Annotated in this window: 60 protein-coding genes (2 of these 60 cut by a window edge); 24 read left to right on the forward strand and 36 right to left on the reverse strand. The window is 45.9% G+C overall.

Annotated features, from left to right (window positions below; all coding sequences use genetic code 11):
- The 3 genes in view from pth to AZI87_RS01080 are tightly spaced (at most 43 nt apart) and all read left to right on the forward strand, a layout consistent with a single transcriptional unit that may run on beyond the window.
- A protein-coding gene (gene pth / locus AZI87_RS01070) for an aminoacyl-tRNA hydrolase (protein ID WP_063204602.1) crosses the window boundary here: on the forward strand, positions 1-88 show its 3' portion. It extends 476 nt beyond the left edge of the window; the window shows 88 of its 564 coding nt (coding positions 477-564); its start codon lies beyond the left edge, outside the window; the stop codon is at positions 86-88.
- A gap of 43 nt (positions 89-131) precedes the next feature.
- Positions 132-1,232 carry a redox-regulated ATPase YchF gene (gene ychF, locus AZI87_RS01075; RefSeq protein ID WP_063204603.1) on the forward strand — a complete coding sequence of 367 codons (1,101 nt, stop codon included), beginning with the start codon at positions 132-134 and terminating at the stop codon, positions 1,230-1,232.
- Between the two features lie 41 nt (positions 1,233-1,273).
- The gene (locus AZI87_RS01080; protein ID WP_063204604.1) at positions 1,274-2,734 is read left to right on the forward strand and encodes an amidase; all 1,461 of its coding nucleotides are present in this window, start codon (positions 1,274-1,276) and stop codon (positions 2,732-2,734) included.
- A gap of 70 nt (positions 2,735-2,804) precedes the next feature.
- On the opposite strand, the gene AZI87_RS01085 is transcribed toward AZI87_RS01080, so the two are convergent.
- The 3 genes from AZI87_RS01085 to AZI87_RS01095 form a co-directional block, all read right to left on the reverse strand.
- Positions 2,805-3,629 (reverse strand): ABC transporter permease, encoded by an 825-nt coding sequence (locus tag AZI87_RS01085; protein ID WP_063204605.1) that lies wholly within the window; start codon positions 3,627-3,629, stop codon positions 2,805-2,807.
- Entirely contained in the window at positions 3,626-4,471 is an 846-nt protein-coding gene (locus AZI87_RS01090) for an ABC transporter permease (protein ID WP_253696299.1), read from the reverse strand. Before AZI87_RS01090 ends, AZI87_RS01085 begins: the two co-directional genes overlap by 4 nt.
- Before the next feature lie 83 nt (positions 4,472-4,554).
- Positions 4,555-6,924, reverse strand: a complete 2,370-nt coding sequence (locus AZI87_RS01095; protein WP_063204606.1) for a transglycosylase SLT domain-containing protein — start codon at positions 6,922-6,924, stop codon at positions 4,555-4,557.
- Between the two features lie 46 nt (positions 6,925-6,970).
- On the opposite strand from AZI87_RS01095, the gene radA reads away from it, so the two are divergent.
- Positions 6,971-8,362: a DNA repair protein RadA gene (gene radA, locus AZI87_RS01100; RefSeq protein ID WP_063204607.1), complete on the forward strand. Its 1,392-nt coding sequence runs from the start codon at positions 6,971-6,973 to the stop codon at positions 8,360-8,362.
- Positions 8,363-8,377: 15 nt separating this feature from the next.
- Positions 8,378-8,770: a Crp/Fnr family transcriptional regulator gene (locus AZI87_RS01105; RefSeq protein ID WP_063204608.1), complete on the forward strand. Its 393-nt coding sequence runs from the start codon at positions 8,378-8,380 to the stop codon at positions 8,768-8,770.
- Between the two features lie 51 nt (positions 8,771-8,821).
- Here the strand turns inward: AZI87_RS01105 and AZI87_RS01110 are convergent, their stop codons facing one another.
- From AZI87_RS01110 to glpK, 3 genes are all read right to left on the reverse strand, one after another.
- A complete protein-coding gene (locus tag AZI87_RS01110; RefSeq protein WP_063204609.1) occupies positions 8,822-9,559 on the reverse strand; it encodes a beta-sandwich domain-containing protein in 738 nt (245 codons plus the stop codon).
- Positions 9,560-9,642: 83 nt separating this feature from the next.
- Complete coding sequence (locus tag AZI87_RS01115; protein WP_063204610.1) at positions 9,643-10,362, reverse strand: flagellar brake protein; 720 nt, start codon at positions 10,360-10,362, stop codon at positions 9,643-9,645.
- Positions 10,362-11,846: a glycerol kinase GlpK gene (gene glpK, locus AZI87_RS01120; protein ID WP_063204611.1), complete on the reverse strand. Its 1,485-nt coding sequence runs from the start codon at positions 11,844-11,846 to the stop codon at positions 10,362-10,364. The genes AZI87_RS01115 and glpK overlap by 1 nt, the downstream gene beginning before the upstream one ends.
- Before the next feature lie 112 nt (positions 11,847-11,958).
- Here glpK and AZI87_RS01125 point away from each other — a divergent pair, with 112 nt between their 5' ends.
- Positions 11,959-12,651, forward strand: coding sequence for a lysophospholipid acyltransferase family protein (locus AZI87_RS01125; protein WP_253696301.1), 693 nt, complete (start codon positions 11,959-11,961; stop codon positions 12,649-12,651).
- On the opposite strand, the gene AZI87_RS01130 is transcribed toward AZI87_RS01125, so the two are convergent.
- The 12 genes from AZI87_RS01130 to gpmA form a co-directional block, all read right to left on the reverse strand.
- Positions 12,648-13,310, reverse strand: a complete 663-nt coding sequence (locus tag AZI87_RS01130; RefSeq protein WP_155722475.1) for a phosphatase PAP2 family protein — start codon at positions 13,308-13,310, stop codon at positions 12,648-12,650. The two genes, AZI87_RS01125 and AZI87_RS01130, sit on opposite strands and share 4 nt — an antisense overlap.
- Before the next feature lie 59 nt (positions 13,311-13,369).
- On the reverse strand, positions 13,370-13,930 hold the full coding sequence (locus tag AZI87_RS01135) for a phosphatase PAP2 family protein (protein WP_063204614.1): 561 nt from the start codon (positions 13,928-13,930) through the stop codon (positions 13,370-13,372).
- A 9-nt stretch (positions 13,931-13,939) separates the two neighbouring features.
- On the reverse strand, positions 13,940-14,590 hold the full coding sequence (locus tag AZI87_RS01140) for a hypothetical protein (protein WP_063204615.1): 651 nt from the start codon (positions 14,588-14,590) through the stop codon (positions 13,940-13,942).
- Positions 14,590-15,213, reverse strand: coding sequence for a DUF3943 domain-containing protein (locus AZI87_RS01145; RefSeq protein WP_063204616.1), 624 nt, complete (start codon positions 15,211-15,213; stop codon positions 14,590-14,592). Before AZI87_RS01145 ends, AZI87_RS01140 begins: the two co-directional genes overlap by 1 nt.
- A gap of 240 nt (positions 15,214-15,453) precedes the next feature.
- A complete protein-coding gene (locus AZI87_RS01150; RefSeq protein ID WP_063204617.1) occupies positions 15,454-15,639 on the reverse strand; it encodes a hypothetical protein in 186 nt (61 codons plus the stop codon).
- A 13-nt stretch (positions 15,640-15,652) separates the two neighbouring features.
- A complete protein-coding gene (locus tag AZI87_RS01155) occupies positions 15,653-16,084 on the reverse strand; it encodes a hypothetical protein (RefSeq protein ID WP_063204618.1) in 432 nt (143 codons plus the stop codon).
- Positions 16,085-16,187: 103 nt separating this feature from the next.
- Positions 16,188-17,429 (reverse strand): imidazolonepropionase, encoded by a 1,242-nt coding sequence (gene hutI / locus AZI87_RS01160; protein ID WP_063204619.1) that lies wholly within the window; start codon positions 17,427-17,429, stop codon positions 16,188-16,190.
- 92 nt (positions 17,430-17,521) lie between these two features.
- The gene (locus AZI87_RS01165; protein WP_253696303.1) at positions 17,522-18,664 is read right to left on the reverse strand and encodes an EF-hand domain-containing protein; all 1,143 of its coding nucleotides are present in this window, start codon (positions 18,662-18,664) and stop codon (positions 17,522-17,524) included.
- Positions 18,665-18,698: 34 nt separating this feature from the next.
- The gene (locus tag AZI87_RS01170; RefSeq protein WP_081112090.1) at positions 18,699-19,664 is read right to left on the reverse strand and encodes a pilus assembly FimT family protein; all 966 of its coding nucleotides are present in this window, start codon (positions 19,662-19,664) and stop codon (positions 18,699-18,701) included.
- Positions 19,661-20,152, reverse strand: coding sequence for a hypothetical protein (locus AZI87_RS01175; protein WP_063204620.1), 492 nt, complete (start codon positions 20,150-20,152; stop codon positions 19,661-19,663). Before AZI87_RS01175 ends, AZI87_RS01170 begins: the two co-directional genes overlap by 4 nt.
- Entirely contained in the window at positions 20,149-22,902 is a 2,754-nt protein-coding gene (locus AZI87_RS01180; protein ID WP_063204621.1) for a hypothetical protein, read from the reverse strand. Before AZI87_RS01180 ends, AZI87_RS01175 begins: the two co-directional genes overlap by 4 nt.
- Before the next feature lie 136 nt (positions 22,903-23,038).
- Complete coding sequence (gene gpmA / locus AZI87_RS01185) at positions 23,039-23,785, reverse strand: 2,3-diphosphoglycerate-dependent phosphoglycerate mutase (RefSeq protein WP_063204622.1); 747 nt, start codon at positions 23,783-23,785, stop codon at positions 23,039-23,041.
- A gap of 152 nt (positions 23,786-23,937) precedes the next feature.
- Between gpmA and AZI87_RS01190 the strand changes: the two genes are divergently transcribed.
- The 4 genes from AZI87_RS01190 (at position 23,938) to lpdA (ending at position 30,349) form a co-directional block, all read left to right on the forward strand.
- Positions 23,938-26,649: a 2-oxoglutarate dehydrogenase E1 component gene (locus tag AZI87_RS01190; protein ID WP_063204623.1), complete on the forward strand. Its 2,712-nt coding sequence runs from the start codon at positions 23,938-23,940 to the stop codon at positions 26,647-26,649.
- 22 nt (positions 26,650-26,671) lie between these two features.
- On the forward strand, positions 26,672-27,937 hold the full coding sequence (odhB, locus tag AZI87_RS01195; protein ID WP_063204624.1) for a 2-oxoglutarate dehydrogenase complex dihydrolipoyllysine-residue succinyltransferase: 1,266 nt from the start codon (positions 26,672-26,674) through the stop codon (positions 27,935-27,937).
- Between the two features lie 96 nt (positions 27,938-28,033).
- Complete coding sequence (locus AZI87_RS01200; RefSeq protein ID WP_063204625.1) at positions 28,034-28,663, forward strand: hypothetical protein; 630 nt, start codon at positions 28,034-28,036, stop codon at positions 28,661-28,663.
- A 276-nt stretch (positions 28,664-28,939) separates the two neighbouring features.
- Positions 28,940-30,349 (forward strand): dihydrolipoyl dehydrogenase, encoded by a 1,410-nt coding sequence (lpdA, locus tag AZI87_RS01205; protein ID WP_063204626.1) that lies wholly within the window; start codon positions 28,940-28,942, stop codon positions 30,347-30,349.
- Between the two features lie 55 nt (positions 30,350-30,404).
- Here lpdA and AZI87_RS01210 read toward each other — a convergent pair whose 3' ends face one another.
- Positions 30,405-30,836, reverse strand: a complete 432-nt coding sequence (locus tag AZI87_RS01210; RefSeq protein WP_253696312.1) for a hypothetical protein — start codon at positions 30,834-30,836, stop codon at positions 30,405-30,407.
- A 109-nt stretch (positions 30,837-30,945) separates the two neighbouring features.
- On the opposite strand from AZI87_RS01210, the gene AZI87_RS01215 reads away from it, so the two are divergent.
- Positions 30,946-31,479, forward strand: a complete 534-nt coding sequence (locus AZI87_RS01215) for a hypothetical protein (RefSeq protein WP_063204627.1) — start codon at positions 30,946-30,948, stop codon at positions 31,477-31,479.
- A 68-nt stretch (positions 31,480-31,547) separates the two neighbouring features.
- Here AZI87_RS01215 and AZI87_RS01220 read toward each other — a convergent pair whose 3' ends face one another.
- From AZI87_RS01220 to AZI87_RS01240, 5 genes are all read right to left on the reverse strand, one after another.
- Positions 31,548-31,964, reverse strand: a complete 417-nt coding sequence (locus AZI87_RS01220) for a hypothetical protein (protein ID WP_063204628.1) — start codon at positions 31,962-31,964, stop codon at positions 31,548-31,550.
- Positions 31,934-33,364 carry a hypothetical protein gene (locus tag AZI87_RS01225; RefSeq protein ID WP_063204629.1) on the reverse strand — a complete coding sequence of 477 codons (1,431 nt, stop codon included), beginning with the start codon at positions 33,362-33,364 and terminating at the stop codon, positions 31,934-31,936. Before AZI87_RS01225 ends, AZI87_RS01220 begins: the two co-directional genes overlap by 31 nt.
- Before the next feature lie 121 nt (positions 33,365-33,485).
- Positions 33,486-34,040, reverse strand: a complete 555-nt coding sequence (locus AZI87_RS01230) for a hypothetical protein (RefSeq protein WP_063204630.1) — start codon at positions 34,038-34,040, stop codon at positions 33,486-33,488.
- On the reverse strand, positions 34,037-35,050 hold the full coding sequence (locus AZI87_RS01235) for a hypothetical protein (RefSeq protein ID WP_063204631.1): 1,014 nt from the start codon (positions 35,048-35,050) through the stop codon (positions 34,037-34,039). Before AZI87_RS01235 ends, AZI87_RS01230 begins: the two co-directional genes overlap by 4 nt.
- Positions 35,041-35,694: a hypothetical protein gene (locus AZI87_RS01240; protein ID WP_063204632.1), complete on the reverse strand. Its 654-nt coding sequence runs from the start codon at positions 35,692-35,694 to the stop codon at positions 35,041-35,043. Before AZI87_RS01240 ends, AZI87_RS01235 begins: the two co-directional genes overlap by 10 nt.
- 204 nt (positions 35,695-35,898) lie before the next feature.
- Between AZI87_RS01240 and AZI87_RS01245 the strand changes: the two genes are divergently transcribed.
- The 3 genes from AZI87_RS01245 to AZI87_RS01255 all read left to right on the forward strand — a co-directional run bounded on the left by AZI87_RS01245 (position 35,899) and on the right by AZI87_RS01255 (position 38,449).
- Positions 35,899-37,206 carry a hypothetical protein gene (locus AZI87_RS01245; protein ID WP_063204633.1) on the forward strand — a complete coding sequence of 436 codons (1,308 nt, stop codon included), beginning with the start codon at positions 35,899-35,901 and terminating at the stop codon, positions 37,204-37,206.
- Between the two features lie 9 nt (positions 37,207-37,215).
- Positions 37,216-37,923 (forward strand): hypothetical protein, encoded by a 708-nt coding sequence (locus AZI87_RS01250; RefSeq protein ID WP_063204634.1) that lies wholly within the window; start codon positions 37,216-37,218, stop codon positions 37,921-37,923.
- A gap of 94 nt (positions 37,924-38,017) precedes the next feature.
- Positions 38,018-38,449, forward strand: coding sequence for a hypothetical protein (locus AZI87_RS01255; protein ID WP_063204635.1), 432 nt, complete (start codon positions 38,018-38,020; stop codon positions 38,447-38,449).
- On the opposite strand, the gene AZI87_RS01260 is transcribed toward AZI87_RS01255, so the two are convergent.
- The 3 genes from AZI87_RS01260 to AZI87_RS01270 are packed head-to-tail and all read right to left on the reverse strand — an operon-like array spanning position 38,446 to position 41,078.
- A complete protein-coding gene (locus AZI87_RS01260; protein ID WP_063204636.1) occupies positions 38,446-39,246 on the reverse strand; it encodes an ABC transporter ATP-binding protein in 801 nt (266 codons plus the stop codon). The two genes, AZI87_RS01255 and AZI87_RS01260, sit on opposite strands and share 4 nt — an antisense overlap.
- Positions 39,243-40,061: an ABC transporter permease gene (locus AZI87_RS01265; RefSeq protein ID WP_063204637.1), complete on the reverse strand. Its 819-nt coding sequence runs from the start codon at positions 40,059-40,061 to the stop codon at positions 39,243-39,245. Before AZI87_RS01265 ends, AZI87_RS01260 begins: the two co-directional genes overlap by 4 nt.
- 6 nt (positions 40,062-40,067) lie before the next feature.
- Complete coding sequence (locus AZI87_RS01270; protein WP_063204638.1) at positions 40,068-41,078, reverse strand: ABC transporter substrate-binding protein; 1,011 nt, start codon at positions 41,076-41,078, stop codon at positions 40,068-40,070.
- 197 nt (positions 41,079-41,275) lie between these two features.
- On the opposite strand from AZI87_RS01270, the gene AZI87_RS01275 reads away from it, so the two are divergent.
- Positions 41,276-41,632 (forward strand): hypothetical protein, encoded by a 357-nt coding sequence (locus tag AZI87_RS01275; protein ID WP_063204639.1) that lies wholly within the window; start codon positions 41,276-41,278, stop codon positions 41,630-41,632.
- Between the two features lie 55 nt (positions 41,633-41,687).
- Here AZI87_RS01275 and hutU read toward each other — a convergent pair whose 3' ends face one another.
- The 3 genes from hutU to AZI87_RS01290 all read right to left on the reverse strand — a co-directional run bounded on the left by hutU (position 41,688) and on the right by AZI87_RS01290 (position 45,736).
- The gene (gene hutU, locus AZI87_RS01280; protein WP_063204640.1) at positions 41,688-43,334 is read right to left on the reverse strand and encodes a urocanate hydratase; all 1,647 of its coding nucleotides are present in this window, start codon (positions 43,332-43,334) and stop codon (positions 41,688-41,690) included.
- Between the two features lie 34 nt (positions 43,335-43,368).
- The gene (gene hutH / locus AZI87_RS01285; RefSeq protein ID WP_063204641.1) at positions 43,369-44,904 is read right to left on the reverse strand and encodes a histidine ammonia-lyase; all 1,536 of its coding nucleotides are present in this window, start codon (positions 44,902-44,904) and stop codon (positions 43,369-43,371) included.
- 304 nt (positions 44,905-45,208) lie between these two features.
- Positions 45,209-45,736 carry an outer membrane beta-barrel protein gene (locus tag AZI87_RS01290; protein WP_063204642.1) on the reverse strand — a complete coding sequence of 176 codons (528 nt, stop codon included), beginning with the start codon at positions 45,734-45,736 and terminating at the stop codon, positions 45,209-45,211.
- A gap of 144 nt (positions 45,737-45,880) precedes the next feature.
- Between AZI87_RS01290 and AZI87_RS01295 the strand changes: the two genes are divergently transcribed.
- Positions 45,881-46,378 (forward strand): NUDIX domain-containing protein, encoded by a 498-nt coding sequence (locus tag AZI87_RS01295; protein ID WP_063204643.1) that lies wholly within the window; start codon positions 45,881-45,883, stop codon positions 46,376-46,378.
- Between the two features lie 76 nt (positions 46,379-46,454).
- Here AZI87_RS01295 and rpe read toward each other — a convergent pair whose 3' ends face one another.
- From rpe to lptG, 4 genes are read right to left on the reverse strand one after another with little or no spacing between them, the layout of a single operon-like run.
- On the reverse strand, positions 46,455-47,081 hold the full coding sequence (gene rpe / locus AZI87_RS01300) for a ribulose-phosphate 3-epimerase (RefSeq protein ID WP_063204644.1): 627 nt from the start codon (positions 47,079-47,081) through the stop codon (positions 46,455-46,457).
- A gap of 1 nt (position 47,082) precedes the next feature.
- Positions 47,083-48,030 (reverse strand): methionyl-tRNA formyltransferase, encoded by a 948-nt coding sequence (gene fmt / locus AZI87_RS01305; protein ID WP_063204645.1) that lies wholly within the window; start codon positions 48,028-48,030, stop codon positions 47,083-47,085.
- A complete protein-coding gene (gene def / locus AZI87_RS01310) occupies positions 48,027-48,659 on the reverse strand; it encodes a peptide deformylase (protein WP_081112091.1) in 633 nt (210 codons plus the stop codon). Before def ends, fmt begins: the two co-directional genes overlap by 4 nt.
- A gap of 27 nt (positions 48,660-48,686) precedes the next feature.
- A complete protein-coding gene (gene lptG / locus AZI87_RS01315) occupies positions 48,687-49,766 on the reverse strand; it encodes an LPS export ABC transporter permease LptG (RefSeq protein WP_063204646.1) in 1,080 nt (359 codons plus the stop codon).
- A gap of 35 nt (positions 49,767-49,801) precedes the next feature.
- On the opposite strand from lptG, the gene AZI87_RS01320 reads away from it, so the two are divergent.
- Genes AZI87_RS01320 through AZI87_RS01340 form a run of 5 tightly spaced genes read left to right on the forward strand, consistent with a single transcriptional unit; the run spans position 49,802 to position 53,623 of the window.
- Positions 49,802-50,902, forward strand: a complete 1,101-nt coding sequence (locus AZI87_RS01320; protein ID WP_081112092.1) for a response regulator — start codon at positions 49,802-49,804, stop codon at positions 50,900-50,902.
- 48 nt (positions 50,903-50,950) lie between these two features.
- Entirely contained in the window at positions 50,951-51,775 is an 825-nt protein-coding gene (nadC, locus tag AZI87_RS01325) for a carboxylating nicotinate-nucleotide diphosphorylase (protein WP_063204648.1), read from the forward strand.
- Positions 51,775-52,524 (forward strand): biotin--[acetyl-CoA-carboxylase] ligase, encoded by a 750-nt coding sequence (locus tag AZI87_RS01330; RefSeq protein WP_063204649.1) that lies wholly within the window; start codon positions 51,775-51,777, stop codon positions 52,522-52,524. Before nadC ends, AZI87_RS01330 begins: the two co-directional genes overlap by 1 nt.
- 9 nt (positions 52,525-52,533) lie before the next feature.
- The gene (locus tag AZI87_RS01335) at positions 52,534-53,082 is read left to right on the forward strand and encodes a thioredoxin family protein (RefSeq protein ID WP_063204650.1); all 549 of its coding nucleotides are present in this window, start codon (positions 52,534-52,536) and stop codon (positions 53,080-53,082) included.
- Positions 53,083-53,086: 4 nt separating this feature from the next.
- A complete protein-coding gene (locus AZI87_RS01340) occupies positions 53,087-53,623 on the forward strand; it encodes an AraC family transcriptional regulator (RefSeq protein WP_063204651.1) in 537 nt (178 codons plus the stop codon).
- Between the two features lie 115 nt (positions 53,624-53,738).
- Here the strand turns inward: AZI87_RS01340 and AZI87_RS01345 are convergent, their stop codons facing one another.
- Complete coding sequence (locus AZI87_RS01345; RefSeq protein ID WP_063204652.1) at positions 53,739-54,443, reverse strand: SIMPL domain-containing protein; 705 nt, start codon at positions 54,441-54,443, stop codon at positions 53,739-53,741.
- A 144-nt stretch (positions 54,444-54,587) separates the two neighbouring features.
- On the opposite strand from AZI87_RS01345, the gene AZI87_RS01350 reads away from it, so the two are divergent.
- Positions 54,588-55,241 (forward strand): OmpA family protein, encoded by a 654-nt coding sequence (locus AZI87_RS01350; RefSeq protein WP_063204653.1) that lies wholly within the window; start codon positions 54,588-54,590, stop codon positions 55,239-55,241.
- A gap of 50 nt (positions 55,242-55,291) precedes the next feature.
- Here the strand turns inward: AZI87_RS01350 and AZI87_RS01355 are convergent, their stop codons facing one another.
- Entirely contained in the window at positions 55,292-55,867 is a 576-nt protein-coding gene (locus tag AZI87_RS01355; RefSeq protein ID WP_063204654.1) for a hypothetical protein, read from the reverse strand.
- Positions 55,868-56,047: 180 nt separating this feature from the next.
- Between AZI87_RS01355 and AZI87_RS01360 the strand changes: the two genes are divergently transcribed.
- Entirely contained in the window at positions 56,048-56,533 is a 486-nt protein-coding gene (locus AZI87_RS01360; RefSeq protein WP_063204655.1) for a hypothetical protein, read from the forward strand.
- Between the two features lie 78 nt (positions 56,534-56,611).
- Positions 56,612-56,642: the start of an FAD-dependent oxidoreductase gene (locus AZI87_RS01365; protein ID WP_063206515.1), read on the forward strand. The gene runs 1,580 nt beyond the window's last position; 31 of the gene's 1,611 nt are visible here — the first part of the coding sequence; its start codon is at positions 56,612-56,614; its stop codon lies beyond the right edge, outside the window.

Raw genomic sequence — 56,642 nt, forward strand, 5'->3', positions numbered from 1 at the left:
TCCTGATTTCCTGAATCGCGGTATAGACGCGATTGAGAGCATTATCCTTGAGGGAGTTCAAAAAGCTTCGACAAAATTCAACGGTTAAGCTAGAGTCAGTTGATTTTTGACTCTCGAAAAATGAGGTTTTCATGGCTTTACAGGTTGGTATCGTTGGTTTGCCCAACGTGGGTAAAAGTACGCTTTTCAATGCGTTGACTTCAGCAAAAGCAGAAGCAGCAAACTACCCTTTCTGTACGATCGATCCAAACGTGGGTGTGGTGACAGTTCCAGATCCTCGCATGGATAAAATCACTAGCTTCATCAAACCTCAAAAAGTGATCCCAACAACGATGGAATTCGTGGATATCGCGGGTATCGTTAAGGGAGCTTCGCAAGGTGAAGGTTTAGGTAACCAGTTCCTTTCACACATCCGCCAAACTGATGCGATTGTTCACGTGGTTCGTTGTTTTGACGATCCAAATATCGTGCACGTGGCAGGATCCGTAGATCCACTTCGTGACATCGAAATCATCAACACCGAGCTTTTGCTTGCTGACTTGGACTCTGTTGAAAAACGTCTTCAACGTACTGAAAAACAAGCGAAGAACTCGACAGATAAAAAGCTTATCAAAGAAGTGGAAGTTGCTAAACGCGTGAAAGAGGCTTTGGGTAAAGGCCTTCCGGCTCGTTCAGTGACTGTTGACGAATTGGAAGCTCCGATTCTTCGTGAGATGCATTTGCTAACAGCAAAACCTGTTCTTTATGCGATGAATGTATCTGACACAGATTTCGCAGCTGGCGGCAATGACTGGACAAAATCCGTGATTGCGCGCGCGTCTGAAGAAAACAATAAAACAATTCTTATCTGTTCTGCGATGGAAGCAGAAATTGCGCTTCTTCCACCGGAAGAGCGTAAAGACTTCCTTGAAGCTATGAACGCGGAAGAGCCAGGTTTGAACCGCTTGATCCGTGAAGCTTATGCTTTATTGGGTCTGCAAACTTACTTCACTGCGGGTGAAAAAGAAGTGCGTGCTTGGACGATCCGCGCGGGAACGAAAGCTCCTCAAGCAGCGGGTGTGATCCATACGGATTTCGAAAAAGGCTTCATCCGTGCTGAAACTTATCACTGTGAAGACTTGTTCTCTTACAAATCAGAACAAGCTGTTAAAGAGGCTGGTAAATACCGCCTTGAAGGTAAAGAGTACGTCGTGAAAGACGGCGACATCTTATTCTTCCGCTTCAACGTTTAACATCTTTTAGGAGAGGGGCCCACAAGGCCCCTTTTTAGTTTATGAATGAACTGCTGAAACTTTCTGCTACCGAAATTGCCGCAAAAGTCGCTCGTCGTGAAGTGACTCCGTCTGAAGTTTTAGAAGCGCACATTGCGCGCATCGAAGCGGTGAATCCGTCACTCAATGCCATGGTTGAAAAAGACTTTGAGCGCGCTCGCAAACTTGCCAAAGAGCAAGACGAACGCGTGGCTAAGGACAACACCAACCTTCCCGTCTTTTTCGGAGTGCCTTTCACCGTGAAAGAGATGTTTGCCTATAAAGGCATGAAGCGCACCGGCGGCAGCATTCATAAAAAAGAACTCATCCTTGATTGGGATGCAACCGTCGTTGAAAGAATGAAAAATGCAGGCGCGATCCCAATGGGTTCAACGAACGTTCCTGAACTGGGATTTTGGTTTGAAACTTTCAATCCAGTTTATGGTCGCACGAACAATCCTTACGATGTCACTCGCACTTGCGGCGGCAGCAGTGGTGGCGAAGGAGCTCTTTTAGGAGCTGGCGCATCCCCAATGGGACTTGGCAGTGATATCGGCGGCAGCATTCGTATGCCCGCTTTTTTCTGTGGAGTCTCTGGTCACAAACCTTCACGCAAGCTTGTTCCATTGACAGGACACTTCCCTTTTGAACGCGATGAGCTTTTAGGCCTGAGTGAAGAAAAATATCCTTACACATCCATGGGTCCAATGAGTCGTAAGGCTTCGGATCTTTACCCGATGTTAAAAGTGATGATGGGTGCCGATGGACGTGATCCTCACACGATGGAAAAGCCCGTCCTGGAAGAGCGAACTCAAGAATGGGCCGGAAGAAAAATTTTAATCTGCCCTGAGCCTATTTTCCATCGCACGCGTTCGACAGATTATGAACTTGCGCAAGTGGTTCGCAACTGCGGAAGGTTATTTTCTGAATTAGGAGCTGACGTTCAAGAACTCGATCCACGATTCTTCGTGCATGCGACAAGCCTTTGGTTTTCGGCATTGAAGAGTTCAAAGAACCGCCATCTTTACGAAACACTGATGGGCCCTGAAAAAGATTTCTCTATCGGTAAAGAACTTCTGAAAGTAGCGTTGGGTCGTGGCGATTACACTTTCCCAAATCTGCTCGTTTCCTTAGGCGAAAAACTGAATATCGGAGGCGAAGACTTCGCCGAAGACATGCAAGCCTTAGCAAAAATGAAAGCCGACCTTGATGAGATGTTAGGTGAAGAAGGACTTCTTCTTCTCCCTCCACACCCCAGAGTCGCACCAAAACACAGAGCACCTTTATGGTCGCCGTTTGATTTTATCTATACAGCGATCTTTGTTACCACTGGCCATCCGGCAACAGTAACACCGACAGGCCTCAACTCTGAAGGTCTTCCTCTGGGAATCCAAATTGTCGCAGGTCACATGAAAGATCATCTCACCCTTTCCTGCGCCGAATTCATCGAAACCACCTTCGGCGGCTGGCAACCCCCGAAATAGTGCCTGCTTCTTTTTTGGGTCTACAGCGCATCAATTGATGCAGCGTAGACCCAAAAAAGAAGCAGGCACCTTAAAGACGGAACTTGGATTTTAGGGCGTCTAGGATGATGTGGAAACTCCAGACTGTTAAAAATAAAATCAATGATGGATACAGAATGAGGTGTGGGAAGCTTGAGAGGGTTTTCCAGCCTTCGCGTACAAGGATGCCCCAGCTTGTATAGGGTGGGTGAATTCCTAAACCGATAAAGCTCATGAAACTTTCGTATAAGATGTTTGTGGGGATTTGCAGCGCTACTAGGATTAACAAAGTTCCTAACATGTTTGGAAGTACGTGGCGCAAAAGAATATGGGTTCTTGTTCCGCCTAAGGCCATCGCGGCTTCAACGAAGGGTTTTCTTTTTATCTCTAGAACCATCCCGCGTGTGACACGGGCTAAGCTCATCCAGTGAGTGGCGGAAATACCCAAGCACAATGTCGCTAGCGACTTTAAAAAGATATCATCAAAAGGCAACAGCACTTGCAAACTCATGCACAGAATCGAAACCAAGATGAAGCTGGGGATGGCCATCAAGATATCTAAAAAGCGCATCAGCACTCGATCAGTAACGCCTTCAAACCATCCGGCGATGGCACCATAAATAAATCCGAAAATAAAGGATAATAAAGAACACAAGAGTCCTACTAAAAGAGAAATTCTTCCGCCTAAAAGAACGCGAGATAGAAGCTCGCGGCCCAGGGTGTCTGTGCCAAAAAGATGACTCTTCCCTGCTGGTAGTAAAATATTATCGACGTTTTGTTCTAAACCAGTGCCGAATCCCAGCCACGGATAAAAAATCGTCAGCACAGTGAGCACTGAAAGAAAACTCACCGCGAAAATCAGAAGAAGCTTTTTCATGCTTCCTCCCTTAATCGCGGATCGGCTATTTTAATCAGGACATCGATGAATGAATTTACTAAAACTAACAAAGCACCATAGAACAATGTCAGACCCACGATAAGCGTGTAGTCGCGGTCATTTAGCGCAGATATAAACTCTGTTCCCAATCCGGGAACGGCAAAAAGAACTTCCACTAAGAAAGAACCTGAAAGAAGAGAAACGATCAAAGGACCGACGTAGCTTAAAAAAGGGATCAAAGAGTTCTTAAGGACGTGGTGAAAAAGAATATTCCAAATCTTCACACCTTTAGCGCGCGCGGTTCGTACGTAATCTTGTTGTAAGTTTTCATTTAAAGAATTTTTCAAAAGACGAATTAGCACCGCTAACGGACGAAGACACAATGTCAAAAGCGGCAACACGTAGTGAGAAGGCCCCGTCAAAAAGGCCACAGGGAAAACATTCCAGTAAAATCCAAAGAAATAAATTAACAAAGGTCCCCAGAAAAGGCTGGGTAGAGAAAGAAACGCGATCACCGTTTGATCAATCAGATGTTCAACCCACGTGTCTTTGAAACGAACCGCGACCAACGAAATCACAAAGGCGCCGATTAAAATAAAAAGCAAAGCCAACGCGTTTAAGGTCAAAGTATTGGCAACACCTTGAGAGATAATCTCGGTCACCGTGCGCTCAGGCCGAGTCATAGACACGCCCAAATCACCTTGAACTAAAGAAGTAAGATAAGAAGTCGCCTGCCCGACCCAAGATTGATCGACTTTCCAGTGCTCTTGAAGTTTTTCTTTTACGAGAGGATTGAGGGCCGTCTCTTCATCAAAGGGGCCGCCAGGAAGTGCCTTCAGCAAAAAAAACGTTAGCGCCGCTAGGACTGCTAGCGACGCTATAATTTCGAATATTTTTTTACCAACGTACCGAAAAACGTTTCCGCTCAAATGTCATCCCAATTTTCTTTTCCTGCAAGATCGGCCATGTGTTTTGCTGGCACTGAACCCGCCATGTAAGGGAAAAGATCTTTTTTGTTGCCGTACAAGTTAGAGTAAATATAAGCATTTGAAACCACGCGCTTCACATAGTTGCGAGTTTCTAAAAACGGAATGTGTTCGATGAATTCATCTGTTTCCAAATTCCCGAAGCTTGCCAGCCAGTTTTTCACACGGTGAGGACCCGCATTGTAACCTGCGGCCACAAGAGGAATCGCATTTTCAAATCGATCCATCAAACGTTTCAAGTAACGTGAACCGACTTTCACGGAAGTTTCCGGTTGCAACAACAAAGGCGCCTTGAATTCTTTTTCACCCAAAAGAACAGCCACTTTATGACCAGTGAATGGCATGACTTGCATTAAGCCCAAAGCTCCCACGGGAGAAATCGCATCGCGACGGTAGTTTGTTTCCGCACGCATGATACCCCAAACAAGCTCTTCAGGTACTGTGAACTTCTTGGTGTACTTTTCAACATACTCACCGTAGGCGCGAGGATAAGCGAACTCCCAAAGATAGCGAATACCTTCAAGGCCGTGAGCCGCTCTTTGGCCGCTGAAGTTGATTTGCGCAATATAGGACGAGCGATTGAAGTGCCCCGCCGTATTGTACTCGCCCATTAAAGTGCGTAGATATTCACGGTTGGACGTTTTTCTTTCAATGTCATAAAGGTCCCAGCGAGCCCATTCGTACTCACCCAAGATCATCATGTCACGCGCGCGCTCAAAGCGCTTCATCAAAACTGGATTTGAGAATGTCGTCACCTTTTCGCCACCGACATCAGGAAGAGCCTCATCCGTCACGACTTCCACGGATTTAAGATCCGGGTTATCAACCGCATCTGCTTCTTCGTCTTCACTCTTTTCATCATCAGCAGAATACTGAGTCAGAACCAATGTTTCTTCAGACTCTGTTTCATCCCCGCGATACTCTTCTTGATTGGTTGGCATCAAGAATTCACCGGCAGAGAATCGAGAGATCACGCGCGGTTGTGTTGGCAGAGGTGAGGCCGCTAACTTCGGCGTTTTAATTTCAGCCATTTTCTTAAGACGGGCTTGCGCCGTGATCGAGTAATAGCCCATCAACGGATCGTTCGCCAAATCTTCCATCATGTTTTTCGCTTGATCGACTTTACCTTGGCGGAAAAGACTCATCGCCATCCAGTATTCCAGACGATCTTGTGGCAATGATTTCCAGGCTCTTTTATTTCGGCGTTTCAATTCATTCAAACGAGAAAACGCTTTATAAGAACCTTGATAGTCGCCTTTTAGATATTGCAACCAGGCCAGGTGCCACTGAGCATCTTTATTCAGACCTGATTTCGGATACACTTTCATGAACTCTTGGAAGCGTCGAGCCGCTCCATCGTAGTCTTGAAACTGGTAGCTGAGGAACGCCGACTGATAAAGTGCCTGACGACCTGTTTTAGAACGAGGGCTTAATTTATAAGCTGAGTAATATGACCCTACCGCCAATTGAACTTCACCGGCTCTAGCTGCCGCCGAAGCAAAAAGAATTAAATAGTCGAAGTTTCTTTTATTCGCTTCATAGTACGGTTTTAAAATATCAACGGCCTTATTCACTTCCCCTTCTTGAAGGAAGAATTGAGCCTGAAGCTTGTCGGCAAGATACTTATCTGTCTTTGCCAACTTTTCTTTCATGATATTGATTTCGCCTTGAGCCTTTTGATCAAGACCAGCCCATAACAGATAACGAACGCGCGTGCGGAAATCTTCCGTCGTCACATTACAGTCCGTAGGTTTTCCTTCAAATTCATTCTTGGAAAGATCTACGCTCCAATCCTGAACTTTGGGATACGCCGGATAGCGCTCGTAAAGTTTAACCAGCCACTTACACATTTGACCATGACGAGTCAGACCTTTTTCGGCCACGGCCAAATTATAGATCACGTCCGGATAGTCTTCCGTGTTACGGGTTCTTTTTTCAAGTTTGACGAAATAATTGCTCGCCAGCTTAAAATTTTTCTTCTCAAGTGCGACTTGTCCCAGAAGATTTGAAGCTTCGATGGACATTTTCACATTCGGCGAAAGATCGAGAACTTTTTTAAGCTCCACTTCCGCTTGATCCAGTTTGCTGGATTTCATGAACGACTGCGCCAAATAAAAGCGCGCGTATTCTTCTAGAGTGGTTTTTTCTTTTAAAATAGCTTCAAAGCCAGTGATAGCTTCTTCGTATTTCGAAGAGCGGAACTGCTCCAGCGCCTTTTTAAAAGAGTCTAAATCGGATTTTGGGGTTTGTGCTCCGGCCATGGAGCCCACAAACAAAGAAACGGCTAAGCACGCATGTGCAATCTTCATATGTACAGTCCTTGTATCTCTCATCCAATAATGATACCGAATAACTATGGCAAAATCGAAGGCGAAAAGTATTTATACCTGTCAAAATTGTGGAGCCCAACGACCAAGGTGGGAAGGAAAATGCTCGGACTGCGGCGCGTGGAACTCCTACGTCGAAGAATTGCAGCTTCCAGAGGTGAAAACCAGAGGTTGGTCTACGGGAACCTCTGAAAAAGGCTCTCCGGCAGCGAAGCCGATTTCACTAGACCAAAGCCTTGAAGAAGTGAAATTGGATCGTTTTGATACAGGGTATGAAGAGCTCAACCGCGTTTTGGGTGGCGGACTTGCGCGCGGAAGTTTTGTGCTGCTGGGCGGCTCTCCCGGCATCGGAAAGTCGACTTTGCTTTTACAAATGGCGGGCGGCCTTGCGAAGAACAAGCATAAGATTCTTTATATTTCCGGCGAGGAAAGTGTATCGCAAACCGGCTCGCGTGCTCATCGTTTAGGCATTCGCTCCCCACTGATCGAAATCGGTTGCGAGAGCAACCTTCATAGCATCATGGAACTTGCACGCCACAAAAAGCCCGATGTGCTTGTCGTCGACTCTATTCAAACAATGTATTTGCCGGATCTGCAAGCAGCGCCGGGATCAGTATCACAGGTCCGTGAGTGTGCGGGTCACCTGATGGGCCTTGCAAAGCAAGATAACATCACGGTGATCCTCATTGGTCACGTCACGAAAGATGGAAATATCGCAGGTCCTAAAGTGCTTGAGCATATGGTGGACTGTGTTCTTTCATTTGATGGAGATGCCTCTTACAACTTCCGTCTTTTGCGCGCCCTGAAAAATCGTTTTGGTGCAGCTCAAGAGCTGGGCGTTTTTCAAATGAATCAAAAAGGTTTGGAAGAAGTCTCGAACCCTTCAGAACTTTTCTTAGAAGAGCGTGGAAACCAACTTATTGGCTCGGCGGTCTTTGCTTCGATGGAAGGCACGCGTCCTTTACTGTGTGAAGTGCAAGCATTGACTTTATCAAGTCCCATGGCGATGCCTCGTCGCACGGCTTTGGGTATTGACGTGAACCGTCTGCATTTATTGACCGCCGTTTTAGATCGCCACTTGGATATTCGCTTAGGCCATAACGATATTTTCATCAATGTTGTTGGAGGGCTTAAACTGATTGAGCCTGCGGCTGACCTTGCTGTCGCGGCCGCCATTCTTTCAACCGAAGGGCGACGTGATCTAGATTCCAAAACTTGTTTCTTTGGCGAAATCGGATTGACCGGCGAAGTGCGCGGAGTTTCGTTCGTGGAAAATCGTATTAAAGAAGGCGATAAACTGGGATTCCAGCATTTCGTCATTCCTTATTCGAACAAACGCCACCTTGCGGACTTAAAACTATCCAAAGATAAGAAAATTTCTTTTATACGAAACGTGCAAGATTTGAGTAAACTGATCTAAAGAGGTTTAGCAACTATGACAGACGCACTCAGCGCCATTCAAAAAGAAACCTATAAGCCCGGCGATTTCATCTTCTTTGAAGGTGACATCGAAAATCACTTCTACATCGTGGAAACCGGAGTCGTGAATATTTTCACTAAAGATCAGATGGGAAAAAGAATTCCTATCGTCGATATTGTCGATGGCGAATCTTTCGGTGAATTCGCGCTGATTTCTAAAATGCCAAGAAGTGCTTCTGCTCAAGCCGTCACGGATGTGGTATTGGTAAAAGTTTCTGAAGACGGATTTAAACAGCTTTTAGAAGAGCTTCCCACTTGGGCGGAATGCATGCTCAAGTCCTTCGTGGATCGCTTGCAAAATATGACCGAAAAAGTACGCGAGCTCGAACAATTTAAAAAACACGAATAAAAAAAGCCCCAAGAAAACTTGGGGCTTTTTGCTTTTTATCCATGCAATAGCTTAGGGGTAACGAACTGCATAGATTTGTGGAGTTCCATTGCTAGAACTTACAGTCAAACGAACATCACCGTAGTTACCGTAAGATTCCAAACGAAGATCGATAGCTACGATTCTTTCGCCAGCTGTGATGTACTCAGAAGTGTATGAGTTTCCAGGATACAACATCTGAGACGCCAAGTTACGGATCACCAACTGACGACCGCTTTGAGTATGAAGAATCGCTTCATGCACTAGAATAGAAGCAGATGAAGCATAAGCGCGAACATGATCTACGTAAGATGGATAGCTGAAGTTCACGCGCACCCATTCTCCCCCACTGCGACGAGTGATATCACTGAAGTACACGCTGTTGTCATAAGATGACGGCGGCGTAGGGTACGTCGGATAGTTTGGATAGTTCGGGTATGTTGGATAATTTGGATGCGACGGATACGTAGGATGTCTTGGGTAATCCGGGTATCTTGGTGGAGGGTTTGGATCACGGCGAGGAGGATTATGCCCACGACGGTCGCGTTCTTCTCTTTCGCGGCGGTCGCGCTCTTCACGGTCACGACGATCTCTTTCTTCGCGATCACGGCGGTCTCTTTCATAACGATCGTTATCACGGCGGTCATCGTGGCGATCATGTCCAGGACGAACGGGCCCATGATTATCACGGCCACCACGGTCTTGAGAGAAGGCCGCAGGTGCCTGCAAAAGAACCGCAGAAACTAAAAGACTTGTTAAAAGTGGTTTCATAAAAACTCCTTGTTAAATCAGACAAGGAGCCCTTATTCCAAGATCCGTGCCGGACAAGATGACACCAGCCGGATCACGAAGAGCTATTTTTTGGGGTACTTCAGGAAAATTTCGCGTTGCAAATCCATCATCAAGCTTAAAAGACGACTTTCGAGAAGATTATCAACGTGTAGAAATTGCAGACCGGCCATTTGCGTGGGCGGAGCGGCCCCAACCGGGTCTTTCTTTTGGGCAAAACGCACTTCCACTTCAAACTCGATCGCGCGGCGCACTCCCAGACGGAGATTGCCCTTTAAGACATCCCCGATTTTAACTTCGGGGGCGGTAGCCGGAAGCTCAATCTTAATTCCGCCCGCACTGATATCTTTCACGCGACAATCTAAAAAGTAAGCTTTACCGCCAGCGTTGGTCAGAATAAAAACAGCATCGTACTTATCGGGCAAATCAATGCGCGCGTTGGCGCGGCGTTGAAGCTGAAATAAATCCGTATCAATTTTTAAAACAGCCCATCCCGCTTCAAAATACAATTCGGTCTGAAAAAAATAACGTTCACTTTTAAATGCAAAATTCACCACGCACTTTTGCGCGGTCGCAATGCCTTTTGAATCCGCCGTGTGATGGCATAAAAGAGCTTCATCCTTTTCCGTCTGCACCGCGATCAAATGAAAAATATCTTCTTGAGAAGCACCCTTAACGGATACCTGCATTTTGTCGTGAGCCACTTCGCGGAAAAGCATTTTCTTTTCCGAAAGTGCGACCTTCTTAAAGATCATTTGCGGGGCATTGGGATTGTTCGAATTCATTAAACTTTCTCCAAAGCCTTTTCCCAGCGGAGCATACGCTCTTTGCGTTTTGCCGGAGTCATCTTTACTTTAAATTCTTTGTTGATCTTCCAGACGCGACGAATTTCTTCTAAATCTTTCCACATTCCACAGCCCAGGCCCGCGATGAAGGCGGCTCCCAGTGCGGTTGTTTCCAGATTTTGCGGGCGCACTACATTCACGCCACAATAGTCCGCCTGCATTTGCATTAAAAGATCATTCGCAGCCGCGCCACCATCGACACGCACACTGCGGATTTTTTTACCCAGATCTTTTTGCATAGTTACTAATATATCCACGTTCTGAAGAGCCATGGCTTCTAAGGTCGCGCGCGCCACGTGAGCCTTTGTCGTTCCCCGAGTCAGACCACTGATAACTCCGCGTGCTTCGGGCTTCCAATGAGGCGCCCCGAGTCCCGTCAACGCAGGCACAAACTCGACACCCTGAGTGTCATCCACGGTTTTGGCCAAAGCTTCGATATCTGATGACTGTTGGAATAATCCCAATCCGTCACGCAGCCATTGAACAGCGGCTCCACAAACAAAGGCACCACCTTCTAACGCGTAAACCAGTTCTCCATCTTTCAGTTTCCAAGCAATCGTTGTTAGGAGTTTGTTCTTCGACTTCACTGCCTTTTTTCCGGTGTTCAGCAACAAAAAGCTGCCAGTACCGAAAGTACATTTGGAATCACCAATATCAAAACAAGTTTGTCCAAAGAGAGCCGACTGTTGGTCCCCTAAAATACCTGTGATAGGAATTCCATCCGGCATGAAGCCCAAACCTTGAGTGCGCCCGAAATCCGCATTGGAAGGACAGATTTCTGGAAGAATGGATTCCGGTACATTGAAAAGTTTTAGAAGCTCTTCATCCCACCAACCCGTATGAATATTCATCAGCATCGTACGCGAAGCATTGCTGACATCGGTTTTGTGAGATTGACCATTGGTGAGTTTCCACAAAAGAAAGGTGTCAACAGTTCCGGCAAGCACATGTCCTTCGCGGGCTTTTTTCATGGCGTTAGGGACATTCTTAAAAAGCCATTGAATTTTTGTCGCTGAAAAATAAGGATCCAGGACCAAACCTGTTTTGGCCGTAATCATTTTTTCTTTTTTAGCTTTTTTTAATCTTTCGCAAATTTCTTGTGTACGGCGGCACTGCCAGACGATGGCGTTGTGAAGGGCCTTTTTCGTTTTCGCATCCCACAGCATCACTGTTTCGCGCTGATTGGTGATGCCGACGGCTTGAATTTGCGATCCTTTAATACCCGCTTTTTCTAGAGCCAAACGCATGGATCTTTGTGTTGAGTACCAAATGTCCTCAGGGTCATGTTCCACCCACCCTGGCTTGGGAAAAATTTGTTTGAAAGTTTCACGGGCCTCTGCGACAAGACCTCCGGCTTGATTGATAATACAAGTCCTAGAGCTCGTTGTACCTTGGTCAATCGCCATGATAAAAGTAGAAGACATATTACCCCCAGATTCAGATGGACGTTACTACATCATGAAGAATTTCTTGCAGAAACCCAACGAAAAAATTTTTGGTCTTCGGAACCTTGACCGAGACACATTAATTTTTCGCGTGTTGCCAAGATTCCTTCTAGAGATCCTACGCAAATACTTCCGCCTAGAGATCACGGGCGCTGAAAACATTCCTCGCCGAGGGCCGGTCATCATTGCCCCTAATCATTCGGGTTATACTGGATTTGATGCTTTTCTTTTGGGGCATATTGTTCAAGAAGAAGCTCGCCGCGTCCCCCGTGTTTTGACTCATCACTTTTGGTTTTTGACCGAAACGACGGCCATCCCCGCACAAAAAATGGGTTTTACTGAAGCAACCTTTGAAAACGGCATGAACGCACTCAAAAAAGGTAATGCCATTGTGCTTTTCCCTGAGGGCGAACAAGGAAACTTCAAACCCACTTCAGAACGCTATCAGCTGCAAGAATTTAAACGTGGCTTTGTGCGCATGGCTTTAGAAAGTCAGTGTCCCATCGTACCGGCTATTATTTTAGGCGCGGAAGAAACCCACATCAATTTAAAGAAATTGAAATTCACGAAATTCCTAAAAGGCAGTGTCATTCCATTGCCGTTGAATATCGTTCCCTTGCCGGCAAAGTGGCGCATTCATTTCTTAGAGCCGATCTATCTTCCTTATAAACCAAGCGCCGTAAATGATTCCGAGCTTGTGCATGAAATCGCCCAAGACATTCAAGAAAAAATGCAAGAGGCGATCAAAGAAGAGCTTTCTAAGCGCGGGAATCCATTTCTTTAAAATTCCATCGCGAGACTAAGACCTCTTGTTTCCCCGTCTAAGATAGGAAGCACCGTCATAAAACTTTTTCCGGTATTCAGCGCCGCCGCTCTTCCCCAATAAATTCCCAATGCCGCTCCGGCCACCACGTCACTGGCCCAATGGATATTTTCATTCACCCGCGAGACACCGATAAAGGTCGCTGCCAGATAGGCAGGAATCCCCGCTTTGTATCCATAGGCATAAGCCAACGATGTCGCCGTCGCAAATGCGGAAGACGAATGCCCCGACGGAAACGACAGTCGATCCCGACCGCTGGGACGTTCGCGGTTGACGACAAAGGCCGTGGTGATGTGGGTGGCTGCTGTGAGCATCAAAGCTTTACTGTGAGCAACTCCATTCACCGGATCCAAAGCTAATTGTAAGACGGCAATGGCAATGCCCGGCCCACCACTTCCAAGGTAACCACCAATATCCGCGACATTGGAGTCCATCCACTTATCTTCTTCGCGCAGATTATGAAGATAAATGGTTCGGTCATACTGTTTCGTGGCCGCGACGGATAAAGCTCCACTTAAAAAAATCATCTGCCCACCGGTATCAAAAGAGTTCACGATCGTGGGCTTAAGCTCGTACTCCCAGAAATTGCGGGGCTCAAGAGTTTTCAGATTCTCTTTCATATCGTCCCCGTGAGCAAAGGGACCACTTAAAACTATCAAAAAAGACAGAAGGTATTTCATCAGGCACCTCGGACTCTTTTGCTAACAAATCGTAGAAAGTGATATGAAAGTTTTCCGACTAGAAATCCCAGAACGAAGCCTGCAATCACGTCAGAGGGAAAATGCACTCCACAATAAATGCGTGAATATCCCATTAAAATGGCCAGCGGATATAAAAGGTACGCCGATCTGGGGTAAAAAGAGCTGGCAAAAGCCGCGACGGCAACGGCATCCGCCGCATGACTTGAAGGGAATGAAAATCCCCCGGCCAAAGGACCACGCAAGATCACTTCTTCAAGTAAATTCGAATTCATTGGACGAGGTCTTGCAAAGATATCTTTAAGAAAAGAACCTGATAGAGCATCAGCGAGACTGGCGACAACACTCGCGCCCAGAAGAACTCCGAGTCCCTTCCATCTTTCTTTATAAAAGATTCCGATCAAAAGAAGAGGTAAAAGAAAATAATAAAAAATGGAACTTTTAAAAAAGTCCGTCCACAACGGGAAGAAAGCATCAAAGCCCTCGTTCGCCGTCGTAAGATTGATCAGGTGAAAAAGCGCGTGATCTAGTTTTTCCAACATGGGCGCTCCTTAAAATGCCAAAATTCCGACGGTCCAACTCAAACTGTAGATGTTTGAGTTGTCCGTCCTGGAGCTAGAAGAAACGACCACAGGCACGTCTCCATCCATGCGGACGTCATCTTCTTGCTCTAAAGATTGAATGGTGAATGAAATTTCTGAAAACCAAACTTGGCCTTTTTGCGTTTTATTTAATAAACCCCAACCAATTCCTGCGACGGGCCCATCTAAGTGAATACGACTGACGGAAGGGTCCGAGACATTTGATGGCGTGTCTCCGTTTAAAAAAATCACTGTCGGAGCGCGGCCAATAAAAAGGCGTGCATAAGGAGTTCCCCATTCAGGGGTTTCAAGATCGGGGATCTGCGCTCTTAAACCTAAAGTGAATAATGTGTCCCAAACAAGGTAACTGCGCACCCGATTGAATTTAACATTCGCACTCCACTCCACCGCCCACTGAGGATGAAAGACATAGAGCAAGTCGGTTTTTAAGTTCAGTCCCAAGCCCGCATCGTCACGCTCATGTTTGGAGATGTATACGGAAGAATTCAAACCTCCACCCGCAAGAAGATGAATCCCTTCACTCCAATATGACGGAGTAAATTCGTCAGCGAAGCTGGGAGCAGAAAATAAAATCGTGAAAAGAAAGATCCACTTTTTCATTAAAACCCCACAACAACCTGCAAGCCGACAGACCGATCTGAGACTTGCGGAAGAGCTGCGATGTTTTCAGGATGATTCGGCAGCAAAGTGAATGGATTTAAGATGTATCCTAAAGACTTTAAAGCGACGGAATCTTTCGCGCGGAAGTAAGTGCTTAACCGCTCAAATCCCATTCCCACCAAAGTTCCATAGATGGGAGTTTGATAGATGTCTTGGATGCTGGGTTTCTCGGTGTAAGTTTCGACGGCGAATTCAAAAGCGAGTGATGATAGAAACGTCCACAGAAACGCCTCTGTTTGTTCGTAGTCGCGATAACGATAGTAAAGATAATAGTAATTTCCCGAAAGCGCGTGCTTAAAGATATTGAAATCAAAACTGTCTTTATCAAACTCGGGATGAAGCGGATAACTGAAGAAGTTATCCCAAGACCCATGATCCGTGATCGTATCCTTCTGAGTGATCAAATAGACCGTCCACTGCGCCCCGTACACTGCGGAAAAATCGAGAACCTTCTGATGAATACCAATTCCAGAAGAGGTGTTTTCTTGCGAGGGGTTGGCCAAAACCAAAGACGCGCTAAAAAGAACTGCAACAAGACTGAAGACATGAACTCGGAAGTTCATAAAAAGCTCCACGAACCACATGAAAAAACAAACTTGTGGGCCGAACTAACTATTTAGAACCTCTAATATTTTCGACCTCTAAGTATGTATGTGATTACTTACTTATGTGAACGCAGATTACACCCAACCCAAATAAGTAATCAAGCAATTACTTAAAAATTAAGCAGTGGGGGCCGAACTATAGAAAGAAATATCGAGACCGTTGCAAGACTGCGGTGGGAAATGCACGAAATTTTAAGACTATTGCTTACGTTTATCAGGAACGTCTTGAGCGACAACGTTCAGAATGTTGTGCCATTTTGAGACAAGAATACCCGGCTCTTCGGAATTACGACTGGCCAACTGCTTTACGAGCAAGGCGGAAAGTCCGACGGCGATGGTGAGGAGGAGCACATACTCCACCACGATTTGACCACGTTTATTCATGAATTAGATGATATCACACTTCCGCAAGAGCTAAAGCAGGAGCAGTGACAGCTGGACGCCAGTTTTCCATTGTGAGACGCAAAGTCTCTATCAAAAGATCTAGGTTTTCGTCTTCGATAGGACCACGAAGTCCAATCACCACGTCGTCGTGCCACTTTTCAACTTCCAGAGGACCTGGTTTTCCGATGGCGCCTTCGAAGGAAAGAGCAAAACTATCTACGGTAGGATAAACCATCACAAGGATGTTTGCTCCTGAAGCTTTAGAAACTTCTTTGGCCTTCGCCATTTCCGCGCCCAACTTCTGTTGAATCAAGAAATAGATTTTCAAAGCCAGAGCTTCATGAAACTGAGCAAAGTAAATGCGAACGGGACCATCAAAGATGGCACTGTTAAAAGCAGGATTAAAATACTTCGACTGCATTAAAGTGGTGTATGACGATCTCATGTTGTAGCTTCCCCTCCACGACACAGCTCAAGACTAGGAAGAAATGCCGTGTTTATTCAAAGGAAATTTTAAGAATCTTAAATTTTCTGACGCAGCAGATTATTTAAAGACTATTAAAAACCTTCTTTCCTCTCGAAAAAACAGCCTTCTTCGGCGCATCCCCCACGCTGTAAAACAGGGTTCGCCAGTCCTTCTCGATGCACAAAATATCAGCAGACTTCCCGACCTCAATGGAACCCACCTCTTGCTGCAAGTTCAAAGCATGAGCAGCTCCGACAGTGTAGGCTCCGATGACTTCAGGAAGTGTCATCTTCATTTCAAGTCGCGCTAGCAATCCCACCAAATTTAAATCCTGTGTGGGTGATGTCCCTGGATTAAAATCTGTCGCTAAGGCCACGCGGGCCCCTGCTGCAATCATGTCGCGAGCGCGCGGATAATTTGTTTTTGTATAGAGATCCGCTGCGGGCAGAAGGACACAAGTCACTTCAGACTTCGCCAAAGCTTGAATCTCTTTATCCGAGACTTGCAAAAGATGGTCACCTGACAAGGCTCCTAAGCGGACAGCCACATCACTTCCGCCGCTTAAAGACATTTGATCGGCGTGAATCAGAATTTCAAATCCCATCTCTTGAGCTTTACGCAAATACGCTTCGGATTCCGCTTTCGGAAAAAAGCCTTTTTCGATAAAGACATCCACGCGACGAGCGAGCTTTTTCTTTTTAACTACTGGAAGGACTTTATCGCCCAAGAAGTTTAAATACTCTTCATAGGTTTTAAATTCAGGAGGCAGAGCGTGCGCACCCAAGAACGTGCAGACAGTCCGAAGATTCTTAATTGTGTTCGCGGCCTCAAGCATTTTTAATTCATCTTTTAAATTCAATGCATAACCGGATTTGATTTCAACCGTCGTCACACCTTGAGAAATAAAGTGATTCGCTCTTTCCTGTCCGTCTTTAGCCAGTTCAGAAACTTTCGCCGAACGCGTTTTCTTCATGGTGGATAAAATACCGCCTCCGCGAGCGGCAATTTCCTGATAACTGACACCTTGATTGCGCATTTCAAACTCTGCAGCGCGATCCCCTGAAAAAATCAAATGTGTGTGACATTCTACAAAACCTGGAAGGACCGTAAGTCCCTTCATGTCGAACTCTTTAAGACCTTTTTTTCGAGACCATTCTTTCGGAAGTTTTTTATGCGCCCCCACCCACGCAATGCGATCTTTTTCGATCACGACAGAGGCGTTAGACTGAATGCTAAGATCTTCTTCCTGCACGTGCCGTCCGCCTTTTGCGGAAGCGCCTTGCAAGGTCAGAAGTGTGGAAATATTTTTTAAAAGAATGCCCATGGTTTATTCAAACACATGCACGCCTAGGATCAAGCAAAAATAAAAACGGCGCCCTTAGAGCGCCGTTTCACCATCTTAACTGTAATAAAATATTATTGCGGCGAGAACCACATATCGATGATGGATCCCTGCTTCTCTTTACCTTTCTCTACGAAGACAAAGGTGCTGCGCTCACGCGCTTCTGCTCGAGAACCAAACGGTGTCTTCGCACTGTCATCGTATTTCAATGAAATCGACTTGATGCGCGACTTTAATGGTACAAGCTCGGAAGCTTGCGATTTACCATCACCATTTTTATCAAACCACAGAAGAAGTTTTGCAAAGTCTTTGTCGTTTTTATCGATCACGCCATCGCCATTAGAGTCAAACTCTCGCAAGGCTTCGAAACCGTTTTTAAACTTCTCACCTTCATTACCAAAAAGCTCGTCCGCTTTTGTGATCTTCTTATCGCCATCACGGTCGATAGCCACGAAAGCTCCCGGAGCTTTCTTTTCTGGCCATGATGTTTTGCCTGAAGGATTCAGAGGGAACTCTGAATGACCGTCAAATCGCGGACGATTGTCGTCGAAGAAGACCATTAATGGAGAGAAGTAACCGCCGCAGTGACCTGTCTCGCCCGGAAAAAAGGCGGAGATACTGTATTGCCGGCCGTCTTTAGACGAACTGGTATAAATACTAGCCGAAAGAGGGCCGTCAGTACCCATATACTGTTGTCCTGCCTTCGGTGCGAACGTTTGTGAAAAGGAAGTCCCATGAAGCTTTACATCGAAATCTTCACTAATATTCCCTTCTTCATCGACGGTCGTTGTAACTGAAATTGGTACAACCATTCGTACTATATTCCCTGCATACGAAGCCACTACGCCAGGGGAAACATTTGCCCCAGTTATGTCTTGCACCACTTCGTCACCAGCGTTCAATACTATATCCGCTGGATATTTAACCAAATAACTTTTAACTGTCCCCTTGTCATTGATAGCGACATTGAACTCAACAGTCGCACCCCTCGCAATCGGATTTGAAACCGAACGAAGATTTGTACCAAAACAAGTATTCGTAATATTTATGGTGATAGCGTTCTGTGCCGCTCGAGTCACTTGCCCGGAAAGCACAACCCCTTGGAAACCGGCCGTGCCACCCACGCCCGAGTTGACGGCTGCGGGTTCTTGTTCCGCGTGTGCGTAAACCCCGATGCCGAATAAAAGTGGCAGTGGTAGCCATCTTCTAAGAAACATACAAGCCCCCTTGTTTTCCCCTTAACGTGCCCTATTATTTACCCACATCTTGTGGACGAATAATTTGGTAATAAATCAAAGAATCCCGTGCGTTGTTTCTAGAGAAGACAACTCTAGTTACATCGGCTGCGAACAATTGACCCTTAGAAAACGTATTATTCATATAAACAGAACGCAAAAGATTGACTGTCTTCGTTTTCGGGTCTCTCTCTAAATAATACTTGATAATATTCACGGCTTTCAAGCGCACAAGAGGAGCAGCGCCCCCCATCGGCGGTATATCCCTTAAGAACTTATCTTCATCGTTGATTGTCTCATTTGGATACAAGGGATGAGTCTTATTTAAGAAACCTGTGAGGTTGAAGGGGGTCAGTCTTGATTCCCCCGGTGCGTTTACAATTCCCACGAAAATCGGAGAGCGGGCTGGCACATTGTAGTTGGGTCCTGTCGGAGTCATCTCGCGAACAGCTGCTGGAGAGTCCAACATCAAAATCGTCCCTACCTGCCAAAATCCCGGATTGGATTTTAAAACTTCATTTCCTTTGTTCAAAGACCGGAAGATTAAAGCCGCCTCTTGATTCGCACTTGCCGGAAGAGCCCCTAAATCGTAAGCCAAGGCCGGCGTGTACATCATCGTTCCCAACTTGTCGTTGGAAGTCATAAAGACAAACTCATTGCGACGACCAAACTCCAACGTCAGCTTTCTTGGAGCATCGAACTCTTGGTCTCCACCAGAATCCGAGACATAGTCGAAGAAACGAAAGCCTGTATCGTCGGGAATCAACACATTATTGAAAGAAGGTTCAGAGTATTTAAGGTCTTTAAGAATCATACGCTCAGCGATGATGTTATCAACCTTATCTTCGATCTCATTGGTGATTTGATCTTTGGTCTTTGCAGTAAAAACAAAGAAAGATGCGGCAACCATCCCCATGATCCCGAGGAGGGCCACACCGACAACCATTTCTGCTAATGAGAAACCTTTTTGATTCAACTTCATTGTGAGTTCACCACAAACTGATAATCTTGAAAGCCATAGTTGGCTGGATTGCTAGGAAGACTTCCGTCACCTTGAGCCTGCGACCAATCTTTATGACTCATTCTTACCGTCACTAAATACAATCCCTTAAATTCTGGTGATGCCTGCACCACGAAGCCATATCGTCCTGGACATTCAGAACAATCTTTTGCCGGCAAAATTTTACCATTTCCCCAGGCCATAGGAAGCTTGTCTAAAGCCAGAGCTTCACTGCGTGACTTGTCTGACGTGGAATAATTGATTTGATACATACGAACATTCGGGCGGATATTTTCAATCACGTCGTTGATCTGTTTGTACAAAGAGTTCTTCGTACCGCTTTCTTTAGCGACTTTACGCATGTTGATAGTTCCTGAAATAAAGAACGAACCAACTAACGTAATCATGGCCATTCCAAGCAGCGATTCTAAGATCGAAATACCTTTTTGGTTCTTGAGTTGCGACATCATATGCCGGACTCCCGCGAAATTTCTAATACATAAAAATGAACAAGACGGTTCTTACAAGTCGTCGCTGTTCCAGTCGAACTTGAGAGACCGCAATCTGGGTCTACGGATGTCCAACGGAACGGATCGGCCTTCGAACGAAGAGCGATCGAATTACAGCGATATAGATTTGCCACATTTATCATTGAAGGATAAGGATGCCATACAGGATAGCGGGCAATTGTCGAACAATCCTGTCCGTTGATGCCTTTTAGCACGCGTGCTTGGCGCAACTCATAAGTAGCCATTGGATGATAAATTGTACTCCAACGAATTCCATGATTATAGGCGGTATCATCAATATCAATTCCGTTTGTTACGATAAAACTACCGATAATTCGCAATGGCTCACCACGAGGCTCAATTATTAGTTTTTCACATGTAAAGAAACCTGCTACAAAATTTGCGGTGCTTTTAATAATACAATTTTTAGCCATAGACACGACTTGGAAGTCGACATTAGAAATACCCCCGGCCTTATAAGCGTTCTCACGCTTCAACTCAATGTCCTTTCGATTTTCATACTTTTCGGTAAATGACCAAGAGAATTTCGCGTTTGGAGCGAACGACAGTCCCCAGTCACTCAAACCGAAGGCAGAGTTTTCCGGAGTTTTGCAAATTATGTCATAGTTTTTATATGCGTTCTCATTCGGTAGCTCCCCACGCCATTGCCCGTACTGGTCTCCAAGATACTGAGAACCTTTAATCGCCGTACCTTCACGACTGAACTGCAAAGTACCTACGTTATTATTGGACCACGGTCTTAAAGAATACTTTTTATAATAAGAAACGTCATATGCCTCAAGGCGCATATTCAGGGAAAGCGGGTTGCCGTTACTATCAAGTAGCATCTCTTCATTTTCAAAAGAGACTTCAAGGTCACGGAAAGAAGCATTTCCGGAGTTCGTGGAGTTAGGGTTGTTAGGATCTTGAGGATACTTTAATGTGATATGCACTTTGGGTTGCACACCTTCTTTAGATTCCACTGCCGCCAATTGTCTTTCGAACGTAGTTACTTGCTCTGAAGCTCGAGCAAGATCATTGTTTTTATTTTCTTTTGCACGGTTGATTTCGCGAATCTGTCTTTTAATATCTTCAACACGATCCTCAAGACGAGCTATGCGGTCACGGTCTTTTTTATCACGGGCTTCACGCAAGTTATCTTCTGTTTGCTCAAGGTCTCTGTTCGCACGAGCTAATGCATTTTCAATTTCTCTAATATCCTGTTCAAGTCTTTCTTTTGCAAACTGGGCGTCTGCAAGTTTCCGTCTGATCGAATCCTTTAAGCCAGAAAGATCAATTTTCGGCTCTAACGTCACTGTTCCGTTATCTGGAATCTCACCCAAAACGACAACGGACTGACCGAAGCTCATAGTGAACTTCGCTACAGCGGCTTCTTTTTTTGTCAGGTTAAATGTATTCAGAATACCGCGGATTGCATTCGGCGCATCGACTTCACCCGTTTGCGGATTGAATCGGTTTTTGTCCGTCATACCCAGACGGTACTGATGTTTACTGCCTGTATTTCGTAAAATTTGACCACGCAGCTGACTGTTAATCGTGCTTTTCAAATCATATTTTGAAAGATTGTACTCGACACATTTTTTTAAATCCGAAGGATCCACCGTATCGCCACTGGTCTGAAAGCCGGAAAGGAAGTCTAAACCGATGTCGCGCGCGCCATCCAGCTCAACCCCTTTTTGAAAGCCACCAAACTGGCGGATGTTCGCCCAGAACTGATCTGAGTCGGCTCCCGCGCTTCGAGGTTGAAACTCGGCGTTCCTACGAAGCACCGGGCCTTCACCTAAAATAATCTTATCTTTGAATGTCACTGGCGTATAAACTGTATCAACGCCCTTTTCGTCAGACTCTAAATCAGGTGCCGCGGGTAAGCGAACCGCTCCATTTACAAACACCGGACTTTCAAAAATAAGTCCTGGAAATCTTAAACGATCATTTCTAGAAGAAAATTGTTTTAGGGCTGCATCCCCTTTTGCTTCAGGGACACCGGATCTATTCTCTTTATCTAAGTGAAGATCACCAGCCACGAGCAAAGCAAAGCTTCCCACTTCGCGAGGATATACGCCGATTTTTGAAGTCGTCGTTAATTCACTGCCGCCGACCAGAATCGGTTTGCCTGAACCATCCAACAAACTGATTTTGACCGTAAGATAAAGCTCTCGGCCGTATTCGGGAATCACACCGCGATTATCGCGTGCTATGTCAATGCGAATCGCTTCGGTTTTATAACCCTTTAACTCAGATACGATTTTGTAAACAGGATGAAGGGCACTGAAAGTTTTTAAGTTGATCGTCTCGCCAAATCGAATCAAGGGAGCTTTTTCTGGATTTGTAACACCGGCCAAACGCAAAAAGTTCACCGTTTCGGCCTTCATCAACATACGCTCGATAGAACGCGGATGCGCAAGCACTCCGTTCATGTTGTCGCCGCATTTTTCCGGCATCCAGTCTTTAGAAAAACACCAGCGTTGTTTGATACCAAACAACGTAAAGTCCATCATCGAGTGCAACGCCAATCGCGCCGTGATGATAGAAGCGGTCTTCGTCACTTGTTGACGATGTTTAATGACTTGCGGAGATAAGAAATAAAGCATAACGCCCACGACACCAACGGCGACGAGGGCTTGGACAAAGGCGCTACCTTTGTTGTTCGGCTTCAAGATAGAACGTTCTAGCCAGAAGAGTGGTTTCATGGCGAATCTCCTATCTGTCCATATCGACACACAGGATATCAAACTTAAGATACAAAAGTCCGGTAGGTCCTGAGATTTACCTGACTTTCACTCTTAGTGATTCACTATGAAACACTCGCTGTTTCGATCCGGGAAACTACTTGGCTTTCCCTTGGTTAGCGACGGCTTCGATGGCCGCTTTCACTTCTTCAGGGTCTCCGATGAATTCCTTCTTCAGGACCTTAAAGTTTGCGTCCAACTCGTACATCATAGGAATACCCGTTGGCATATTCACTCCCATGATTTCATCCGGAGTCATGCCTTCAAGATGTTGCATCAAGGCACGCAAACTGTTCCCATGCGCCACGATCAAAACATTCTTTCCCGATTTGATCGTCGGAGCGATCGTGTTGTTCCACAAAGGCAAGAAACGCGCGACCGTGTCTTTCAAAGACTCTTGGCTTGGCAGAATTTTTGGGTCCACATCTTTATAACGCGGATCATGAGAAGGATGGCGAGGATCGTTCACATCCATTGCTGGAGGCGGAACATCATAACTACGTCTCCAAATTTTCACTTGGTCCTCACCATGACGAGCCGCGGTTTCAGCTTTGTTCAGACCTTGCAGAGCTCCATAATGACGCTCATTCAAACGCCAGTCTTTGTGTACTGGAAGCCACACTTGATCCACTTCATCCAAAACGAAGTTCAGAGTTTTAATCGCTCTTTTGAGCATGCTTGTGTAAGCGATATCAAAGCTAAAGCCTCTATCTTTGAGTGCTTTCCCGCCTTTTAGAGCTTCGGCTCGACCTTTTTCTGAAAGATCTACGTCTTGCCATCCGGTAAAACGGTTTTCTTGGTTCCACACACTCTCACCGTGTCGAATTAGAACTAACTTATACACAGTTTAAACTCCTTCAATTTACATAGAAAAAGAGCTATCATGGCAGGGCCTTCTTTTACATCAAAAGCTTGTGATATCGCCACGCATTAAGGCGTGTCAAACTCCCAAGATTTTGAAAAATTAGCAGGCGTCTAAAACGTGGAGAAAACACCGTGAACAATAGCAGTGGCATCAATCGCGCCAACCTTGAATACATTGAACAGCTTTACGCAGATTTCAAATCCAATCCGGATTCGCTTGCCGTTGAGTGGAGAAGTTTTTTTGAGGGAGTCGAGTTTGCTCAAGAAGGCAAATTCGGAATGTCCGACAAAGAGCTCGCGGTTTTTCAATTGATCCAAGCCTATCGCGCTGAAGGCCACACGGAAGCGAACTTAAATCCTCTGTACGCTCCGAAAGAAAGCGAATTGCTTTCTTTGAAACGCTTCGGTTTGAGCGAAAAAGATTTGTCTGCAAAATTCCAAGTAGGCTCTTTGATCGGCAAACAAGGTGCAACACTTTCAGACATTATCGCGCAACTTAAAAAAATCTATTGCGGCACTTTGGCGTTGCAAGCCGCCGACGCTTCTCCCAAAGAAGTTCAATGGTTGCAAACAGAGTTTGAAACAGCGAACGCTGGCAAGCTTTCTTTGGACGATAAGAAAAACGCTTTGTCGTCTTTGACGAAGGCTGAGACTTTAGAAAAATTCGTGCACACACGTTACGTGGGTAAAAAACGTTTCTCTGTGGAAGGGGCAGATTCCATTCTTCCAATGATGGACACTTTGGTGAACAAAGGCACAGGCCTGCAAGTTCAAGAAGTTTTCGTCGGCATGGCTCACCGTGGTCGCGTGAATATTCTTGTGAACTTCTTCGGTAAAGGTGAAGAGTACGTTTTCGGTGACTTCAACGGACCGCTTGAATTAGCAGAACCTGTGGAAGGTTTTGATGGCGACGTGAAGTACCACCTGGGTTATGTTTCTGAAAAGAAAACAGCGAACGGCACTTGCAAAGTGACGATGGCTTACAACCCTTCCCACTTAGAAACTGTGAATGCCGTGGCTGTCGGTATGGCTCGCGCGGCTCAAGATGCGTTGGGTGACAACACTCGTAAAAAAGTAGTTCCTGTTCTTATTCATGGTGATGCGGCTTTCGCGGGCCAAGGTATTGTGCAAGAAGTTTTGCAAATGGCGGGAGTCAAATCTCACACTGTCGGCGGAACTATTCACGTGATCTTGGACAACCAAGTTGGTTTCACAACAAATGGTTTTGATACTCGTTCTACTCGCTATGCTTCTGATGCGGCGAAAATGACTTTCACACCGGTTCTTCATGTGAACGGTGATGATGTTGAAAGTGCTGTGCGTGCGATGGACATCGCTCTTCGCTACCGTCAAGAATTCGGCAAAGACGTTGTTATCAACTTGATCTGTTACCGTAAGTACGGACACAACGAAGGTGACGAACCTGCTTTCACTCAACCGCAAATGTACGAGCTCATTAAAGCTCACCAGACAGTGCGTGAAATCTACGGCAAAAAACTTGTCGCTGAAGGCAGCTTAGATCAAAAATTTATTGACGATCTTTACCAAAAAGCGATGGATCGTTTGCAATCCATCTTTGAAGAAACAAAGAAAACAGCGCCGAAGCTTAAGAACTTCAAATTCGAGGGCCCTTGGAAAGGTCTTCGTCGCGCGACGGACGCGGACTTTGAAAAACCAGCTAATACAAAATTCGATATCAACACTCTGAAAAAGATCGGCGAAAAAATCGGTTCTTTCCCAGAGGGTTTCACTCCTCACCCTAAATTGATCAAACTTCTTGAGACCCGTAAAAATATGGGCGCAGGAAAAGATCCTATCGACTGGGGTATGGGTGAACTTCTTGCTTACGGAACTCTTCTTCACGAAGGTTCCAGCGTTCGTTTGACCGGTGAAGACTGCGTGCGCGGCACCTTCACTCATCGTCATGCGGGTATGTATGATTTCAAAACAGGCAAGGCGTACTTCCCCCTTGCCGATCTAAACCCGAAAGCCAACCTGCTTGTGGCTGAAAGTATTCTTTCAGAATACGGCGTACTTGGTTTTGAATATGGTTACTCAAACCAAGATCCTCGTTCCCTAGTTATGTGGGAAGCGCAATTCGGTGACTTCGTTAACGGAGCCCAAATTGTGATCGACCAATACATCGCGGCCGCCGAATCTAAATGGCAACAAATGAGCGGTCTTGTGATGCTTCTGCCTCACGGATACGAAGGTCAAGGACCTGAGCACTCTTCGGCTCGTCTTGAGCGTTTCTTGCAACTGGCAGCGCAAAACAATTTGCAAGTGTGCAACTTGACGACTCCAGCGCAGATCTATCATGCTCTTCGCCGTCAAATGCACCGTGATTTCCGCAAACCACTTGTCGTGATGTCACCGAAGTCTTTACTTCGTCACCCACGTGCGGTTTCAACTTTGGAAGAGTTGGCAAACGGTCAATTCCAAGAAGTGATTGCGGATACTGTTGATAAATCCAAAGTGGATACAGTGGTGTTTGTTTCCGGCAAACTTTACTACGAGTTGTTAGAAGAAAGAGAAAAAACGAAGAAGGACAATATCGCTTTGGTTCGACTAGAGCAGATCTATCCTTTCCCTGCAAAACAAGTCACTGAAGTTTTGAAGTCTTATCCAAAGGCAAAAACTTTGATCTGGGCCCAAGAAGAACCTAAAAACATGGGTGCTTTCCAGAATGTGTACTTTAAGTTTGTCGATGTGGTTGGCAAAGCCGGCATGAAGCTGGGCTTTGAATATGCGGGCCGTCCAGAGAGATCTTCTCCGGCGACGGGCTCTACATACCGTCACGCGATTGAGCAGGCTGAAATTATTAAATCCATTTTTGGCGCCTAAGGCGCAGTTTAGGACTTTGTAAATGAAACAAGAGATTAAAGTTCCTACGGTTGGGGAATCCATCACAGAAGCAACCATCGGTAGCTGGACAAAAAAATCCGGCGACTTTGTAAAACGCAACGATGTTTTAATGCTGCTTGAAACAGACAAAGCCAGTGTTGAAGTAGTCGCTGAAAATGACGGTGTCTTGACTATTCTTCCAGGCAGCGAAGCTGGCGCCGTGGTAAAAATCGGTGCGACTGTAGCTACTTTGGATACTGATGCAAAACCAGCTGCGGGTGCTGCAGCGGCAGAGCCTGCGAAAGCAGAATCAGCTCCAGCACAAACTCAAGCGGCTCCTCAACAGGCAGCTTCCACAGGCAAAGATGCGTCAGCGCACCTTTCCCCTGCTGTGCAAAGAATTGTAACTGAAAAAAATCTAGATCCTTCTTCTGTTCAAGGGACTGGCAAAGACGGTCGTTTGACGAAGGGTGATGTTCTTGATGTACAACCTCAAGCGAAAGCCGCTCCGGCAGCAGCCCCTGCTAAGTCCGCAGCTCCGCAAGTTTCTGCGGCGGATGTGATGGCTGCTCGTGGTCCTTCAAAACAAGGCGATAAAAAACTTGTAGCGATGACGACGATCCGCAAACGTATCGCTGAAAAACTAAAAGAAGCGCAAAACACCGCCGCTCTTTTGACGACTTTCAACGAAATCGACATGACGAAGGTGATGGAGCTTCGTGCGAAGTACAAAGACAAGTTCAAAGAAAAATACGGCTTGAACTTGGGCTTTAATGGCTTCTTCGTAAAAGCCGCGGTTGAAGCATTGAAGGCTTACCCTGCCGTGAATGCATGGATCACAGGCTCTGATATCGAATACCACAATTACTACAACATCGGTATTGCGGTATCGACGGAAAAAGGCTTGATGGTTCCCAACGTGAAAGACGCTGACACTCTTTCATTAGCTGGAATTGAAATGGCCATCCGTGATTTGGCTACAAAAGGCCGTGATGGAAAAATCACTCCGAATGATTTAGGCGGTGGGACTTTCTCAATCACAAACGGTGGCGTGTTCGGATCTCTGCTTTCAACTCCGATCTTGAACTACCCGCAATCAGCTATCTTAGGACTTCACAAAATCCAAGACCGCCCTATGGCGATCGACGGAAAAGTAGAAATCCGCCCTATGATGTATGTCGCATTAACGTACGACCACAGAATCATCGACGGGAAAGAAGCCGTCAGCTTCCTTGTAAAAATCAAGGAGCTTGTCGAAGATCCAGAAAGACTTCTACTAGAAGTCTAATAAAAACCCAAAAAAAGGCCCGTATCAAACCGGGCCTTTTTTTTATTTACCAAAATTTGTTTATAGTTAGATAAAACAATATCCGATTTATCTGACATGAAGTCTCTTTTTCAATCTTCATTGTGTTTCTTCGCCCTGACTTGTGCAGGTTGCACTGGCGAACTATCAACGGCAACATACGGCTCGATTCAGAGTCTTTACGGAAATTGGACAACGGGTTGCAAAAGCGAAGGAACCGTCTTCGCAAAAATCAACGCTCTGATGAATGAGGACGCCACTTATAGGTTGGAAACCATCACTTACTCGGACCCGACCTGCACGACAAAGCTTTTAGCTCTTGATGAAACCGGCACGTTTCAAATCACTCGTATCACGAACACGAAGCTGGACCATTCCGGAGACCTTACTTGGATACTTTCTTTAGCGACGGTCACGCCCCTCTCCGTTGATGCAGAAACTTCGCTTAACACATCCGCCTACTGTGGTTTCACGGACTGGCAGCTCAATATACCAAAGGACATCATGGGTCAGACCTGCGATGGAAAGACCATAGGATCCACAGGAAACAAAAACTATGACCTGTTCGATGTAGCAACGACAGACAATCCCTACATAGGACGCAAAACCGGCGATCTCAGATTCGGCTATAGATCCACCGATCGCGACGGAACTTCAGAATCCCGAAGACCCAACTCTTTAAACACCAACCTCATTTATCGAAAATAATAAGGCCATCAAATCGCCCCACAGACCTATGGCATAACACAACAAACCGCTCCACAAGCAGCTATAGCCTCGTCTACAAAAAACAACAATAATCCCCCACCCAAAACCCAAAACACTAGGACCGTTCAAAAAGGTCCAGCCGCAAGGCGGAAGGGGCCCGACAACGCAGCCGGATGGGCCTTTTTCAACGGTCCGGGTAATGCGATGATTCTTTGGTGACCCTTCTGCTAGTATATCGTATAAAAGCATAAGTGCTTTTCACTAAAGGATGCTTCTATGAGCGAGACACAATTTGATCTAATCGTTATTGGTTCTGGACCCGGTGGATATGTAGGCGCGATTCGTGCCGCACAGTTGGGTTTAAAAACAGCTGTTATCGAAAAAGATAAAACTTTTGGTGGTACATGCTTAAACGTCGGTTGCATTCCTTCCAAAGCTCTTCTTGAAAGTTCTGAACACTACGTGGCCGCTCAACATGATTTTGCTGCCCACGGTATTAAAGTTTCTAAAGTGGATTTAGATCTTCCAACAATGTTGGCTCGTAAAGACAAAGTCGTAAAACAAAATACGGAAGGAATTAACTTCCTGTTTAAGAAAAATAAAATCACTCCATTCACTGGCTTCGGTAAAATCGTCGCTCCGGGTAAAGTGGAAGTGAAAGCGGACGACGGCAACACGCAAGTTCTAACAACAAAGAACATCGTGATCGCGACAGGCTCTGCACCGGTTGAGCTTCCTTTCTTGAAATTCGATGAAAAACGCATCGTCTCTAACACGGGCGCATTGGTTCTTTCACAAGTTCCAAAAACAATGATCGTTGTGGGCGGTGGTGTGATCGGTCTTGAACTTGGTTCTGTATGGCAGCGTTTGGGCGCTAAAGTAACAGTGATCGAATACGCCAATCGCCTTGGTGGAACAATGGACCAAGACTGCATGAATGTGCTTAAACGCGGTTTAGAAAAAGAAGGCATGAGTTTCCTTCTTTCGACTAAAGTGACAGCGTCAAAAGCATTGAATGACGGCATTGAAGTTACTTACGAATCTTTGACGGATGGTAAAACATCTTCCATGAAAGCCGACGTCGTTCTGGTCGCGACGGGCCGTAAACCATTCACAAACGGTGTGGGTTGTGAAGAAATGGGCATCCAAAAAGATCCTCAAGGTCGTATCGTTGTTGATAAACACTTCCAAACAAATGTTCCTGGCATCTATGCCATCGGTGACGTAATTGCGGGCCCAATGCTAGCACATAAAGCGGAAGAAGAAGGCGTGGCTTTAGCAGAGATGCTAGCAGGTCATGCTGGACACGTGAATTACAACACAGTCCCTGGCGTCATCTACACGCACCCAGAAATCGCGGCTGTCGGATTGACAGAAGAGCAATTGAAAGAAAAAGGCATTGAATTCAACGTTGGTAAATTCCCATTCATGGCGAATGGCCGTGCTCGCGCGAAAGGCTTCACAGAGGGATTTGTAAAAATCATCGCTGACAAGAAAACAGATCGTATTTTGGGCGCGCACATGGTCGGACCAAGTGTTTCTGAGCTCATTCATGAAGTGGTTGTCTGTATGGAATTCGGCGGCAGCAGTGAAGATCTAGCTCGCTCTTTCCACGCGCATCCAACACTCAGTGAAGCGGTTCGCGAAGCCGCCTTGGGCGTAGAAAAACGCACAAGACAAATGTAATTTTTGAGGTTCTAAAAACTAAAAAGCCTTCAGGGATCCTGAAGGCTTTTTTATTTTATCGACAAAGTGACTGAAGCACATCCCAACCCGGTCGAACCGCGGGCTCAATCGGAGCCTCTTCCGCCGTCGGCTCAAACTGGCTGACCAGATCGTTTTCATATTTATAACAGTCGCGACGCTTGAAATTTTTCTGCTGAGGCAGGCTTTCTAACACGCTCACCATTAAATCCATATGCGCTTCATCTAAAGCTCCCTGCGGAGCGCTGTTGTCACGAAGAGTTTTAATTTGCCCCAAGACGCGGTGAACGGAACTGAATCGCTCTTTATTATTACGTGCTTTGACGACTTCTTTTTGCAGAAGTTCGGCGTAACTATCCACCTGCTGACGAAGACTGCGTTGGCTCTGAATGGGAACTTCTTGGCGGATCGCTGCCGAAGCATCCAAGACTAAAAGCCAAGTAAATGCCGCTAAAAAGATACTTTTCATGCTCGCCTCCAACATTTTTATCGTATGACTTCCCGTTTTTAGCAATCTCGACTGTGGGGAAAGCCTAAATGCTGATACTTTTTTAATTAAGAACGTTTGAGGAACCACAATGAAATGTCTATTTACCATCAGTATTATTCTTTTTTCACTTGCATCAGCCGCATCAAACAAAATGGATATGGCTTGCGTTACAGAGTTCCCATCTACAAGCTTCGTTGTCCGCGAAGCTGCCGACACTGTGATTGTTGAAATTTTCAATCACAATGGTCCGCAGTACCGTCCCGTCTATGACGGTATCGTCACTCCGAACGACCTCGGTACTATTGCAAAACGCGCGAACGTTGTCAGCAAACTTCCGACGATTTTACGTTTTGAATGGCCGAGAGCGAAGTGTGAATACCATGGTCCATTAGTAAAATCCTGCATGGGAACGACTGACGAACAAGATGTGAACGGATTCAAAGTAAGCGGATGGTCTTTCACTTCCTCAGAAGTGACGGAAAAAACTTTCGCTGGAGATTTTAAGTCGCATAAAGTGTCTGCGCATTTCAGCGTCGATGGCAGCACGTATTCCGTGCCCATGACATATCAGGAACATGATTGCGAACCGAACAGATATTTTAGAAAAGACATTCTCCAATAAATTGGATTTTTAAAAACAAAAAAAGCACGGTTCAGCACCGTGCTTTTTTTATTTGCCGTAAGAGGATTCTACTTACAGATAAGATCCACGACTTGGAATGCCTTATCAACATAGGCCTCTTTTTGGCTCTTATCGTAAGACTTCATCATAGACGTCACTTCTTTTTTATACTCCGGGCACTTTTTAGCCTGAAATTCTTTTTTATCTGGCATGTAAGATAAAGACTCCATGAAAAGGCTCATGTTCAGTTCCTTTTCTTCAGATTGACGTGGGTTCTTTGCACGCAAATCACTTAAGTCTTTATAGCTTTTCAAGAAAGCATCGAAACGTTTGTTCACGTCTTTTTCTTTCTTTAACTCTGTTTCTAAAGCCGCTACTTTCTTATTGAACTCTGAAAACACATCCACTTTCGCCGCAGCAACCGGAGTTCCTGCGGTAAAAAGAGAAACAGAAATTAAAGCTCTAAGAATTTTTGTTCTGTGCATGTTCCTGCTCCTAAACCTTTATCCAACACACGTGCTTGCGCTTTCACTGCTGGGATGTAAATAGAATCTTTGTAAGCAAACAAGTATTGCGCCAACGTCAAAGGCTTACCACCTTTAGAGATGGCTTTTGCTCGCGCTTCACCTGCTTTGAATTTACCCTGACCCGGCTCGTACCAATAGTTCATATCGAAATCGGCTTTCGTGATCGGATACTTCTTCAAAGTGGCAATACGGTACTTCAACCACTCGCGGAAGAACATCGCAGGGCGGCCCGGGCCTGAATTGTAAGCCATAACAAACAGCATCTCTTTGATGGTCTCTTTGTCAAAGCTATCAATACCTGCATCCTTCATCAACTGTTCAGCACCTTTGAAGTTCGGATCTTTATTGTCTTTGGAACGAGCAAAGGCATTGTTCGCATTGCGTTTTGTCGCATGATAAAAGATTCCGTAATACACAAGGCTGCGCAATGGATTTGGCGGAGACGAAATCGCATGGCAGCGATTGGCGTCATCGGCTTTGATATCTTCCGCATTCTTCGGAACGGCGCCAGGAATCTTCATCAAGCGTTTGCAAGACTCTTTTTCGCTGTTCGTGATACGACCTTTGAAATTTGGATAGTTTTGCTGAACGTCGACAAGTGCTTGATCCGTGAATTGACCAATACCACCGTCATTCACCAGACCAAACGCGTTCACGTGCAAACCACTTTCATTTGAAAGTTTGGGTGCAATGAATTTCGCAGGCACATCAAGACAGTCAGCCACATCAATCAAAGAGTTATAAACCAAGTTAACGTAATCTTCTGTCACGCAGGCTTTGTGCCCGTAGCGCTCCGGTTTACCTTCAGGGTCATTATCACACTTAGAAAATAAATGCGGATCATGCTTATAATCCTTAACGTCCTTCACTTCACGTTGTTCTGTAGGACCTTTGGTGCGATTGTAAGCAATGTCGGCTTCCCTTTTTTCTTCTGGAGTCAACGCACGGTCTTTCCAGAAGCGTCTCATGATATAAAGCGCGCATTTGCGAGGCAGAACTTCTGCAGTCTTAGAATAATCACGAGTTCCAGAAAACAATCCTTGAGGATCTGCTTTTTTGAAAGCTTCGAATTTATCTTGAAGATAGTTACGGTCTTTGCCGCAATCTTCAGGCTTTTCAAAGCTCAAAATATTAGGTGTGCCGCCAAATTGACAGTTACAAGTCATGTCTTCTTGAGAAGCCGTCATCGTTGAAACGGACTGATTCGCCAAATTGATTTTCTGAATGACTGTCTCTTCTGCTGAAGAGGCGAAGTCGCTCCCGTCAGGTCTGTAATACAAGCCGTACCAGCCGAAAACTGCAAAGCAAGTAAAACAACAAAACGTGTAAAGCCAGAAGGATGTCCTTGATTGCTTCACCCTACTCTCCTTTTTGATAGTGCATCAGCTTCTTATCTGTTTATTCAAAGCAAAACTAAAGGTACGAAAGTCTAGATGCTTCCACAATTCTTGAAGAGTTCTAATTTTGAGACGGTGAAATTTAGAAACTGTAAGAGATAGCCAGGACGGCGTTCGCCCCGCCTAAAAAATAAAAAAGACCGCGCATGTCTTCGTCTTCGGATTGACTGGCGCTATAAATATTCACAGCCGCAATCAAAGCATGAGTCGCGACTCGAATCCAACGGCGATTTTCCCGCAATTCGTTTTGTTTCAAAAGATATCTTTGCAGCACTTCGTTCTTTTGTGCGAGTGAAAGTGATGAGCCCTCTAAGGCATAATAGAAAGACGAGGTCTCACTTCCTGCCCAATAGTAACTGGCCCCAACACCGATCGCAGCCAGCCCCACATTTGACGTGATTGCAAAAAGTGTCTGACTGAAAATCTCTTCAGAGTGAAAGTATCCTACCGTTCCACCGACAGCCGCCACCGCGCCTGAAATCATGTAACTTAAGCCTTTTAACTCCTGAGCTTTTTCTTCTTCTAAAACATGTTTACGAAATTCGTTCCATTGAACGGGACCGTCATAATGTCCGTCTTCAGAAAATGATTTCAATGGGCTTAAAAGAAGAATGAGCAAAAAGAGACTCAGCTTCATAGCGTGATTCCCATCTGAATAAAGACGCCTCGACTGACTTTTTCGCTCCAGTACGTTAAACCACTGGTGAAGTTTTTAAATGTTAAAAGAAAGCCGGCAGAATGATCGTACTCTGACACACTAGCCACCGCATGAAGGATACCCAACTCGTAAGCCGCCGCCACACGAAAAGCATCCCGCGCATTTTCAGTTTCTGAATGCAGATGAAACTGCACACCCAGTTCGAAAAGACCTAATGGCACCAGGGGTTTCATAGAAGCGCCAAGAAGCCCTTCAGGTTTGATCGGATACTCTTCGGTTTTTCTATCCGAAAAGCCCCATTGACTTAGCATCGCTGAAATCTGAGGCTGCCAAGCTAAATCTTCCCAGGCATAAAGAAGGCCCGGTTCGACGTACACCAGTTCTTGTGTTTCTGAAGCAAGTATTTCTTGAGAGTTTCCAGCAAAAGCTTCGCTCAAAGCGAAATACTGTCCGATAAATCGCACATGCGTGTAGCGCACCTGAATACCCGCATAAAGATTCTCGTACAAATAAGTTCCCGCCTGTCCTTTCACGCTTTGCTCTTCGGCTATAAGCAAATCAATCATCGGCAAAGAAGGATTTTCCATACGCGATATGGCAACGATGCGATAAGGTTCAAAAGACACGCCCCATTTCGGAGCTTGAAAAGAGGCTTCAAAAGAAAACTCTCCCTCAATATTTTCTCGGCGAGAAAAGAACTTCGCAACGGCGGCTTCGTCCTCTTTGCCCTTCAAAAGATCTTCCGCTTCTTTGATGTACTCAAGATTGCTTCCCATGAAAATATCAGCATCGAATCGACGGGCGCGATCTTTGGCGATAGCGGCAGGATTGCACGGCAGACCTTTTTGAACGCTATCCATCGTGTAACAAGAACTGCCCAATGAACGCGCCAAGAAACGAGTCGATCCATCACGCAAGGTGGATGGCAGCGTATTTGCTGAAGCCAAACAAGAAATGAAAAGTAAAAATAAGATCAGCCTTAGAAGCATACTGTCTCCCGCGGCCACGGCTTGGCTAAGGCTTCCGATTTTATTCTCTCAATGTCGTTTTGAAGCTGCTCACAATCTTTTTGTCTTTCAGGAAAGGATTTCTGCACATCCTTCACTAACAACTTCACAACATCTAAAATATTTAACGACCATGCAAAGAAGGGTCGTAACTCTTCGGTGCACACTTGACCTTGCGTGGTGATGAGATAGTTCCGCAGACCTTCGCTCACTAGGGACTTGATATACACAATTCTTAAGGTGGCGGAATACAACGCAGCTCCTGGCTCTGTGACGTCATGAAGAACTTGCAGCGCGCGCGATATATCTTCCCTAGGAGCGGAAGAAAGCTCTGGCACTTTTTCCCAATGCGCAGACATCTGGCGAAGCACATTTAAAAGTCCCGTTGTCGGTTCTGAAGTCTTCGAGTGCGCGATTTCTATCTGGGGAATTTCTTTAACGGCGACAAAAGAATAAATCTTTTCGATCTTCACCCCGGCCCGCGCCGCATAGGCTGAGGCCAAAGCCAGCTTCACGTGATAGTGCGGATCTTTTGCCGATAGCTCCGCGAAGTAAGAAATGGCCTCATCCGTGCGTCCGTCATCCAACAAAGAAAATCCCCTAGAAAGTGCTTTTTCTCGGGTCATCGGATCTTCTTTTGACTGGCACGACGAAAGTCCTAACAGTAGGACGAGTGCTAATTTAAGCGGGTTTCTATGCATAGGACACGGATGTTAACGCCTTGCATTGGAAAATTCGACAGGGCACGCGACGCAGTAAAAATTATTCATTGATCCTTACTTCGCCGCAATATACCCCTGCCACCGTGTAACACTTCTAAGGATGGTGTCATGTTTCGTCTACTATTAGTAACAACGACTTTTCTTGCTAGTTTTTCTGCGTCTGCGGCCGTTTGGACGTCCGTCAACGATTGGTCTTCTGCTTGGGAAGATCGTTATGCAGAATGGGTGCGCACTGAATGGCGCACAGACTTCTTCTCTCGTCGCACTTTACCCAATGGTCAAAGCAATCCTTATTATGGATTGAAAGTCGATTGTGCCGATACGGTTTATTCAATGCGTATTATCTTTGCGTATGAAAATCGTCTGCCTTTCGTCGCTCAAGATCCGACATCTTCCGGAAGAACGATCTCTAATAAGATGAGCCGTTGGGATGGTCAAAGCGAGACCAACCGCGTGCGCAATTTCTTGTGGTTCATCTATGAAACGATGAGCACTCGCTCTCTTCCGAATGACACTTACCCTGTCGCCATCAACCGCAATGTGATTCGCTCCGGTTCGTTGATTTTAACGACGAAGAAAAATCATCACTCATGGACCGTGAAAGAGATCTTGCCTATCGGTGTGCCTCACCTAGTTTACAACTCTGTTGTGGGTGCAACGACGGGTTTGGGTTTGCAAGAACGTCAATCTTGGCCAAATCCTGAATGGGTTTTCGAGGGAGAATACGCAGCTTCCGGACACGCAGGTTTCCGCGCTTGGAGACCGGCTTCTGCTTTGAATATCCCCGTGTGGCAAGTTCCAGGTTACAGCGAAGAACAGTACCGCATTCCATTGAACAAATGGGTTCGTTACGTGCAAAACCGCTTGGCACTTCGTCAAGAAACGGACGATCAAATGGTCGCACGTATGTTGAAAACTATTTGCGTGGGCTTTACAGACCGCGTGAACTATGCGCGCGAAGGTATCGACTACATCAAAAAGAATCCGCGCTGCATGAACTACGCAACTTACGACAACTACTCGACGCCAAATCGTGATCAACGCATTTTTGACGACATGATGTCTTTGCGTCGCGCTTACCGCGAGATCTTGCAAATCAATGGTGGCAATCAACTGAGTGCGGCCTCTGTTCAGCAATTGAATAAAATCTTCCCGTTCATCCAGCAAAGTGCGGCTTACGAAGCTTCTAAAATGACATCTTTAGGTGTTAGCAGCGCCTCAGTTTGCGTTACTGAATATTACCCGGGGCGCAAAATGGATTTGGCTGAGTTCAAGCGACGCATGTTTGCAGGCCTCATTTCCAATAATCCGCACGATGACCTTGAGTATCGCTGGGGCGAAGCGCGTGGACCTTCGCAGCGTGCAAGATCATGTCAATCGTGGGATTCTTGGAGTCCGGATCTTTCAAACAACTAGATAGGAACTATGAAACCGATCACTCTTAAAGTATGGATTCTGTGGGCGCTGGTGTTATTCATCTTAGGCGTCCTTGCAGATTATTATTTCTTACACATTCTTTTTCACGAAAAACAAAACGGCAACGGAACGCACATCGAAGCGATGGGCACGCCAGCCGAAACGCCTGCGGCCCAACCGACTCCAGAGACGGGGGTTGACTCTTCATTTCTTGACCGCAACGCCAGCGACGAATCGGCGAACAGTTTACCTCAACAGGACAACTTCCTAGCGTCTTTGAAAGCTTGTGCTCCTGAAATTGCAGCCCAAGCTATTGCAACACCCGAAGCTTTGCTTGAGTACTTGCAAAAAAGTGTGGGTGTAGCTCGCGAAGAAATCGCCGTTGAGAATTATCATCTGACATTGAAAGACGGAACTCTTCGTCGCGTTCACGTGATTGCCGCTGACAACACGAACTCTGCGGATAAAAAAGAAATCCGCTATTTCAAATTGGATGCCGAAGGGTATCCCGAACGTCTTCCGTTGAAAAGCGATGAAACTGTCGAATCCTTGCTCGCTCAAGGAACCGTGACAAAGCATGAAGTAAAATCAAAATTAGATCTTAAAGATGGATCGAGTGTCAGCCTTGAAATGCACGACCAGCGTGCCTTTGAATTCCAGTACGACAATCACGGAAAAGTACTTTCCTGCCGTCTGCGCGCCTGCCAATGTCCTTAGGACCTTCCTTGGTCTAGGACCGCATTAAGTTGCTGTCACAGTATTTCAAATCACAGCCCCTCTGATAGAGTAAATGTTAGAGGGTCTTTGATCTATGCCAAACTCGCAGTCCTTTTTACATTCTAGAAGCCTGTGGACTTACTATGTACTTTTCTTTTCAGGCTCGACCGTTTTGCTTTATCAAGCGTTTGGTTGGAATGTGTTTGGCGACTCGGTCAACTTCTTATGTCTGCTGTTTTTAATCCACGGATTTGCAGCGAAGAAATTCCTGCACATCATTGAAAATTCTTTGCTGGTAACCCTGGGATACATTCTTCCCCTTCTAATTCGCAATTCGCTGAAACTTTCTTATTCCGAAGCACCTTCGATGAAAGACTTTTTGCATTTAGGTTTGATCTCAACGGCGACAACGTTGGGATTTGGATTTGCGTTTTCGCTTCTGGGTTATGTTGTGCGTTGGGCGCGCCACAAAGTTCTTCGCCTGTCTCGCGGCAAAATCAACACCCGCGCCTTGCAGGATGACTAATCTCCGGTCGTCGCACGCAGCTGCGCCTCTTCAAAACGATTCTGTTCTGCCATAACAAGTTCAGACAGTTCTTTTTTAAGAGCATTGAATTCCGGCGATGCGGGATTGCGGGGCCTCTGAATTCCCACATGAATATCACGCTTCACTGTTCCTGGGCGATAGCTCATCACAATGATTCTATCTGCCAGATAAATGGACTCTTCAATAGAGTGTGTGACAAAGACGATGGTCTTTTTAAACTCACTCCAAATTTTTAAAAGCTCATCTTGAAGACTGCGCCGAGTGAGGGCATCTAAAGCCCCGAAAGGTTCATCCATCAGCATGATCGGAGAATCCAAGGCAAGGACTCTTGCGATGGCCACACGTTGCCTCATTCCTCCTGAAAGGTCTTTGGGGAAACGTTTTTTAAAATCGGTCAGTTTTAAAATTCTTAAAAGATCATCCAGCTTCTTAGTAATTTTATCTGGATTTTCTTTACGAATCTTCAGACCGAAGACAATGTTTTCTTCGACCGTCATCCAGGGAAAGAGCGCATATTCTTGAAAGACCATGCCGCGGTCCGGGCCGGGTTCGGCAATCAATTTTTGTTCGACTTTGATTTGTCCCTCGGTCGGTAACGAGAAGCCCGCAATCGCATTAAGCAGTGTGCTCTTACCGCAGCCGGAAGGACCGAGCAGGCACACAAACTCTCCGGGTTGGATATCGAAGGTGATATCTTTTAAGGCGACGACATCTCCGCCATCACCTTTAAAGACTTTATGAACGTGCTCGATTTCAATGTGGGCCGCCTTGCTCATTCAAGCCCCCGATGCCAGCGTAGAAGATAATTATTTAGTTTGCTAACAGCAGAGTCGATGGCTAACCCCAAAAGACCGATAGAGAACATACCGGCGATAATTTTATCAGACCAAAAGAATTCCCGAGCTTCCAAGATACGATAGCCTAAACCATTATTCACCGCGATCATTTCGGCCACGATCATACAGATAAATCCTGTTCCAATACCAATACGCACGCCGCTTAAGATGTAAGGCATTGCTGCTGGTAAAATCACTTTCATAAACATGACTCCGGGAGTAGCCCCCAAGTTTTTGGCAGCGCGAATATAAATGCTGTCCACCGCGCGCACCCCGACAATTGTATTCATCAAGACAGGAAAGAAAGCGCCCAGAGCAATCAGAAAGACAGCCGGTGGATCACCAAGACCGAACCACAAAATCGCCAGCGGAATATACGCGATTGGGGGAATCGGTCTTAACACTTGAATCAAAGGATTCAGATAATCATACACGTGAGTGCTTGCCCCCATCATCAGACCCAATGGCAAAGCCAAGCCAGCCCCAATCAAAAAACCCACCGCCACGCGGTAGGTGCTTGAGATCAAATCGCGAATGAGTTCTCCGGAAAACATCCAGGAGAAGTATGACTCTTTGGCGGGATCGTAAGGTTCATAGGGTAAGAGGTATTCATACCACTTGATAAGAACAGATGAGGGTGCAGGCAAGACCTGAGGATTCACCCATCCGGCACGCACCACCAACTCCCAAAGGGCGACGACCAAAAAAGGAACCCAAATACCCTTTAAAGATGAGGACCAATTCTTCAAAATGATCTCCTGCTATTTAACACCGACGGCTTTTTTTGCATCCGCCAACAGATCTAACTTCACCCAGTCCGCCGCCTTCGGAGGGTTCTTCATACGACCCACTCCGTATTTTGCCATCATGTCCGTTGTGATCTGCATGTGTTCGACAGTTAAGTCGTAAGTGTAATCCGCATTATCCATGGCATCTTTGAAATCCTGCGAAGTGATTTGACCTTTGAACATTTTTTGAATGACAAACTTTTCGGCGATCTCGGGTTTATCAATGAAAAGTTTCGTCGCCTCGACAAAACACTTCATGAATCTTTCAGCTACGGGTCTTTTTTCTTTGTACATTTTTTCGGTCATCACCATGGTACGAATCGGCTCTCCCATCGCGGTGTCATAGGGCTTTAAAAGTTCCACGCCGAAGCCTTTGTTAATAGCTTGTGAAGACTGCGGTTCGCTTTGGGACATCGCCATGATATTTTTAGATTGAAGAGCTTGATTTAAATCTGCAAAAGCCATGAAGACAATTTGCACATCTTTACCGGGTTGATCGGACCACGTCAGATTGTGCTTAGCTAGTTCCGCATAAAGTAAGAGTTCTTGGGCTCCCCCGCGAGCGACTCCGACTTTTTTGCCTTTAAGATCTTTTACTGTTTTGATACCGGAATCTTTAGCGACCACGATACGGGCCCCTCCCTTAGAAAAACCCGCAACGGCAAAGACGGGTGCCCCCCCGGCTCTTCCCGCAATCGCGGCATCGGCCGCACTGGCCGCCACATCAATTTCACCGGCAATAATGGCTGGAACGATATCCAATCCCTTGGCGAAGACCCGCTCTTGGACATTTAAATTATACTTATGGCAATACTCGGAAAGATAACTGATAGCGCCGTAGTGAGCGAACTTAAGGTTACCAACCCGCACTAAGTCGGGAGCCGCTTTCGCATCTAAATTAAAGATGCTTAAGAGTAAGAGGAAGAAGAAACCCAAAATCAACTTCGAATTCTTACCGTTCTTCTTAACACCAAGATGTTGCATAAACGAGCCTCCGTGAAGTACGCCGTACTTTTGTTGTCGGATGCACCGTAAGCACGGCCATTTCAGTAAACGCTGCAATGACCCGACCCGCAATAAGTCTTATGACAGGCCTTTTCAATGTCGACCTACAGATGTCATTTCTGAAACTTTGTTAAATGAAGGTCTTCCGTAATACTGCAGTAAACCAAGGAGTAGTCATGGCACAAAAAAGAAGATCGGCTACGGCGGCGGCAAAGAAGAAAACAGGTTCTCGTAAAAAAGCAAAATCCGCTTCTGCGAAAACTAAAAAAGCGCCAAAGCTAGCCCAAACAAAAATGGAAATGAAAAAAAGTCGCGCGACTCAAAAAGCCCCTCCCGCATCACCTAAGAAGTCTCGCGCTAAAGCCGGAGTTGAAACCACAATGGATTCTCCGCGCGAACCTGCACGTGAACTTGAAGAAGGTTTAACAGCGCAGCCAAAGATGAAACTTTCAAGAAAAGGAAGTGGCGATTTTCGCGAAAGACAAAGATCTGTTTCACAACCGAATGCTGTCAATCCCGCAGGAAGACGATAGCACTGACTAAAGATTGAAAGAAAAAGAGCCTTCTTATCAGAAGGCTCTTTCATATTTATAACCAAAGACTTTTCACACCGCGCTCTTCAGCGACTTCTTTTGCAAGCTCATAGCCCGCATCCAAGTGCCTGAAGACGCCCATTGCTGGATCGGCAGTGAGAACGCGCTCTAAACGACGAGCGGCTTTTTCAGTTCCGTCGGCCACGATAACTTGTCCTGCGTGTTGACTATATCCCATGCCCACGCCACCGCCGTGATGCAAGCTCACCCACGTTGCTCCGCAAGCAGTATTTACAAGGGCATTCAGAAGAGCCCAGTCACTCACGGCATCAGATCCATCTTTCATCGCTTCTGTTTCACGGTTTGGACTTGCGACAGAACCGCAATCCAAGTGATCACGACCAATCACGATCGGCGCTTTCACTTTTCCTTCCGCCACAAGCTGATTGAACATCAAGCCCGCTTTAGCGCGCTCGCCGTATTCAAGCCAGCAGATACGCGCCGGCAGACCTTGGAACGCAATACGCTCTTCAGCCATATCCAACCAACGAAGTAGGTCTTTCTTGTGAGGGAAAAGCTTTCTCATCGCATCGTCTGTCACTTTGATATCGTTAGGATCGCCGGACAAAGCCACCCAGCGGAAAGGACCACTGCCTTTACAGAATAGAGGGCGGATGAATGCAGGTACGAATCCAGGATAATCAAAGGCATTCGTCACACCTGCTTCGTAAGCGCGCGCACGAAGGTTGTTACCGTAATCAAAAGTCACGGCCCCTTTATCTTTCATCGCCAGCATACCGCGAACATGTTTTGCCATTGAAGCATAGGCTGCGTCTAAATAAGCTTTTTGATCGCGCTCACGGAATTCCTTCGCTGTCTCGACCGTGCAACCTTCAGGAATATAACCCACCAATGGATCATGTGCTGAAGTTTGGTCTGTCAAAAGATCCGGAGTAAAACCTTTTTCAATCATTTGATGAATAACGGTCGCCATATTGCCCAGAAGAGCGATGGATTTTGCTTCACCAGACGCTGTGTATTTTTTCACGCGTGCTAAAGCATCATCAAGATCTGTAGCGACTTCGTCGACGTATTTTGTTTCAAGACGTTTTTGAATACGAGTAGGATCAATTTCGACGGCCAAAACTGTGGCACCTGCAAAAACACCGGCAAGAGGTTGCGCTCCACCCATACCACCTAGGCCTGCCGTCAAAATCACACGGCCTTTAAGGTTTCCGCCAAAATGTTGGCGACCGGCTTCAACGAATGATTCGTAAGTTCCCTGGATGATACCTTGAGTTCCGATGTAGATCCACGAACCCGCCGTCATCTGACCGTACATCATCAGACCTTTTTTATCGAGCTCATTGAAGTGTTCCCATGTCGCCCACTTCGGTACAAGGTTCGAGTTTGCAAGAAGAACGCGTGGAGCATCTTCATGAGTTTTCAAGATTCCAATCGGCTTACCCGATTGAACCAAAAGTGTTTCGTCGTTTTCTAGATTTTTTAAAGCTTCAAGAATTTTATCAAAGCTTTCCCAGTTACGAGCGGCTTTACCAATACCACCGTAAACAACCAGATCTTCCGGACGCTCTGCCACCACTGGATCCAAATTGTTTTGAATCATTCTGTAAGCAGCTTCTTGCAACCAGCCCTTACAAACCATTTTATTTCCTGTAGGAGCCTTTACAACACGAGACATTTTCCCTCCAAAAGGTGCCAAATAAAAAATTAAATTACCATTCCATCGGACCGACGGCTTTTTCAGCCACAGTCACTAGCTCGTTTGAAAGCATCATCGCTTTAATAGCTTCGATGTCTTTGTAGAAGATACGATCTTCTTTAGCGTATGGAACTGTTTTACGAATGTGATCAAACACAGCCTTCACGGCCGCATTCGGTTGAAGTGGCGCTAACATGTCAATAGCCTGACATGCCGACAACAGCTCCATAGCAACAACATGTTCTGCGTTTCTTAGAATTTGCGCGAACTTTCTTGCGGCGATCGTGCCCATTGATACGTGGTCTTCTTTTTCCGCTGAAGTCGGGATGGAATCCACCGATGCAGGATGCGCCAAAACTTTATTTTCGCTGACCAAGGAAGCCGCCGCCACTTGCACAATCATGTGACCTGAGTTCAAACCACCGTTCGGAGTTAAGAACGCGGGAAGCTCACTCATCTGAGTTGAGATCATTTTAGAAATACGGCACTCACTGATGCTGGCTTGAGAAGAAATGGCGATACCGGCAAAGTCCATCGCATGCGCCACAGGCATTCCGTGGAAGTTGCCGCATGAAAGAACTTTGTTTTCATCGGCGAATACCAACGGATTGTCTGTTGAAGAGTTGGCTTCAGTTTCCAAAACTTTAACAACATAACGAAGAGCATCTTTAGCGGCCCCATGAACTGCTGGCATACAACGAAGTGAATAAGCATCTTGTACGCGAGGGTCGTTGATGGAATGACTTTCAGAAATCTGGCTGGTCTCGCCCAAAATTTTCATCAGGTTGCGCGCTGTTTTCGCTTCGCCTGGATGAGGACGAGTGGCCGAGATCAAGGGATCAAAAGCTTTGCGTGTGCCACGAAGGCCTTCTAAAGACATCGCGCCTGCGATATCCGCAAGCCACAATAAACGGCGTGCTTCCCACAATGAAAGAAGACCGACAGACGTCATCACCTGACAGCCGTTGATCATTGAAAGACCTTCTTTAGCTTTCAACTCTAAAGGCTCGATGTTTTTTTCTTTCAACAATTCACGGACGTCGACGGCTTGACCGTCTTTACCCCACGCCAAACCTTCGCCGATGATTGTTAGTGCTAAGTGAGAAAGCGGGGCTAAGTCACCACTCGCCCCTACGGAGCCTTGTGAAGGCACTACCGGGATGATGTCGTTGTTGAGGAACTCAAGGATTTTATCTACGACCAGCGGGCGGATACCGCTGTGACCTTTAGCCAAAGCATTGGCACGAAGAACCATCATCGCACGCGTTTCTTTTTTCGTGAACGGAGTGCCGACACCCACTGAGTGGGAACGAATCAGATTTCTTTGCAACTGCTCAATTTCAGCGTCAGAGATACGAACGGAAGAAAAGGCACCAAAACCTGTGTTCACTCCGTACATCACTTCACCACTAGAAATGCGGCCTTCAATATACGAACGAGATTTTTGCATCGCCGCTCTACCGCTGGCTGCCAACTCCACCTTCATGCTAGGTGTGGTCGCGATTTGGTAAAGGTTTTCTAAAGTGATGTTTTCACCGTTAATTTGCATAGAACTGACTCCCTTAAAAACGAACCGCATCCTAGCGCAAGGACTCTAGTTTAGGTACTTTCTGTGTGGTTTGCGCCTTGCGTAATTTGGTGCTTTTTGGGGTTGGGCAGTACGGCGTCTTTGAATGTTTCCTTAAACGGAAACAGTTCCTTTGCGGAAGTCGTTAAAATGGCTTTACCCCCGTGGGACTCGTGGCTGTTCGAAGTACTTAGGCTGTGTTTGGGTGCCCGCGCCTGGAAGTTGTTCAAAATAAAAAAAGGAGTTGGTTGACCAACTCCTTTTTAGTTTTGCTTCTAGATTTTTATTAGAACTCAAGAGGTAAAGAGACTGAAAGAACGTAAGAGTCGTTCTTTGCATCAGTTGCCAAATCATTACCATCAAGCTCTGTGAAAGTTTCATTTAAGTACTCAAGATTCAATGAAATGAATGGCAAGCCTGTGAATGCGACACCCACTTTGTAGTTAGAACCTTTAAGTTTACCAGAATCTTCAAGTTTGATTTCATTCAAGAAACCATATCCAACCCAAGCTCTCACTAAGATTGGGAAATCGATACCGACAACACCATAAGCTGTACTTCTTTTTGCATCTTCATTCGCGCCAGCATCTGGTTTTGATTCCGCGCTGACTCCTAAAGTGTAATCAAGTCCCGCCCAGAACATAATTGGCGTTTTGTAAGCCAAACGAAGCCCTAGTTGAGTACCATCCAATTTACCATCTGGATCTTTAGTTTTACCCATCTCATAGCCAAGATATGGCTCCACTAAAAGATCGGCGTGCGACACGCTTGTAAAGCCTAGAATCAAAGCAAAGACTGCCATGAGCTTTTTCATAAAATTCTCCTTTTGTAATCCAAAACACTTAGGATTCGTCTAAAATTTTGAAAGGACTCTTTACAGAGGTCAATGACACTTCCACTGCGTACACGACCTTCTAAGAGTTCTTCTGGTTGAAAAACCAGTCCAGGGGAAACGCTTATGTTACGAACCTTCAAGGATGACAAAGAGTTCTATGCCTCCCTGCCCAAAAAGCGTATTGGCGCGGGCGTACTGCTTTTCTATAAGGGGGATTTGTTGATAGTGCAGCCAACTTATAATCCGGGATGGATTTTGCCTGGAGGCACTGTCGAAGGTGAAGAATCTCCCCTCGAAGGATTGCATCGCGAAGTCCGCGAAGAGCTGTCGATCGCCATTGATCCCCGCGATCTTATTTCTGTCGATTATATTTCAAACAAAGACGTCAAAGGCGAATACATCCAATTCCTTTTCACCGCCAAAGAGCTGACAGAGGTGCAAGCACAAAGCATTCGCTTAGACCCTTACGAGCTTCGCGATCATAAATTTGTCGATATTGAAAAAGCCCTGACTTTGCTGACACCTTCGGTAGCAAAGCGTGTGGGACATAGCTTGATTGCGATGGAAGAAAAGAAAGGCGCAGTTTATTTGGAAAACGGATCACCGTTTGTGAACTTATAAAATAACAGTTTACCCGCGCCATTTCTTCCGCCGCGATTTAGATTTATTTTTTTATTTTGATATTCCGAAGGAAGGTTTACTTTAAAGATGCAATTGCCGTCTTATAGTCTTTACTAAAAACGTAACTACCTGCCACAAACACATCGGCTTCGTGGCAAAGCTTTGCGGTTTCTGCGTTGATGCCACCATCGACTTCAATAAGACAATTCAATTTTTTTGCGTTGATTTCCTGGCGCAGCTTCGAAATTTTTTCGATTTGGTCGTGCATGAAAGACTGACCACCAAAACCAGGTTCTACCGTCATCACTAATACAAGATCACACAATGGCAAAAGCGGAAGAACAGTCGCTAACGAAGTTTTGGGTCGCAAAGTGATGCCAGGTTTAGCACCCAATTCACGAATGCGGCGAAGAACCGCAACAGGATCTTTGGTAGCTTCCACGTGAATGGTTAAATAATCACTACCCGCCTTAATAAAATCTTCGACGTAGCGCTCGGGCTCTTCGATCATCAAGTGAACATCCAGGGGAAGTGGAGACACTTTCTTCAAAGACTTAACAACCGGAATACCGATCGTGATATTGGGAACAAAGCGCCCGTCCATCACATCCACGTGAATCCAGTCCGCCCCCGCTTCGGCAACGGCCTTGATTTCTTTTTCAAGATTCGCAAAATCCGCTGACAAAATAGAGGGAGCGACCATCTTAGACACCGAGCTTGTCTCCTACTTTAAGATCATGACCTTTTAAGAAGTCCGCCACCTTCATGCGATTGCGAGACTCTGGCTGAACTTCGTATATTTTTAAAATGCCATCACCTGTCGCCACCGACAAGTGATCTGCATTGACTGTCGTGATACTTCCTGGCTCTGCACTCACCGGTCCACTAACGGGAACCGCTTTATGCAGTTTCAATTTTTTACCTTGAAGCAAAGTGAAAACTCCCGGCCCGTAAACGAAACCACGAATTTTCCCGTCAATCGCTTTTGCAGAAAGATTCCAGTCCACCTGCGATTCATGCTTTTCAATTTTTTTAGCAATGGTGACTTGCGACTCATCTTGCGGCGTGGGCGCTAAGTTGCCACGCACATAATCCATCAGCTCCACACGCAAAAGATCCGCACCCAACTCTGCAAGTTTATCGTGAAGTTCTAATGCATTCATTTCGGGAGTGATCTTCACGCGACGAATGCCGATGATGTCTCCAGCATCGAGCTTCTTCACCATCTTTTGTAGAGTCACGCCACTTTCAAGATCGCCCGCTTCAATCGCACGTTGAATGGGAGCCGCTCCCCGCCATCGCGGCAAAACAGATCCGTGAACATTCACGCAGCCAAAACGAAAAGAATCTAAAAAATTTTGTGTCAGAATTTGCCCGAAGGCGACGACAACACCAACTTCTGCTCCCCAGCTAGCAATTTCTGCAACAGCAGCGGCGTCCGCTTTTAAGGATTCAGGAGAAATAACTTTTAAATTGTGGGCTTGAGCTAAAACCTTCACCGGACTTGGTGTCAGTTGCAATTTACGTCCTGCGGGACGATCAGGTTGAGTGACAACTCCGACGACCTCAAAGTGCTCATCTTTCAGAAGAGCTTGCAAAGAGGTCACGGCAAATTCAGGGGTTCCAAGAAAACAGACGCGGACCTTACTCACACTTCCAACTTTTCTTTGCCTGGTCCTGCTCCAGCTTTCGCATCCGCTCCAGCACTGCCGGCGTCCGCCGCTTTATCTTTCACAGGGTAGCCGTACTTTTTGATTTGGTTTTTGATCTTATTGCCTTTAACGAAGCTCAAGTGATCGACGAAAAGAGTGCCCTCTAAGTGATCCAGCTCGTGCTGCATACAGATCGCAAGAAGACCATCAGTTTTTACGATGAACTCTTTGCCATTCAAATCAAAAGCTTTCATTTCGATATAGTTATAGCGCTCCACAGTTTCGTAGTAACCAGGGATAGATAAGCAACCTTCGTCGAAAGTTGTTTTGCCTTCGCCTTTAACAATTTCGGGATTGATTAGAATCAACGGTTGAGGAACGGCTTTTTCAAGATCCGTCATGTCTTCGTACTTATAACGACGACCTTTATCATCTTTAGGGCGAGTGTCGATAACAACCATACGCACCAACTCACCCACTTGCGGAGCCGCAAGTCCGATGCCGTTCGCGTCGTACATAGTTTCGATCATATCCTCGGAAAGCTTTTTTAGCTCAGGACCAAACTCCGTGACAGGTTTAGAAACTTCACGCAATTTCGGATCTGGGAATGTGAGGATTTTCATGATCATAGGAACCTCCGAGAGGCCCCCATTATATCAGCGTTTCAGCCTTTTGAGAAGGACCAAGGCCACGACCGTCATGACAATGTTGGGCATCCATGAAGCCACATAAGGAGGCAAAGTCCCATGCTGCCCTAAAGTGATTCCCGACGAATAAAACACGTAATAGGCGAAAACCAGCCCTAAGCAGATCCCGACATTCAGCATTGTACCACCCGAACGAGCTCGCCCGACGCTGAAAGGGATGCCTAAAAGACACATGACGAGGCCGGCAAAGGCAAAGCTGACCTTGGCGTGATAGTCGACCTCATAGGCCACTGTATCCAGGCCCGCGTTTTTGTTCTTTTCGATAAAGTGTTTTAGCTCTGCCTGCGACATCATATCGGCCGTCTGACCCGCGCTTTGCAGGTCTTTGGAGTCCTCGGCCATGACAATGTTTTTCTTTTTAAACTGTGTCGTTAAAGGAAAACTGGAGTTCTTGGTAAAGACCGTGACGGCACCGTTTTCAAGTAGCCACTGCGAGCCCTGAATGATGACTTCGCGAGATGTGATCATCTGCACCAGATCCCAAGCATCGTTGAAGAAATACATCGTCAAGCCTTGGGCGCGGTCCCCTTTGGCGTTCAAAGTCTGAATGTTGAAGATCGAGTTCTTAGAGCGGTACCAGATCTTATCAGTTTTGATCGTCGAAAAACGATGCGGCTCTTTTTTCAGATCATAATAAAGAATGTAGTTCTTTTCTTTCGTCGCTTTTGGAATCAGGCGATCCGAGGCGTAATAACCCAGAACAGAAATAAAGCTGACGCAGATAAGGATCGGCGCGGAAATACGCAGAAGACTCATTCCACTCGCAAATAACGCGACGAGTTCATTCGCCTTATTCAAACTTGAAAGCGTCAAGATTGTGCCCAACAAACAGGCAACCGGAAGAAGCTTCGAAATGATTTCAGGGAACGAATACAGATAGTAATTCAAGAGTGCCGAGGGAGCGACATTCTTATAATTCACCATCGTGGACATGGCGTCGACAGCGGTGAAGATCGTCAAAAACACTAAAAGACCACCCAGGAAATATCCCCAAAACAGCCATGTTGTGTATCTGTCGATTCTGTTCACTTGACTACTCCCGGTTTTCCTATTCTACTTTCCATATGGCTTTACGCGTCTTGCTTGCAGATGAGAGTTCCACAATCAAAAAAGTAATGCAACTGGCATTGTCTGACTTCGGTGTCGAAGTGAAGGCCGTTCCCGTGGGACTTGATGTATTAGCCGTCACCAAAAGCTTCAAACCCGATATTGTATTTGCCGACGTACTTTTGACAAAGCGTTCAGGTTACGAAGTTTGTTCTGATCTTAAGAACGATTCTGAAACAGCTCACATCCCGGTTGTGTTGATGTGGAGCGGTTTCATGGAGATCGACGAAGCCAAAGCCACTCAATGCCAAGCCGATCGTCGCTTGGAAAAGCCTTTTGATGCGGATCTTTTGCGCTCGATCGTCACTGATTTGGTGCAAAAGACCAAGTCCAATCCTATCAGCAATTTCTTGGCTTTTCCGGATATGCCTGAGTTTGAAGAAACGCCTTCATCCCCTCAAGAACAGCAGGTTGCGGAAGTTACGGCTTCAAAAAGCGGCAATATCTATGCAATTCCTGAAGCCGGTGAAAATGAGTTCGATCATATTCCTGAAATTGAAAATCCCGATGTGAATCCTTTGGAGTTGAACGACGAAGAATTTTCTTCGGTTCCATTGACGAATCCAAAAATGGCGGATGAGCATGACGAAGGTGGTTGGGCTCATCAAGATTTGACGAAATTTAAAATCAATTTGCCTGAGACTGAAAATAACGATTTTGCCTCTAAGTTTGTCATCCCGCAGGATGACGAATTATCGCAAGCGCATATTGAAGTCGCTGGTGATTTTGAAGAAATCAGCTTTGAAAAGCCTGCGGCACAGACAAAGACGAAAATTCCTTTAGAGTCCGACTCTTTCATTAACAAAGTTGAAAAATCAGTGAAAGAGCAGATGATGGAAACATTGTCGAAAGGGCCACAAAAAGCGGCACCTTCTAATGCTCAGCCCAATTCTCAATCCAAAGTAGACTTAAACGGCAATATGATGGAAAAGGTTATTCGTGAGGAAGCTCGCGAAGTGATTGAGTCTATTTGCTGGAAAGTTCTTCCTGAAATCGCGGAAAGAATCATCCGCGAAGAGATCAATAAAATCCTCCGCGAAACAGAGAAATCTATTTAAGCATCAGCCTTTATAAAAGCCTGGTGCTTTTGAAAGAGGTCGATTGCTATGACATTGTTGGAGCTCATCCGCGCTGCCATCAAAGAAGACATGCCTCAAGGCGATGTCACTACCGAATCTTTAGCACTTAAACCACGCATGGGCCGTGCTCGCCTGAAAGCCAAGGAAGACATTGTTCTTTCTGGAGCCATGGCTTTTGAACAATCCATGCAAGCCTTAGAACCCAGCGCCCGCGTGAAGTGGCACTTTGAAGAAGGTGACGAGATTTTAAAAAATCAGATCATCTGCACTATCGAAGGCGACTTAGTACAAATTCTTAAAGCCGAGCGTGTAGCTTTGAATTTCTTGGGACATCTTTCTGGTATTGCTACTCACACTCGTCGTTTCGTGAAACAAATTGCCGGAACTAAGACTAAAATCCTGGATACTCGAAAAACGACACCGGCTTTCCGTGAACTGGAAAAGCGCGCGGTCGTTCATGGGGGTGGTGTGAATCACCGCATGAATTTAAGTACTGCGATTCTTATCAAAGACAATCACATCTCTGTGATGGGTGGAATCACAGCGGCGGTGAATCGCGTGCGTGAACACTCTCAGCTTCCCATCGAAGTGGAAGCTCGCACTTTGGAAGAAGTGAAAGAGGCTGTCGGTCTGAACGTTCAACGCCTTCTCTTAGACAACATGGATAACGAGACTTTGAAAAAAGCTTTAACCATGATCCCTGCCGAAGTTGAAACGGAAGCTAGCGGAAACATGAATCTAGAGCGCGTTCGCTCTGTCGCTGAAATCGGTGTGAACTTTATTTCCGTCGGTGCTTTGACTCACTCTGCACCTTGCGCGGACGTGAGCCTTATCTTCCACTGGGAGGACTAATGGATACTCCTTTAGCTGACATCCGTATTGGGCAAGTGACATCACAGTGGGCGGAAAGCAATCACTTGTATGTCTCTTACAAAACACAACAAGACAGCACAAATTCTCTCGCTAAAGAAGAAGCCTTTGAAGAAAGTCTTTTGGAAGAGTCTTTGTGTCTTTACGTGACGGACCATCAAACTGCTGGACGTGGCCGCGGTAAAAACACGTGGCTGGATGCCCATCACGGAAGTGCGTTGCTAAGTTCGTGGTCTTTTCTTTTGGGAATCAAACCACAGCCGACGACTTCTTGCTTGGTGGGACTCGCCGTCTACCGCGCCTGTTCGACAACGTGGCCCTTTTTACCTTGGAACTTGAAAGCTCCGAATGACATTTACATCGGAGATAAAAAAGTGGCGGGCATTCTTTTAGAAAGCCTGGTTCAAGGAAGCGACGTGCGCTTAATTATCGGCCTGGGCTTTAATGTCACTGCTTCTCCTGAAGAGGTTGAAACCGCAACAAGCCTGATTGAATCTTTACCTCAGGGCGCTCCCCTATTGGGCCAAGACTACATGGCTTTTTTGGACCGTTTGTTGTTTGAATTAACAGATGCGGTTTCTCACTGTGATGAAGCTTTAAGTCCGACAGATCAATTGTCCTTGTTGACGGCTTTGAATCAACATCCTTTGTTGAAAGAAAAGTACACCGGCATGGAGGCTGATGGCAGCCTGCTTATTGGCGATAAAAAAATCAATTGGACGACTCTTTAGGAGGAAATCATGGCTTTGACATTCACTCCGTTCCCCGATTTAGGAAATGCTTGTCCAGAGTTTAAGCTTCCGGCAACGGACGGGAAAACTTATTCCTTAAAAGATTTCCCGACGGGACATCCTTTGGTTGTGATGTTCATCTGCAATCACTGCCCCTATGTTCAAGCCATTGAAGACCGCCTGATTCAACTGGGTCAGGATTTGAAAAAACAAAACGTATCGGTTGTTGCTATTTGCTCTAACGACGCGAAATCCCATCCTGAAGACTCTTTTGAGAATCTAAAAAAACGTGCGGAAGAAAAATCTTACCCGTTTGTTTATCTTTACGATGAGTCTCAAGAAGTCGCTCACAAGTTCGGCGCGGTCTGTACACCGGACTTCTTTGTATATGATAAAAATCACAAGCTTGCGTACCGCGGTCGCCTGGATGACTCTTGGAAAGATGCTAGCAAAGTGACAAAGCGCGAACTTTACGAAGCCGTGCAAACCTTAATAAAAGATCAAAAAGTTTCTGAAGAACAAACGGCCTCTATGGGCTGCTCAATCAAATGGATATAACAGCATGAAGTATATTTTATTTTTCATTCTAGTCGCGATGGTTTCATTCGGTCTTTTCCTTTCCAACTATTTGGGAGCTTGGAAAGGCGTCGACATCTCTGAATCACAGCAAGGTCCTTTTAAAACCGTGTACCTTGAGCATGTAGGCCCCTATCACAAAGTAAATAAAGTGATCGAAAAAGTGGAAAAATTCATGGCTTCACAAGGCGCACCTTGTGGTCGCACTTTCGGTGAATACATGGATGATCCACAAACAACAGAGGAAGCACGCCTTCGCTCTAAAGTGGGTTGCATCGTTGCTGAAGTTCCAGCAAACCTACCTGAAGACTTCAAATCTGGCGAAATTCCAGCGCGCAAATACGTTGTGGCGGTCTTCACAGGTTCTCCCGGCATCGGCCCTATGAAAGTCTACCCTCGTGTGAACGACTACATGCTAAAACAAAACCTAAAACAAACTGAAGCCGTCGTTGAAATCTACGAGATCCACTCGATCACTGAGAAAAACGCCATGACAACGACGTACCTATTCCCAGTCCAATAGGTACCTGCTTCCCTTCGTGTTAAAAAAAAAGAGGAGCCATAAGCTCCTCTTTTTTTTTAAAGTGCCTGCTTCTTTTTTGTACTGCTCTGCACGACAAAAAAGAAGCAGGCACCTTTTAGTTGATTTCGTATTCGGCGGTGACTTCTACGCGGACTTTGATTTGGCCGGAAGCTACGTCTGTGGATGCGGCTTCGGCGATGGCTTTATTGAAAGTGGCATAGAACGGTTGCGGTGGTGATTGGGATTGGTTGCTGGTGATTTTACCAACGGCTTTGATTTTAACTCCTGCCGCTTTGGCGATTTCTTCGGCTTTTACTTTGGCGGCGCGAACGGCGTCCCCCAGAGCAGCTGTTTCGACCTGCATTCTTTTGTCTGAATCCCAAGTTAATGATGCAACGTTCACTCCGGAAGTCTGAGTTTTCTTATCAGACACAATTGCGTCCAAGAAGTTTCCAGCGTCATCAATTTTACGCAAAGTCACTTGCAGGCTTTGAGTCACTCGGAAGCCCGTCATTCTGTTTTGCTGAGTTTTTTGATCGTACTCGTATTCAGGATTCAAACTGTAGTTGTCCGTTTGAACGTCTTCTTTCTTGATTTTGAAATCCTCAAAGACCTTCTTTACATTCTTGAACTGGCTAGCGGCCATTTGCTGGGCTTGTTTTGCTGCTGGAGCTTTTGCCCACACGCTGATAGAGATGTTTACAAGATTCGGGTCTAAGCCTCGCTCGGCCACACCGTTGACCACAATCAAGTTGTCTGCGTGAGCCGCAGACGCCACTAAAGTAAGTGCTATAAGAGCACAGCTTAAAATCTTACTCATAAATTCCCCTTTCCATGGGCTACCTCAAAATTCTAATCCAGGCCCTAGGTAAGGTAAACTTCTTCGCGAGGTCCAACGCATTGATTCTAATATTGCGCTTCATTCGGCTTTGTTTTGATAATAGAGCCCTAGAGGAGTTCATTCATGAAAAAGTTAATTTTAATCGGGACAGCAGTGGCGATGATTGCTACGGGCTGTGCAACAGCGAACGAAAATCCAAACACAGCAAAAGGTGCTGGTATCGGTGCCGGTGTGGGCGCCGTTGTGGGAGCCGTGATTGGTCACCAAACAGGTCGTCGCAATGAAGGTGCGTTGATCGGTGCGGCCTTGGGTGCAGGTCTTGGCGGAGCTGTTGGTCACCGTTTGGATAAGCAACAAAAAGAATTGGCAAAAATCGCAGAGACAAAAAGAACAGAGCAAGGTCTTATCACAAAACTTAAAAGTGATATCTTGTTCGACACTGGTAAAGCAGACCTAAAACCGCAAGCCAAAGAAAACATCAATCAATTGGCGGCGATCATGAAGAAGTATCCAGAGAATGTTCTGACAGTTCGCGGTTACACAGACGATACAGGCAGCCAAATGGTGAACAACCCGTTGTCTCAACAACGTGCAGAAGCTGTTCGCAATCAGCTTGTAGCATCAGGCGTTCCTGCAAACACAGCAACAGCAGTGGGCATGGGTGCGGCTAACCCGGTTGATCCAGGAAAAACAAAAGAAGCTCGCGCTAAAAACCGCCGTGTAGAAATCGAAATCACGGTGGATGAATCTAAAGTTCCTAAGAACGCGCAAAAATAATTTGTTTTAGAAAAGACAAAATAAAAAGGCATCCCGAGGGATGCCTTTTTTTATTTCATGAGATTGCGGGCGATTTCTAAGAAGCGCGCCTCTGTCACTTCCGGCGGCCACGGGATGATAGGGAACTCAAAAGGCTCATCCTCCCCGATATTCCAAGAAGCTAAATCCTTTGTGATCAGGTCGCGAACCTCAGTTGCTAGCAAACGACGATCGATCTGTTTTACGACTTTGGGAAGTGGGAATTCCAAATTGAATTTCTGCGAGATCGCCCAGTGAATACGCGACTCTATAATTTCAAAATCAGGTAGAAGCGCTTTTACCGGAGACACCAAATCCCCGACATAAGCTTCAGTCGCATCATGAAACAACATGTGCAACGCGATCTCTTTCGTTGGAGAAACCTCTGCACCTAAGCAAGAGTGCTGACCCACGCTATAGAAAAAACGTGTGTGTCCATTAAAGCGCGCCTGACGAGCTAATGCACAAGCAATGTCTTCCATACGCACTGCTGCTGGGTCTGGATCCAAGATATTAAAACGTGTCCCGGAAAGAGTGATCACCCAGGATTTTTTGATGATTTCAGGTCTATTCAGCTTTTCGGTAAGTTCAGGCATCGCAATATTCATGAACGAAGTCCTTACCCGAAAGGGTTCCGTGTTGCATGAGTTTTCTCGTGATTCAAAGCATCATTTTGGCCTCAAATGAAATCTGTTGGATCAGTCATAAAACAAAAACCGGTGTTCCTGTGTTGAGAACTTTCAAGCAACAGAAATAAAACCATCATCACAACTTTTAAAGGAGATCGTATGAAAAAAATCATCGCACTATTTTTAGGAATTCTTTCTACATCGGCGATTGCTCACGCTTACTCTGCGGATATGTCATGGGACGAAATCAACCGTTCAAAATACCTTCACCCGAAGGCCCCTACAGTGTACATGGGTCGCTCTATTGACTACATGTTCGTTTGCCAAGATGGCGATCGTTTGCGCACACAAAAGCCTGTGGACATCACAGAGACTCGAAGCTATGGCGGTGACCGCATGGAAGTTGTGGTCGTTGGACGTGAATATCTATCAACTCCAATCAGTTATGTTCACACTGTGGAAGACTGCTTCTGGAATACAAATCAACGTATTTGCAAAGACGTCGACGTCTATGGCTCATATCCCTTGACCGTGACGATCCCGGTTTACAAACGTATTTCAAACCGCAACGTAGAACGTGAAGAGCTTCTATTTAGAAAATCTTACACGGTTCCTTCGTGTAACGACGTGGTACAGCCGCACTAGGATTTCAATTACTTCTCAACTAGAGAAGCCCCTGCTTCTCTAGTTGTGATTTTCAGTTGGAAAACTTATTTAGACGCCATGCAAAGACGTGATTTTTTAAAGACGACAG

The sequence above is a fragment of the Bdellovibrio bacteriovorus genome (assembly GCF_001592745.1).
Taxonomy (GTDB): Bacteria; Bdellovibrionota; Bdellovibrionia; order Bdellovibrionales; family Bdellovibrionaceae; genus Bdellovibrio; species Bdellovibrio bacteriovorus_B.

Excerpts from the sequence above, each read along its gene's own strand:
- ychF (WP_063204603.1), top strand. The coding sequence starts at position 132 with ATGGCTTTACAGGTTGGTATCGTTGGTTTGCCCAACGTGGGTAAAAGT.
- AZI87_RS01080 (WP_063204604.1), top strand. The coding sequence starts at position 1,274 with ATGAATGAACTGCTGAAACTTTCTGCTACCGAAATTGCCGCAAAAGTC.
- AZI87_RS01085 (WP_063204605.1), bottom strand. The coding sequence starts at position 3,629 with ATGAAAAAGCTTCTTCTGATTTTCGCGGTGAGTTTTCTTTCAGTGCTC.
- AZI87_RS01095 (WP_063204606.1), bottom strand. The coding sequence starts at position 6,924 with ATGAAGATTGCACATGCGTGCTTAGCCGTTTCTTTGTTTGTGGGCTCC.
- radA (WP_063204607.1), top strand. The coding sequence starts at position 6,971 with ATGGCAAAATCGAAGGCGAAAAGTATTTATACCTGTCAAAATTGTGGA.
- AZI87_RS01105 (WP_063204608.1), top strand. The coding sequence starts at position 8,378 with ATGACAGACGCACTCAGCGCCATTCAAAAAGAAACCTATAAGCCCGGC.
- AZI87_RS01110 (WP_063204609.1), bottom strand. The coding sequence starts at position 9,559 with ATGAAACCACTTTTAACAAGTCTTTTAGTTTCTGCGGTTCTTTTGCAG.
- AZI87_RS01115 (WP_063204610.1), bottom strand. The coding sequence starts at position 10,362 with ATGAATTCGAACAATCCCAATGCCCCGCAAATGATCTTTAAGAAGGTC.
- glpK (WP_063204611.1), bottom strand. The coding sequence starts at position 11,846 with ATGTCTTCTACTTTTATCATGGCGATTGACCAAGGTACAACGAGCTCT.
- AZI87_RS01130 (WP_155722475.1), bottom strand. The coding sequence starts at position 13,310 with ATGAAAGAGAATCTGAAAACTCTTGAGCCCCGCAATTTCTGGGAGTAC.
- AZI87_RS01135 (WP_063204614.1), bottom strand. The coding sequence starts at position 13,930 with ATGTTGGAAAAACTAGATCACGCGCTTTTTCACCTGATCAATCTTACG.
- AZI87_RS01140 (WP_063204615.1), bottom strand. The coding sequence starts at position 14,590 with ATGAAAAAGTGGATCTTTCTTTTCACGATTTTATTTTCTGCTCCCAGC.
- AZI87_RS01145 (WP_063204616.1), bottom strand. The coding sequence starts at position 15,213 with ATGAACTTCCGAGTTCATGTCTTCAGTCTTGTTGCAGTTCTTTTTAGC.
- AZI87_RS01150 (WP_063204617.1), bottom strand. The coding sequence starts at position 15,639 with ATGAATAAACGTGGTCAAATCGTGGTGGAGTATGTGCTCCTCCTCACC.
- AZI87_RS01155 (WP_063204618.1), bottom strand. The coding sequence starts at position 16,084 with ATGAGATCGTCATACACCACTTTAATGCAGTCGAAGTATTTTAATCCT.
- hutI (WP_063204619.1), bottom strand. The coding sequence starts at position 17,429 with ATGGGCATTCTTTTAAAAAATATTTCCACACTTCTGACCTTGCAAGGC.
- AZI87_RS01165 (WP_253696303.1), bottom strand. The coding sequence starts at position 18,664 with ATGTTTCTTAGAAGATGGCTACCACTGCCACTTTTATTCGGCATCGGG.
- AZI87_RS01170 (WP_081112090.1), bottom strand. The coding sequence starts at position 19,664 with ATGAAGTTGAATCAAAAAGGTTTCTCATTAGCAGAAATGGTTGTCGGT.
- AZI87_RS01175 (WP_063204620.1), bottom strand. The coding sequence starts at position 20,152 with ATGATGTCGCAACTCAAGAACCAAAAAGGTATTTCGATCTTAGAATCG.
- AZI87_RS01180 (WP_063204621.1), bottom strand. The coding sequence starts at position 22,902 with ATGAAACCACTCTTCTGGCTAGAACGTTCTATCTTGAAGCCGAACAAC.
- odhB (WP_063204624.1), top strand. The coding sequence starts at position 26,672 with ATGAAACAAGAGATTAAAGTTCCTACGGTTGGGGAATCCATCACAGAA.
- AZI87_RS01200 (WP_063204625.1), top strand. The coding sequence starts at position 28,034 with ATGAAGTCTCTTTTTCAATCTTCATTGTGTTTCTTCGCCCTGACTTGT.
- lpdA (WP_063204626.1), top strand. The coding sequence starts at position 28,940 with ATGAGCGAGACACAATTTGATCTAATCGTTATTGGTTCTGGACCCGGT.
- AZI87_RS01210 (WP_253696312.1), bottom strand. The coding sequence starts at position 30,836 with ATGAAAAGTATCTTTTTAGCGGCATTTACTTGGCTTTTAGTCTTGGAT.
- AZI87_RS01215 (WP_063204627.1), top strand. The coding sequence starts at position 30,946 with ATGAAATGTCTATTTACCATCAGTATTATTCTTTTTTCACTTGCATCA.
- AZI87_RS01220 (WP_063204628.1), bottom strand. The coding sequence starts at position 31,964 with ATGCACAGAACAAAAATTCTTAGAGCTTTAATTTCTGTTTCTCTTTTT.
- AZI87_RS01230 (WP_063204630.1), bottom strand. The coding sequence starts at position 34,040 with ATGAAGCTGAGTCTCTTTTTGCTCATTCTTCTTTTAAGCCCATTGAAA.
- AZI87_RS01235 (WP_063204631.1), bottom strand. The coding sequence starts at position 35,050 with ATGCTTCTAAGGCTGATCTTATTTTTACTTTTCATTTCTTGTTTGGCT.
- AZI87_RS01240 (WP_063204632.1), bottom strand. The coding sequence starts at position 35,694 with ATGACCCGAGAAAAAGCACTTTCTAGGGGATTTTCTTTGTTGGATGAC.
- AZI87_RS01245 (WP_063204633.1), top strand. The coding sequence starts at position 35,899 with ATGTTTCGTCTACTATTAGTAACAACGACTTTTCTTGCTAGTTTTTCT.
- AZI87_RS01250 (WP_063204634.1), top strand. The coding sequence starts at position 37,216 with ATGAAACCGATCACTCTTAAAGTATGGATTCTGTGGGCGCTGGTGTTA.
- AZI87_RS01255 (WP_063204635.1), top strand. The coding sequence starts at position 38,018 with ATGCCAAACTCGCAGTCCTTTTTACATTCTAGAAGCCTGTGGACTTAC.
- AZI87_RS01260 (WP_063204636.1), bottom strand. The coding sequence starts at position 39,246 with ATGAGCAAGGCGGCCCACATTGAAATCGAGCACGTTCATAAAGTCTTT.
- AZI87_RS01270 (WP_063204638.1), bottom strand. The coding sequence starts at position 41,078 with ATGCAACATCTTGGTGTTAAGAAGAACGGTAAGAATTCGAAGTTGATT.
- AZI87_RS01275 (WP_063204639.1), top strand. The coding sequence starts at position 41,276 with ATGGCACAAAAAAGAAGATCGGCTACGGCGGCGGCAAAGAAGAAAACA.
- hutU (WP_063204640.1), bottom strand. The coding sequence starts at position 43,334 with ATGTCTCGTGTTGTAAAGGCTCCTACAGGAAATAAAATGGTTTGTAAG.
- hutH (WP_063204641.1), bottom strand. The coding sequence starts at position 44,904 with ATGCAAATTAACGGTGAAAACATCACTTTAGAAAACCTTTACCAAATC.
- AZI87_RS01290 (WP_063204642.1), bottom strand. The coding sequence starts at position 45,736 with ATGAAAAAGCTCATGGCAGTCTTTGCTTTGATTCTAGGCTTTACAAGC.
- AZI87_RS01295 (WP_063204643.1), top strand. The coding sequence starts at position 45,881 with ATGTTACGAACCTTCAAGGATGACAAAGAGTTCTATGCCTCCCTGCCC.
- rpe (WP_063204644.1), bottom strand. The coding sequence starts at position 47,081 with ATGGTCGCTCCCTCTATTTTGTCAGCGGATTTTGCGAATCTTGAAAAA.
- def (WP_081112091.1), bottom strand. The coding sequence starts at position 48,659 with ATGATCATGAAAATCCTCACATTCCCAGATCCGAAATTGCGTGAAGTT.
- AZI87_RS01320 (WP_081112092.1), top strand. The coding sequence starts at position 49,802 with ATGGCTTTACGCGTCTTGCTTGCAGATGAGAGTTCCACAATCAAAAAA.
- nadC (WP_063204648.1), top strand. The coding sequence starts at position 50,951 with ATGACATTGTTGGAGCTCATCCGCGCTGCCATCAAAGAAGACATGCCT.
- AZI87_RS01330 (WP_063204649.1), top strand. The coding sequence starts at position 51,775 with ATGGATACTCCTTTAGCTGACATCCGTATTGGGCAAGTGACATCACAG.
- AZI87_RS01335 (WP_063204650.1), top strand. The coding sequence starts at position 52,534 with ATGGCTTTGACATTCACTCCGTTCCCCGATTTAGGAAATGCTTGTCCA.
- AZI87_RS01340 (WP_063204651.1), top strand. The coding sequence starts at position 53,087 with ATGAAGTATATTTTATTTTTCATTCTAGTCGCGATGGTTTCATTCGGT.
- AZI87_RS01345 (WP_063204652.1), bottom strand. The coding sequence starts at position 54,443 with ATGAGTAAGATTTTAAGCTGTGCTCTTATAGCACTTACTTTAGTGGCG.
- AZI87_RS01350 (WP_063204653.1), top strand. The coding sequence starts at position 54,588 with ATGAAAAAGTTAATTTTAATCGGGACAGCAGTGGCGATGATTGCTACG.
- AZI87_RS01355 (WP_063204654.1), bottom strand. The coding sequence starts at position 55,867 with ATGAATATTGCGATGCCTGAACTTACCGAAAAGCTGAATAGACCTGAA.
- AZI87_RS01360 (WP_063204655.1), top strand. The coding sequence starts at position 56,048 with ATGAAAAAAATCATCGCACTATTTTTAGGAATTCTTTCTACATCGGCG.